43 protein-coding genes and 1 pseudogene (1 of these 44 running past the window's edge) are annotated in these 57,671 nt (G+C 71.0%); 12 read left to right on the forward strand and 32 right to left on the reverse strand.

All coding sequences use genetic code 11. The annotated features are described in order from the left end of the window. Positions 1 to 104: pseudogene (locus tag CU044_RS27780) on the forward strand (ATP-binding protein); the annotation flags it as partial. A 90-nt stretch (positions 105 to 194) separates the two neighbouring features. On the opposite strand, the gene CU044_RS27785 reads toward CU044_RS27780, so the two are convergent. The 3 genes from CU044_RS27785 to CU044_RS27795 form a co-directional block, all read right to left on the reverse strand. Next, positions 195 to 398 (reverse strand): acyl-CoA carboxylase subunit epsilon, encoded by a 204-nt coding sequence (locus CU044_RS27785; protein ID WP_129771514.1) that lies wholly within the window; start codon positions 396 to 398, stop codon positions 195 to 197. 46 nt (positions 399 to 444) lie between these two features. Then, positions 445 to 2,028 (reverse strand): acyl-CoA carboxylase subunit beta, encoded by a 1,584-nt coding sequence (locus tag CU044_RS27790; RefSeq protein WP_129771515.1) that lies wholly within the window; start codon positions 2,026 to 2,028, stop codon positions 445 to 447. A 151-nt stretch (positions 2,029 to 2,179) separates the two neighbouring features. Continuing rightward, on the reverse strand, positions 2,180 to 4,534 hold the full coding sequence (locus tag CU044_RS27795; protein WP_240045885.1) for a polysaccharide lyase 8 family protein: 2,355 nt from the start codon (positions 4,532 to 4,534) through the stop codon (positions 2,180 to 2,182). 299 nt (positions 4,535 to 4,833) lie between these two features. Here CU044_RS27795 and CU044_RS27800 point away from each other — a divergent pair, with 299 nt between their 5' ends. Further along, on the forward strand, positions 4,834 to 6,039 hold the full coding sequence (locus CU044_RS27800; RefSeq protein ID WP_129771517.1) for a glycoside hydrolase family 64 protein: 1,206 nt from the start codon (positions 4,834 to 4,836) through the stop codon (positions 6,037 to 6,039). 125 nt (positions 6,040 to 6,164) lie between these two features. Here the strand turns inward: CU044_RS27800 and CU044_RS27805 are convergent, their stop codons facing one another. Further along, positions 6,165 to 6,674, reverse strand: coding sequence for a hypothetical protein (locus CU044_RS27805; protein ID WP_129771518.1), 510 nt, complete (start codon positions 6,672 to 6,674; stop codon positions 6,165 to 6,167). Between the two features lie 283 nt (positions 6,675 to 6,957). Here CU044_RS27805 and CU044_RS27810 point away from each other — a divergent pair, with 283 nt between their 5' ends. Further along, a complete protein-coding gene (locus tag CU044_RS27810) occupies positions 6,958 to 7,578 on the forward strand; it encodes a YceI family protein (protein WP_129771519.1) in 621 nt (206 codons plus the stop codon). Between the two features lie 22 nt (positions 7,579 to 7,600). On the opposite strand, the gene CU044_RS27815 is transcribed toward CU044_RS27810, so the two are convergent. Both CU044_RS27815 and CU044_RS27820 read right to left on the reverse strand, forming a co-directional pair. Beyond that, the gene (locus CU044_RS27815; RefSeq protein ID WP_129771520.1) at positions 7,601 to 8,974 is read right to left on the reverse strand and encodes a hypothetical protein; all 1,374 of its coding nucleotides are present in this window, start codon (positions 8,972 to 8,974) and stop codon (positions 7,601 to 7,603) included. Between the two features lie 101 nt (positions 8,975 to 9,075). Then, entirely contained in the window at positions 9,076 to 10,056 is a 981-nt protein-coding gene (locus CU044_RS27820) for a LacI family DNA-binding transcriptional regulator (RefSeq protein WP_129771521.1), read from the reverse strand. Between the two features lie 301 nt (positions 10,057 to 10,357). On the opposite strand from CU044_RS27820, the gene CU044_RS27825 reads away from it, so the two are divergent. Further along, the gene (locus CU044_RS27825) at positions 10,358 to 12,247 is read left to right on the forward strand and encodes a ricin-type beta-trefoil lectin domain protein (RefSeq protein WP_129771522.1); all 1,890 of its coding nucleotides are present in this window, start codon (positions 10,358 to 10,360) and stop codon (positions 12,245 to 12,247) included. A 54-nt stretch (positions 12,248 to 12,301) separates the two neighbouring features. Here the strand turns inward: CU044_RS27825 and cimA are convergent, their stop codons facing one another. From cimA to CU044_RS27840, 3 genes are all read right to left on the reverse strand, one after another. Beyond that, positions 12,302 to 13,918, reverse strand: a complete 1,617-nt coding sequence (gene cimA / locus CU044_RS27830; protein ID WP_129771523.1) for a citramalate synthase — start codon at positions 13,916 to 13,918, stop codon at positions 12,302 to 12,304. Between the two features lie 372 nt (positions 13,919 to 14,290). Beyond that, positions 14,291 to 15,379, reverse strand: a complete 1,089-nt coding sequence (locus CU044_RS27835; RefSeq protein WP_129771524.1) for a branched-chain amino acid aminotransferase — start codon at positions 15,377 to 15,379, stop codon at positions 14,291 to 14,293. A 227-nt stretch (positions 15,380 to 15,606) separates the two neighbouring features. After that, complete coding sequence (locus CU044_RS27840; RefSeq protein WP_129771525.1) at positions 15,607 to 16,656, reverse strand: 3-isopropylmalate dehydrogenase; 1,050 nt, start codon at positions 16,654 to 16,656, stop codon at positions 15,607 to 15,609. A gap of 128 nt (positions 16,657 to 16,784) precedes the next feature. Here CU044_RS27840 and CU044_RS27845 point away from each other — a divergent pair, with 128 nt between their 5' ends. Next, entirely contained in the window at positions 16,785 to 18,362 is a 1,578-nt protein-coding gene (locus CU044_RS27845; RefSeq protein WP_129771526.1) for a metallophosphoesterase family protein, read from the forward strand. A gap of 46 nt (positions 18,363 to 18,408) precedes the next feature. Here the strand turns inward: CU044_RS27845 and CU044_RS40090 are convergent, their stop codons facing one another. Both CU044_RS40090 and CU044_RS27855 read right to left on the reverse strand, forming a co-directional pair. Then, positions 18,409 to 18,540 carry a hypothetical protein gene (locus CU044_RS40090; protein ID WP_106982032.1) on the reverse strand — a complete coding sequence of 44 codons (132 nt, stop codon included), beginning with the start codon at positions 18,538 to 18,540 and terminating at the stop codon, positions 18,409 to 18,411. Positions 18,541 to 18,836: 296 nt separating this feature from the next. Continuing rightward, positions 18,837 to 19,397 (reverse strand): GNAT family N-acetyltransferase, encoded by a 561-nt coding sequence (locus CU044_RS27855; RefSeq protein WP_129771527.1) that lies wholly within the window; start codon positions 19,395 to 19,397, stop codon positions 18,837 to 18,839. A 121-nt stretch (positions 19,398 to 19,518) separates the two neighbouring features. Between CU044_RS27855 and CU044_RS27860 the strand changes: the two genes are divergently transcribed. Beyond that, complete coding sequence (locus CU044_RS27860) at positions 19,519 to 20,358, forward strand: DUF1206 domain-containing protein (RefSeq protein WP_129771528.1); 840 nt, start codon at positions 19,519 to 19,521, stop codon at positions 20,356 to 20,358. Positions 20,359 to 20,431: 73 nt separating this feature from the next. On the opposite strand, the gene pruA is transcribed toward CU044_RS27860, so the two are convergent. Beyond that, a complete protein-coding gene (gene pruA, locus CU044_RS27865; protein ID WP_129771529.1) occupies positions 20,432 to 22,063 on the reverse strand; it encodes an L-glutamate gamma-semialdehyde dehydrogenase in 1,632 nt (543 codons plus the stop codon). A 57-nt stretch (positions 22,064 to 22,120) separates the two neighbouring features. After that, on the reverse strand, positions 22,121 to 23,047 hold the full coding sequence (locus tag CU044_RS27870; protein ID WP_129771530.1) for a proline dehydrogenase family protein: 927 nt from the start codon (positions 23,045 to 23,047) through the stop codon (positions 22,121 to 22,123). A 209-nt stretch (positions 23,048 to 23,256) separates the two neighbouring features. Here CU044_RS27870 and CU044_RS27875 point away from each other — a divergent pair, with 209 nt between their 5' ends. After that, positions 23,257 to 24,543, forward strand: a complete 1,287-nt coding sequence (locus CU044_RS27875) for a helix-turn-helix domain-containing protein (RefSeq protein ID WP_240045882.1) — start codon at positions 23,257 to 23,259, stop codon at positions 24,541 to 24,543. A 34-nt stretch (positions 24,544 to 24,577) separates the two neighbouring features. Here the strand turns inward: CU044_RS27875 and serA are convergent, their stop codons facing one another. The 6 genes from serA to CU044_RS27905 all read right to left on the reverse strand — a co-directional run bounded on the left by serA (position 24,578) and on the right by CU044_RS27905 (position 34,358). Further along, positions 24,578 to 26,170 carry a phosphoglycerate dehydrogenase gene (gene serA, locus CU044_RS27880; protein WP_129771531.1) on the reverse strand — a complete coding sequence of 531 codons (1,593 nt, stop codon included), beginning with the start codon at positions 26,168 to 26,170 and terminating at the stop codon, positions 24,578 to 24,580. A gap of 240 nt (positions 26,171 to 26,410) precedes the next feature. Further along, positions 26,411 to 27,412 carry a ketol-acid reductoisomerase gene (gene ilvC / locus CU044_RS27885; protein WP_030351816.1) on the reverse strand — a complete coding sequence of 334 codons (1,002 nt, stop codon included), beginning with the start codon at positions 27,410 to 27,412 and terminating at the stop codon, positions 26,411 to 26,413. Positions 27,413 to 27,573: 161 nt separating this feature from the next. Then, positions 27,574 to 28,098 carry an acetolactate synthase small subunit gene (gene ilvN / locus CU044_RS27890; protein WP_030351817.1) on the reverse strand — a complete coding sequence of 175 codons (525 nt, stop codon included), beginning with the start codon at positions 28,096 to 28,098 and terminating at the stop codon, positions 27,574 to 27,576. 44 nt (positions 28,099 to 28,142) lie between these two features. Next, entirely contained in the window at positions 28,143 to 29,993 is a 1,851-nt protein-coding gene (locus CU044_RS27895; protein WP_129771532.1) for an acetolactate synthase large subunit, read from the reverse strand. A gap of 233 nt (positions 29,994 to 30,226) precedes the next feature. Further along, positions 30,227 to 33,079: an EAL domain-containing protein gene (locus tag CU044_RS27900; RefSeq protein WP_193564093.1), complete on the reverse strand. Its 2,853-nt coding sequence runs from the start codon at positions 33,077 to 33,079 to the stop codon at positions 30,227 to 30,229. A gap of 340 nt (positions 33,080 to 33,419) precedes the next feature. Continuing rightward, positions 33,420 to 34,358 (reverse strand): 2-hydroxyacid dehydrogenase, encoded by a 939-nt coding sequence (locus CU044_RS27905; RefSeq protein WP_129771534.1) that lies wholly within the window; start codon positions 34,356 to 34,358, stop codon positions 33,420 to 33,422. Between the two features lie 72 nt (positions 34,359 to 34,430). Between CU044_RS27905 and CU044_RS27910 the strand changes: the two genes are divergently transcribed. The 3 genes from CU044_RS27910 to CU044_RS38785 all read left to right on the forward strand — a co-directional run bounded on the left by CU044_RS27910 (position 34,431) and on the right by CU044_RS38785 (position 36,977). Continuing rightward, on the forward strand, positions 34,431 to 35,426 hold the full coding sequence (locus CU044_RS27910; protein ID WP_129771535.1) for an aldo/keto reductase: 996 nt from the start codon (positions 34,431 to 34,433) through the stop codon (positions 35,424 to 35,426). 175 nt (positions 35,427 to 35,601) lie between these two features. Next, a complete protein-coding gene (locus CU044_RS27915; protein WP_240045883.1) occupies positions 35,602 to 36,762 on the forward strand; it encodes a PQQ-dependent sugar dehydrogenase in 1,161 nt (386 codons plus the stop codon). 41 nt (positions 36,763 to 36,803) lie between these two features. Next, positions 36,804 to 36,977 (forward strand): DUF6191 domain-containing protein, encoded by a 174-nt coding sequence (locus CU044_RS38785; RefSeq protein WP_165371986.1) that lies wholly within the window; start codon positions 36,804 to 36,806, stop codon positions 36,975 to 36,977. 66 nt (positions 36,978 to 37,043) lie between these two features. Here the strand turns inward: CU044_RS38785 and CU044_RS27920 are convergent, their stop codons facing one another. The 6 genes from CU044_RS27920 to CU044_RS27940 form a co-directional block, all read right to left on the reverse strand. Continuing rightward, the gene (locus tag CU044_RS27920; RefSeq protein WP_129771556.1) at positions 37,044 to 40,091 is read right to left on the reverse strand and encodes a helix-turn-helix transcriptional regulator; all 3,048 of its coding nucleotides are present in this window, start codon (positions 40,089 to 40,091) and stop codon (positions 37,044 to 37,046) included. 133 nt (positions 40,092 to 40,224) lie between these two features. After that, positions 40,225 to 40,398 carry a hypothetical protein gene (locus CU044_RS38790; RefSeq protein ID WP_165371987.1) on the reverse strand — a complete coding sequence of 58 codons (174 nt, stop codon included), beginning with the start codon at positions 40,396 to 40,398 and terminating at the stop codon, positions 40,225 to 40,227. Between the two features lie 213 nt (positions 40,399 to 40,611). Next, positions 40,612 to 41,256: a hypothetical protein gene (locus tag CU044_RS38795; RefSeq protein ID WP_165371988.1), complete on the reverse strand. Its 645-nt coding sequence runs from the start codon at positions 41,254 to 41,256 to the stop codon at positions 40,612 to 40,614. An 89-nt stretch (positions 41,257 to 41,345) separates the two neighbouring features. Further along, entirely contained in the window at positions 41,346 to 43,589 is a 2,244-nt protein-coding gene (locus tag CU044_RS27930; RefSeq protein WP_129771536.1) for an MMPL family transporter, read from the reverse strand. Between the two features lie 157 nt (positions 43,590 to 43,746). After that, positions 43,747 to 45,942, reverse strand: coding sequence for a phospholipase C, phosphocholine-specific (locus tag CU044_RS27935; RefSeq protein ID WP_129771537.1), 2,196 nt, complete (start codon positions 45,940 to 45,942; stop codon positions 43,747 to 43,749). A gap of 198 nt (positions 45,943 to 46,140) precedes the next feature. Next, positions 46,141 to 47,052, reverse strand: coding sequence for an alpha/beta fold hydrolase (locus CU044_RS27940; RefSeq protein ID WP_129771538.1), 912 nt, complete (start codon positions 47,050 to 47,052; stop codon positions 46,141 to 46,143). A gap of 119 nt (positions 47,053 to 47,171) precedes the next feature. Between CU044_RS27940 and CU044_RS27945 the strand changes: the two genes are divergently transcribed. Both CU044_RS27945 and CU044_RS27950 read left to right on the forward strand, forming a co-directional pair. Next, entirely contained in the window at positions 47,172 to 47,774 is a 603-nt protein-coding gene (locus CU044_RS27945) for a TetR family transcriptional regulator C-terminal domain-containing protein (RefSeq protein WP_129771539.1), read from the forward strand. 245 nt (positions 47,775 to 48,019) lie between these two features. After that, positions 48,020 to 49,867, forward strand: coding sequence for a serine/threonine-protein kinase (locus CU044_RS27950; RefSeq protein ID WP_129771540.1), 1,848 nt, complete (start codon positions 48,020 to 48,022; stop codon positions 49,865 to 49,867). 97 nt (positions 49,868 to 49,964) lie between these two features. Here CU044_RS27950 and CU044_RS27955 read toward each other — a convergent pair whose 3' ends face one another. From CU044_RS27955 to CU044_RS27985, 7 genes are all read right to left on the reverse strand, one after another. Beyond that, the gene (locus CU044_RS27955; RefSeq protein WP_129771557.1) at positions 49,965 to 50,426 is read right to left on the reverse strand and encodes a universal stress protein; all 462 of its coding nucleotides are present in this window, start codon (positions 50,424 to 50,426) and stop codon (positions 49,965 to 49,967) included. A gap of 53 nt (positions 50,427 to 50,479) precedes the next feature. Continuing rightward, on the reverse strand, positions 50,480 to 51,736 hold the full coding sequence (locus CU044_RS27960) for an SLC13 family permease (RefSeq protein ID WP_129771541.1): 1,257 nt from the start codon (positions 51,734 to 51,736) through the stop codon (positions 50,480 to 50,482). A 205-nt stretch (positions 51,737 to 51,941) separates the two neighbouring features. After that, positions 51,942 to 53,450 carry an Asp-tRNA(Asn)/Glu-tRNA(Gln) amidotransferase subunit GatB gene (gene gatB / locus CU044_RS27965; RefSeq protein WP_129771542.1) on the reverse strand — a complete coding sequence of 503 codons (1,509 nt, stop codon included), beginning with the start codon at positions 53,448 to 53,450 and terminating at the stop codon, positions 51,942 to 51,944. Between the two features lie 227 nt (positions 53,451 to 53,677). Beyond that, the gene (locus tag CU044_RS27970) at positions 53,678 to 53,920 is read right to left on the reverse strand and encodes a hypothetical protein (RefSeq protein WP_129771543.1); all 243 of its coding nucleotides are present in this window, start codon (positions 53,918 to 53,920) and stop codon (positions 53,678 to 53,680) included. Then, entirely contained in the window at positions 53,917 to 55,428 is a 1,512-nt protein-coding gene (gene gatA, locus CU044_RS27975) for an Asp-tRNA(Asn)/Glu-tRNA(Gln) amidotransferase subunit GatA (protein WP_129771544.1), read from the reverse strand. Before gatA ends, CU044_RS27970 begins: the two co-directional genes overlap by 4 nt. 5 nt (positions 55,429 to 55,433) lie before the next feature. Next, positions 55,434 to 55,730 (reverse strand): Asp-tRNA(Asn)/Glu-tRNA(Gln) amidotransferase subunit GatC, encoded by a 297-nt coding sequence (gene gatC / locus CU044_RS27980; RefSeq protein ID WP_010984178.1) that lies wholly within the window; start codon positions 55,728 to 55,730, stop codon positions 55,434 to 55,436. A 203-nt stretch (positions 55,731 to 55,933) separates the two neighbouring features. Next, positions 55,934 to 57,671, reverse strand: partial view of a bifunctional diguanylate cyclase/phosphodiesterase gene (locus CU044_RS27985; protein WP_129771545.1) — the 3' portion only. 398 nt of this gene lie beyond the right edge of the window; the window shows 1,738 of its 2,136 coding nt (coding positions 399-2,136); the start codon falls outside the window, past its right edge; it ends in the stop codon at positions 55,934 to 55,936.

Consider the following 57,671-nt stretch of genomic DNA (forward strand, 5'->3'; position numbering starts at 1 on the left):
GCCCCGACACCCCCATCATCACCACCGACGCCCGCCACCGCGCCGACGCCAAAAGCGGACTCATCACCCTCGTCGAACACGCCCTCATGGCCCGACTCCGGTAACCGTGACGGTCAGACGAAGGCCCCCGCACTCACCAGGAGTGCGGGGGCCTTCGTCGGTGCCGTGCCAGGGCGTGGGCTACGGCGTTGTGCTCAGCCCTGCCAGCTGTGCGGGGCGCGGAAGCCGGGAGTGCGCTCCAGCCGGCGCCAGCCCGCGGTGGAGCGGCCCCGGTGGGCGGGGGCCTCGGGCTGCGCGGCGGCGCGGGCCATCAGCACCGCCGTGATGGCGGCCAGCTCCTCGGGGCCGGCCTGGCCCTTCTCGACGCGCAGCAGGGATTCGTTCGTGATGTCGCTCATGGAGTCGTGTCTCCGTCTTCTCGGCGGGAGGGCGCGGGCCGCGGTCTTACTGCGGGGGGTTGCCGTGCTTGCGGGACGGCAGGTCGGCGTGCTTGGTGCGGAGCATCGCGAGCGCGCTCGCGAGCACCTCACGGGTCTCCGCGGGGTCGATGACGTCATCGACCAGTCCGCGCTCCGCCGCGTAGTAGGGGTGCATCAGCTCGGCCTTGTACTCCTTGACCATGCGGGCACGCATGGCCTCGGAATCCTCGGCCTCGGCGATCTGCTTGCGGAAGATGACATTGGCGGCACCCTCGGCGCCCATCACCGCGATCTCGTTGGTCGGCCAGGCATAGGTCAGGTCGGCCCCGATGGACTGGGAGTCCATCACGATGTAGGCCCCCCCGTACGCCTTGCGCAGGATCAGGGAAATCCTCGGCACCGTGGCGTTGCAGTAGGCGTACAGGAGTTTGGCGCCGTGGCGGATGATCCCGCCGTGCTCCTGATCGACACCCGGCAGGAAGCCGGGCACATCCAGCAGCGTGACGATGGGGATATTGAAAGCGTCGCACATCTGGACAAAGCGCGCAGCTTTCTCCGACGCCTCGATGTCCAGGACGCCCGCCAGCGACTGCGGCTGGTTGGCGACGATCCCGATGACCTGCCCGTCCAGTCGCGCCAGCGCGCAGATGATGTTACGGGCCCAGCGCTCGTGGATCTCCAGGAAGTCGCCCTCGTCGACGAGTTCCTCGATGACCTTGTGCATGTCGTACGGGCGGTTGCCGTCCGCCGGCACCAGGTCGAGCAGCACGTCGGAGCGGCGGTCCGCCGGGTCCTCGGAGGCGACCGTGGGCGGGTTCTCCCGGTTGTTCTGCGGAAGCATCGACAGGAGGTAGCGCACCTCGGCGATGCAGGTCTCCTCGTCGTCGTACGCGAAGTGCGCGACGCCCGAGGTCTCCGCGTGCACATCGGCGCCGCCCAGACCGTTCTGGGTGATCTCCTCACCCGTGACGGCCTTGACCACATCGGGGCCCGTGATGAACATCTGCGAGGTCTCACGGACCATGAACACGAAGTCCGTGAGGGCCGGGCTGTAGGCGGCGCCGCCCGCGCACGGCCCGAGCATCACGCTGATCTGCGGGATGACACCGGAGGCACGCGTGTTGCGCTGGAAGATCCCGCCGTAACCGGCGAGCGCGGACACGCCCTCCTGGATCCGGGCCCCCGCCCCGTCGTTCAGCGAGACCAGCGGAGCACCGGCCGCGATGGCCATGTCCATGATCTTGTGAATCTTCGTGGCGTGGGCCTCGCCCAGGGCGCCGCCGAAGATCCGGAAGTCGTGCGCGTACACGAAGACCGTGCGGCCCTCGACCGTGCCCCAGCCGGTGATGACACCGTCGGTGTACGGCTTCCTGGCCTCCAGGCCGAAGCCGCTGGCACGGTGCCTGCGCAGCTGCTCGACCTCCTTGAACGACCCCTCGTCGAGCAGCAGCTCGATACGCTCCCGAGCGGTCAGCTTGCCCTTCGCGCGCTGTGCCTCGGTCGCCCGGTCGCTCGGCCCTCGACGGGCCTCCTCGCGCAGGGCGTGCAATTCGGCCACACGGCCCCGGGCATCTACGGGCTCGCCCGGCGTCTCGTCCACTACGGTCATGTCCCAACCCTACGAAGAGCACCAAGGAATCGCGCCGTCGACTCCACACAGTCTCGTGGCGGTATTCCTGGTGGGCCTGGACAGAACCCGGCCCGTTGCGGGGTTCCTGAACAGCAAGCTACCCCCGGCTCTTGTGGGATTCCCCTAGATGTCAGCGCACGGCAAACTCACAGCGATGACTCGCGCCCGCTGTGCCGGGGGTGATCCTCAGGCGTACGCCACGGCCCGCCGCGAGCACCTCGACGGCAGGGTCGTGGCCGGTCACCCGCCGTACCGGCCGGTCCCAGACGATCTCCAGCGGCTCCCCCGTACGGGTGGGCCCGCTCACGCGGAACACCGCCGTACGGCCGCGGACCACGACGAGTACGCTCGCGGAAGCGGACGCGGTGAGCGGCCCCGCCGTCCCCGGCTGCCAGAAGTTCGCGGCGGTACAGCCGAGTGAGCGGATCTCCACCGCCTGCGCGGCCGCCGTATTGGCGAGGATCCCGAGCCAGTGGCGGTCGGCGGCGCGGGCCGCCACGGTACGCCGGGAGGCGCCGGGCAGCAGCAGATAGGCGTACGAGGCGTCCACCGGATCGGTGCCGTGGTCCAGCCAGAGAGTCCGGTAGCGGCGGGTACGCCGTTCAGTGGAACTGGTGGTGTTGATGTCGCTCCAGGCGCCCGTGCGCGCCTCCACGAGGGTGTGTACGCCGGCGCCGCCGGGGAAGACCCAGCCGCCGTGGCCTTCCAGATGGGCCCAGCGCGGGCGGGGCCCGTCGTCGAGCGTGAACGTGTCGGCGCCGTTCTCGCCGAGGTTGCGGTTGTCCACGACCGTCTCGGCCGGCACCCCGTCCGTGGCGCTGATGCCCGCGCCCAGACAGATGACGGCGTCGGCCGCGAAGAACCATGACGTGCGGGCTTCGAGGGTCGAGCCGAGGCCCTTGAGATGCTGGCCGACGGCGGCGAACTCCCCGTCGGTCACGCCGCCGACCCACCGTACGGCCGGTTTGGGGGCACCCCACTCGCCGCCGGCCCGGTCCGCGAGCCGCTTGGTGGAGACCGTCGTGCCCGGCAGCCGATACGGGTCGACCGTGGGCCAGAACCAGTCCGTGTACTGGTCGTTGCCCCGGTCCGCGCCCCACCAGTAGAGCATTCCGGCGCCGGTGTGCCAGCCGCGCGGATTCTCGCCGTTGCCGCACTCGTAGTGCGTGATCCGGTCGGAGGCCATGGAGAGCGCGGCGGCCCAGCCGGGCCGCCGGTGCACGGCGCGGTCCATCGCGGCGAAGAGCGTGTGGCCGACCGGCTCGGGGGCGGCGGGTACGGGCGAGGCGGCGACGGCGTGCAGCCGGGCGAGATCGGCGACGTCGAACTGGCGGGCGGTGAGGACCGGTGAGACGGTGTCCCGCTCGATCCACCCCTTGACCAGGGCGGTCCAGCGCTCCCGCTCGGCCGGGGAGGCACCGCCCGCGAGCAGCGGGATGGCCGCGATCAGCCCCTGGCCATGGAAGTGATCACTCCGCATCACCCCCTGGTCGTCGCTCAGGAGATAACCGCGGCTGATGGCCCGGCCGTTGACGCCGTCCATCATCAGCCCGTTGTAGATCAGCGGGGCGTAGGCGCGCTCCACGCTGTCCAGGATGACCTGCCGACCGGGGTCGGTGACGGCCCAGGTGGAGCCGGCGAGCAGGGTGAACAGCCGGCCGAGGCCGTCCAGCATGACCTGCCCGTACGTACCGGAGTAGGCGACCCAGGTGTGCTGGACGAAGGAGCCGTCGGCGTAGAGTCCGTCGCCCTTCGTGACATACGGGAAGACGGGCGAGAGGGCGTCCCGGGCGAGGGCGAGCTTGGCGGGGGCCCGGCCGAGCACCCCGCGCAGGGCGACGGAGCGGCAGAGGTCGACCCGGTTGGCGCCGGTGCTGGTGCCCGAGTAGTCGGCGAGCAGCGCGTCGGGGACGAAGTGGTCGACGGCGGCGCAGGCCGCGGCCCGCTGCTCCTCGGTGAGCTGCTCGTACAGGACGGCCACGAGGTCCATGAGCAGCCGGGGAGAGCCGATCTGCCACTCCCACCAGTTGCCGTACGGGGTGGTCGCGGGGCGGTAGACGGTCGCGGAGAGATGGCCGAGGCCGCGGACGACCTCGGCGAGGAGCGCCGCGTCGCCCGTGAGCCCGGTGCCCGGCTGTGCGTACGCCTGGGCCATCGTCCACAGCCTGCTGTAGCTCTGGGTGATCCCGGACGGCGGGTCGAAGGGGCGGTCCGGCCAGAGGGAGGCGGCTGCCGGGGCCATCGACCGCCGGAAGCGCGCGGCCAGTTCACCGGTCCGCGCGAGCCGGGAGGCGTACGGCTCGACGGCCGGGTCGTAGCCGGTGCCGAGCTGGAGGTCCACCCAGCGCCTCCGCAGCTCCTCGAACTCATCGGCGGCGGCCCGCTGTCCGGCGGAGGCCGGGCGGGAGAGCGCGAGCGAGAGGGGGACCGAGAGGGCGCCCGCTCCGGTGACGGTCAGAAAGGCGCGACGGGACCAGGCGGACAGCAGCGACACGGAAACCCCCGCGATCGGAAGTGGTGCAGACCGGCTGCCCGTTGGTCTAGCAGCACGTGCGGCCGCTTTCAACGGTCCCGACGCGGTGGAGTGCCGCGCCCCCACGCGGGCGGATGTGCCCAACCACGGTCCGTGTCCGCCAAGTTGTGAGGACCGGAAGATTGTGAGAGCGCTCTCAAGCTCAACTCTTGACGCGTTCCCCACGCGTCGCAAGAGTGGTTGCCCACGCAGGCGCGGCCCCCACATACCGCGTTACTCCCTGCGTTCCCCCACATTTCAGGAGAACATTCGTGATATCCCGCAGACTGTTCCTCACCGGTACGGCCGCGGCCGCGACAGCGCTCACCTATCCCGTCTGGGGAAGCGCTCTCAGCCCCCACGCGTCGGCCGCCCCGGAGACCTGCGAGCTGGCCCTGCGGAACACGTCGCTGCCGGGCGCGGTCAACGCGTATGTCACCGGCCACGACCAGGCCACCAACAGCTGGGTGCTGCTGCGTGCCGACGGCAGCGTGTACCGGCCGGAGTCACCCGGGGCGCCGCAGACCCCGCTGCCCGTCGACTGCGCGATCCCGCTCAACCCCGCGGGCGGCGCGCCGGTCGTCCTGACGCTGCCCCGGATGTTCGGCGCCCGCGTCTACTTCGTACGCGACGACAAGCTGGACTTCTTCCTCAACCCGGGCCCCGCCCTGGTCGAGCCGGCCTTCGCGACCCCCTCCGACCCCAACTACGGCCGCACCTGGTCGTTCTGCGAGTTCACCTTCAACCAGGACCAGCTGTTCTCCAACATCAGCTATGTCGACCTGGTGACGGCCCTGCCCATCGGCATCACGCTGGAGGGCGACGCCACCCATACGGTCGCCCCGCTGCCCGAAGGCGCCCTGGAGCGGATCGCGGACGGGCTCACCGCCCAGGCGGGCGTGGACGGTCACCCCTGGGACCAGCTGGTCCTGCGCGGCGGGGACGGGCGGGTCCTGCGCGTCATCTCGCCGCAGAACCTGGCGGGCCAGACGCCCTTCGCGAATGTCTTCGACAGCTATGTCGACCAGGTCTGGGAGAAGTACCGCTCCACGGATCTGCGGATCGATCTCCAGGGCGGGCGAGGCGTGTTCACCGGCCGGGTCAGCGGTGACACGCTCACCTTCAACGGGGGCCACACCTTCGCCAAGCCGACCTCGATGGACATCTTCACCTGCAACAGCGGGCCGTTCGCGAACAACCCCGCCGACTCGGACGACAAGAAGGGCCTGCTCGCCCGGCTCGGGGCCGCCTTCAACCGCTCGACGGTGCTCAGCCACGCGGACCAGCCGAACGGCGCCACGGCGGCCGACTACTACAAGGACCCGGTCACCAACCACTTCGCCCGGGTGGTGCACGCCAACACCCCGATCGGCTACGCCTTCCCGTACGACGACGTGCAGCCGGACGGCCAGCCGGACGTCTCGGGCGCGGCGCACGACGGCAACCCGCGCCGCTGGACGGTGTCGGTCGGTTCCTGACCCGGCCTTCCGGCCCGGTACCCGCGGGAGAACTCCCGCACGGGAGCTTCCGTACGACGACGGTGCCCCGCCCTCCCGGGACCGGGAGGGCGGGGCACCGTCCTGTGTACGGAGCGCCAACGGCGTCAGCAGCCGCCGCAGTTGTAGAACGTCACGTCCCAGTGGTTGCCCTCGTCGGCGTAGACGTTGCCGGCGCCGGACTGCCACTGCGGAGCGCCGTCACCGCGCACCCCGATGTACGTGAAGGTGTTCTTGATGTAGTTGGTGACGCAGGTGGCCTTGCCGAAGTCGAGCTTGTAGCCGTTCCAGTGCGAGTACGTGCCGCCCGCGTGGCCGGTCTCCGTACCACCCGTGATGTTGAGGCCGCAGCCGCTGGCGCTCTTCAGCGTCTGCGCCCCCTTGGCCGAGTCCAGGTTGAGCTGGTCGAACGACGTACAGGTCGGGGTGTTGCGGTCGGAGCAGCCACCCGACGAGGACCAGGTGATCGCCGACGACCGGAACATCGAGGTGGCGGTGGCGTGGGTGATCTTGGTGGCGGCCTGTGCGTCCGTGGCCGCGCTCAGAACACCGAATCCGGGGGCGAAGAGCGCGCCGAGCACGAGGGCGAGCGCGCTGAGAACCGAGCGGATTTTCATTGGGGGGATTCCCTCTCCTGCTGAAGACCATGGAGCCGATTGGTGCCGATGGGCGATGGAGCCGATGGGCGGTGGGGCCAATTGGGCGGTGGGGCAGGTGGAACAGGGAGATGGTGCCCGATGTCTACGCGCGTCCGCCAGAGGGCGGCGCCCTCGGGAGAACTCGATCGGATGACATTGTTGAAATCTGAACCAGACACGTCTATGGTGAGTGTCGTTGAAGGTTAAACAACCACCGCGCACACCACTACCTACCGCGCACACCACTACCTCAGGAGCAGTCATGGGAATCTTCGGCCGCAAGAACGACTCCGCTCAGACCACGGCCTCCGCGGGCACCGCGACCGCCACGGTGGACCCGGCGCTCGCCGCGCTGACCGGCGAATACACCATCGACCCGGCGCACAGCACGATCAGCTTCACCGTCCGGCACGCGATGGTCACCAACGTCCGGGGCACCTTCACGGAGCACGAGGGCTCGCTGAGCCTGGACGGTACGGACCCGACAGCCTCCTCGGCGCTGATCGAGGTCGCGATCGCCAGTGTCGACACCGGGATCGCGGACCGCGACGGTCATCTGCGCAGCGCCGACTTCTTCGACGCCGAGACGTTCCCGAAGATGTCCTTCCGCTCCACCACCGTCGAGCAGCTGGACGCGGAGACCTACCGGCTGACCGGTGACCTCTCCATCAAGGACGTCACCCGGCCGCTCACCATCGATCTGGAGTTCAACGGCTCGGCCACCGACGTGTACGGCAACGAGCGCGTCGGTTTCGAGGGCAGCGCCACGATCCTGCGCTCCGACTGGGGCCTGACCTGGAACGCCGCGCTGGAGACCGGCGGTGTGATGGTCAGCGACAAGGTCAAGCTGAGCTTCGACATCTCCGCGATCAAGAAGGCCTGATATCCCCCGGACCGGACGGAATCTAGAACCCGCCGCCCCCGCCGTCGAACCCGCCACCCCCGCCGAAGTCCCCTCCCCCGCCGAAGCCTCCGCCGCCGAAGTCGCCCGGGTCGAAGTCCGAACCCGAGTAGTCTCCGCCGCCGAAGCCGGACGGGTCACCGCCGCCGAAGTCCGCGGCATAGGCGGGGGTCGCCATCATCGAGCCGAGCATCGTGCCGACCAGCAGCCCCGGCAGCAGCCCGCCGCCGAAGTAGCCGCCGGCCCACGGTCCGTACGCCGGTCCTGCCTCCCAGTAGGGGCGGCGGCCGTGCTCGGTCTCGACCGTACGGGTCTGCGGGTCCGCACCGTCCGCCAGCCGGGCGGCGTCGGCCGCGCAGACCGGGACCGTACGCCGGACACCGGCGGGCGGCGCCCACTCCGCGTCCGTCACCGAAGGGCCGTGCCGCGGATCGAAGAAGCACGGCGAACGGCGCTCCGGAAGCGGGGCGCCCGTCCTGCGCGCAGCCAGCATGGCCAGCGCGAACCGGCCGTCCTCCAGCGCCTCGGTCACCCCCCGCACGTCCTCGGGCCGTTCCGCCGCCCCCATCAGGGACTTGGCCTTCTCGTAGGAGTCCAGGGAACGTTCGTAGTCCGCGCGCATCGCGTCATCGGCGCCCGGCTCGCCGGGGTGGAAGTCGAGCCGGTCCAGCTCCTCGCCGAACGCGGTGATGTCCTCGTCCACGACGACCCGCAGCTTCTCCAGCGCCTCGCGGGTGCGCTCGTCACGCTTGCGGCGGTTGACGCGCGCCACGGTGTACGCGCCCGCGCCGCCCAGCACGACGACGGAGCCGAGCACGATCAGCCCGGTGGACGAGCTGCCCGCGCCGCCCGAGCCCGACCCGGTGTCCCAGGAGGCCGGGGCCTGGCCTCGGACCTGTGGCAGGGCCTGGTCCACGAAGTTGTTCAGCTCGGTCGCGGCGTCGACCGGGCCGCCCGCCTTGACCGCGTCCGTGAGATTGCCGACGGCCCGGCCGGGCATCACCGAGGCGTCGGCGCCGGCGTTGAATCCGTCGCCCAGACGGATGGCGTACAGCCCTGTCACGCCGGTCTCGGTCCGTACGTCCCGCAGCACGTCCGACGCCGGGAACTGGGCGTTCGCCGGCAGGACCGCCACGAAGAGCGGTTTGTCCGCGTCCTTGATCTTCTTCGCCAGGGCCCCGGCCTCGGACGCCGAGAGCTGCCCGGCGGCCCGCGGGTCCACATAGACCGGGCTCTTCTTGAGGGCCTCGCCCACGGCCTGAGGGCCGCTGGCGGCCGGGGCGTCGGTGGCCGCGCCCGCGCCCGGCGCCACCAGGAAGGCCGTGGCGAGGAAGGCGAGAAGCAGCCCGGACAGAAGGGAAATCAGCCTCGTCCTCATACATATTGACGCTACCCGAAGTACGGCCGAACCGGACGGGCGAGGAAATGACGGAACGGGAACGAGGTCCGACGGGAACGAGGGCTCAGGGGAGCGCGGGCCTACGGCGCCGACTCGCGGACGATGATCTCGGTGGGCAGGACGACCGGCCCGCCGGGCACGGACGACGTCCCGGCGAGATGTCCGAGCAGCAGCCGCGCCGCCATCTCCCCCATCTGCTGGGTGGGCTGGCGGACGGTGGTCAGCGGTGGCTCCGTGTGCCGGGCCAGCGGAACGTTGTCGAAGCCGACCACCGCGACGTCGTCGGGGACCTTGCGCCCCGCCGCCCGCAGGGCCCGCAGCGCGCCGGCCGCGCTGATGTCGTTGTGCGCGAACACGGAGTCGAAACGGACCTTGTTGTTGAGGAGTCTCTCCACCGCGAGCCGTCCCGACAGCTCGGTGAAGTCCCCCACCATGACGAGTTCGGTGGGCAGGACCTCGACGAAGCCCCTGAGCCGGTCGCGTACGCACCCGAAGTGCGAGGGCCCGGTGATCACGAGCGGTCTGCGGCGCCCGCCGGCCAGCAGATGGCGGGCCGCGGAGGCGCCGCCCTCGTGGTTGGTCGTCTCCACGGACGGAAAGCCCACGGGGCGGCTGCCCCGGTCGTCGATCAGCACGACGGGCAGCCCCTTGCGGTGCAGTCCGACGATGGTGTCGAGGGTGTTCTCCGGCTCCACGACGAGCAGTCCGTCGAAGGCGCGGGCGGAGACCTGGGTGACGAAGTGCTCCACCGAGTCGGGGCCGCGGTTGCAGGTGAAGAGCAGCAGGCCGTAGCCGGCCGCCTCGACGGTGTCCACGACCCCCTGAAGGACCTCGCCCATCCAGGGCCAGCTGAGCGCGGGCACCAGCATGCCGATCGTATGGCTGCTGCCGCGGGCCAGTCCCACGGCGCCCGAGCTGGGGACGTAGCCGAGCCGGGCGATCACGGCCCGGACACGGGCGGCCGTGCCCCGGTCGACTTCACCTTTGGTATTGATCACCCGCGACACGGTCGTCTTGCTGACGCCGGCCTCACGGGCCACATCGGCGATGGTGACACGCATCGTGGCCTCCCCGAAGAGGTGGGGAACCGGACGCGGCCCCACAGGCCGGTACCGGTCCCGGAACCGGTACCGGTGCTCGGCGGTGAGTTAACCGGCGCGCAGGACCGCCGTCAACACTTCACACCGAGATTGGTCCGCACCTTTGTTACGTACCAGGCCGGCCGCAGGTCAGGGATGACGCGGGGACGTTGTGCGTTCAGTTTGTGAATACCCGGCCTCTTGACGGACGTTCGTAACGGCAGTTCACTCACGCCGCACGGCATCACCCCCCACAGCACTGCCGATGAAGGGCAGCAGACTTATGTCGAGATCGACTGGCATCGGGCGGCGGCTGACGAGGACGCTCCTCGCGGGCGCCCTGGCCACCGCCGGACTCACCGGCCTCTCCGCCGGTACGGCGCAAGCCGCCGGCGAGCAGGTCAACATCTGGCTGACGACAACCGACGACAGCGGAGGACGCCATGTCACCCGCGGTCTCCAGCAGCAGACCCCCGTCACCTTCCAGCCGGGCAACGGCGGCAGCGGTACGAACGTCAGCGTCGACGAGGGCGCCCGCTATCAGACCTTCACAGGCGGCGGGGCGTCCTTCACGGACACCGCGGCCTGGCTGATGAAGGGCAGCGGCGCGCTCTCCCAGGCGACCCGTGACGACACGATGAAGAAGCTCTTCTCGCCCACCGAGGGCATCGGGCTCTCCTTCATCCGCAACCCCATGGGCGGCTCCGACCTCGCCCGCTTCGGCTACACCTACAACGACATCCCGGCGGGCCAGACCGACCCGGGTCTCGCGCGGTTCTCCCTCGCGCACGATCTGGCCGATGTGCTGCCGCTGACCAAGCAGGCCAAGCAGCTCAACCCGGCGCTGACGACCATGGCCTCGCCGTGGACGGCGCCGGCCTGGATGAAGGACAACGGCCAGCTCAACGGCGGCTGGCTGAAGGCGGAGAACTACGGCACGTACGCGGACTACTTCGTCAAGTACCTCCAGGCCTACCGCGACCAGGGCATCCCGGTCGACTACGTCTCGGTGCAGAACGAGCCGACCTGCTGCGCCGGTTACCCGTCGATGAGCTGGAACGCCTCGGGTCTCGCCTACTTCACCAAGAGCGAGCTGCTGCCCAAGCTCCAGAGCGCGGGTCTGTCCTCCAAGGTGCTGGCGCACGACTGGAACTGGGACACGTACGACGCGTACGCGGCGGAGACCGTGAACGACGCGGCCGTCCGCAACCACCCCAACTTCGGCGGTGTCGCCTGGCACGGCTACGGCGGCAACGTCCAGAAGCAGACGGACGTCCACAACCAGTATCCGCAGCTGAACGCCTTCCAGACCGAGCACTCCGGCGGTACCTGGATCGCCAATCAGCAGCGCGAGGACATGTCGAACATCATCGACTACACCCGCAACTGGGCGAAGTCGGTGACCAAGTGGTCGCTGGCGGTGGACCAGAACCGCGGCCCGCACAACGGCGGCTGCGGCACCTGCGACGGGCTGATCACGGTCCACAACGGTGACGGCCGGCACGGCCAGGTCGACTACACCATCGAGTACTACACGATGGGTCATCTCACGAAGTTCGTGAGGCCGGGCGCGGAGCGCATCGCCTCCACCGCAAGCTCCACCGTGCCCAATGTGGCCTGGCGCAACCCGGACGGCTCCAAGGCGCTGATCGCGTACAACGACGCGTCGGCCGCCCGTGAGCTGCGGGTCAACTGGGGCGGGCAGAACTTCAGTTACTCGCTGCCGGGCAAGACCTCGGCGACGTTCACCTGGTCCGGCACCCAGTCCGGCGGTGGCGGCACCGGCACCTCGGGCACCTTCACCGGGCTCGGCGGCAAGTGCCTGGACGTGGCGGCCGGCGCGAGCGCCAACGGGACGGCCGTCCAGCTCTACGACTGCAACAGCTCGACGGCCCAGCGCTGGACGGTGGGCACGGACTCGACGATCAGGTCACTCGGCAAGTGCCTGGACGTGACGTCGGCGTCGACGGCCAACGGCGCCAAGGTGCAGTTGTACGACTGCAACGGAAGCGGTGCCCAGCAGTGGACGTACAACGCCGGGACCGGTGACATCGTCAACACCGCGGCGGACAAGTGCCTCGATGTGACGGACAACTCCCCGGCCAACGGCGCCCGCGCCCAGATCTGGACCTGCACCGGAGCCGCCAACCAGAAGTGGCGGCTCCAGAGCTAGACCAGCCGTCCGGGAGCCCGGACGGGCCGGGGGCGGACCGCGCGGAGCGGGTGACTACTCCGCCGGTTCGACCCCGGCCCGCAGCAGTCCGTACGTGTACGCGTCCTCCAGCGCCTGCCAGGACGCCGCGATCACGTTCTCGCCGACCCCGACCGTGGACCAGTCGCCGACCCCGTCGCCCGTGGTGATCAGCACACGGGTGGTGGACTCCGTACCGTGCCTGCCTTCCAGGATGCGGACCTTGTAGTCCACCAGCTCCAGCTTGGCGAGCTGCGGATAGATCCGCTCCAGACCGACCCGCATGGCCCGGTCCAGGGCGTTGACCGGGCCGTTTCCCTCGGCGGTGGCGACGATCCGCTCGCCCTTGGCCCACAGCTTCACGGTGGCCTCGTTGGCGTGCGTACCGTCCGGCCGGTCCTCGACGATCGCGCGCCAGGACTCCGTACGGAAGTAGCTGCGGGGCCGGCCCTCGACCTCTTCGCGCAGCAGCAGTTCGAAGGACGCGTCGGCCGCCTCGTAGGTGTAGCCCTTGAGCTCGTGCTCCTTGACCCGGCGGACGACCCGGCCGACCAGATCGCGGTCATCGCCGAGGTCGATGCCCAGCTCCCGGCCCTTCAGCTCGACGGAGGCGCGGCCCGCCATGTCGGAGACGAGCATCCGCATGGTGTTGCCGACCCGCTCGGGGTCGATGTGCTGGTAGAGGTCGGGGTCGACCTTGATCGCGGAGGCGTGGAGTCCGCCTTTGTGCGCGAAGGCGGAGACGCCGACATACGGCTGGTGGGTGGAGGGCGCGAGGTTGACGATCTCCGCGATGGCGTGCGAGATCCGGGTCATCTCGGCGAGCGCGCCCTCGGGCAGGACGCGCTTGGCGTACTTCAGCTCCAGCGCGGCGACGACCGGGAACAGGTTGGCGTTGCCGACGCGCTCGCCGTAGCCGTTGGCCGTGCACTGGACATGGGTGGCGCCGGCGTCGACGGCGGCGAGGGTGTTGGCGACGGCGCAGCCGGTGTCGTCCTGGGCGTGGATGCCGAGCCGGGCTCCGGTGTCGGCGAGCACGGTGGTGACGACGGCCTGGATCTGCGCGGGCAGCATGCCGCCGTTGGTGTCACAGAGGACGACGACATCGGCGCCCGCTTCGGCGGCGGCCCGTACGACGGACTTGGCGTACTCGGGGTTGGCGCGGTAGCCGTCGAAGAAGTGCTCGCAGTCGACGAAGACGCGGCGGCCCTGTTCACGCAGGTAGGAGACGGTGTCGCGGACCATCTCGACGTTCTCGTCGAGGGTGGTGCGCAGCGCCAGCTCGACATGGCGGTCATGCGACTTGGCGACCAGGGTGACCACCGGGGCGCCGGATTCGACCAGCGCCCTGACCTGTGGGTCCTCCGCCGCTCTGGCTCCCGGCCTTCGGGTGGAGCCGAAGGCGACGAGCTGGGCGTTCTTGAAGTCGATCTCCTGCTGGGCGCGGGCGAAGAACTCGGTGTCGCGCGGGTTGGCGCCGGGCCAGCCGCCCTCGATGAAGCCCACGCCGAAGTCGTCCAGGTACCGGGCGATGGCCAGCTTGTCGGCGACGGTCAGGTTGATGCCCTCACGCTGGGCGCCGTCGCGCAGCGTCGTGTCGAAGACATGAAAGCTGTCGTTGTGCACCGTGGGCCCAGTGGACTCAGTGGTCATGGTGTGTAGCTCCTGTCGAGTGGAAGGACTGGCTCCACTTGCCCCCATCATCGCTCGCGCCTCTCTCCGGCGATGATGGGGCCGGAAAACGAAAAAACCTCTCGCGGGTGCGAGAGGTCTGCGCGCGGGTCTGGGGCACGGTGGCCGCGCCGTACATGGTGGTACGAGGCGATCACTGCGGACCGGCGCGCCTGCTGCCAATAATCGTGGCGAACGAGAGCACGGGACGATTTTCGCATGTCTGGCGCGCGGGGGAAGGCCCGTCTCACGATGCGGTCAGGACGGATGAGCGGTGCGTGACGACAGCGCGTCATGGGACAGCCGCCGAGACCCGCGCCCGGGGCCTCGGCGGCCGTTCTCGGGGCAGGGCCGTCAGCCCAGCTCGTGCATCCAGCCGTGGGTATCGGCCGCCCGGCCCGTCTGGATGTCCAGCAGGGCCTCGCGCAGCCTCAGCGTGACCTCGCCGGGCTCGCCGCCCGACTGGGTCCACTCGCCGCCCGTGGACTTGACCACACCGACCGGGGTGATCACCGCGGCCGTACCGCAGGCGAAGACCTCGGTGAGGGTCCCGTTCTCGGTGTCGCGGCGCCAGTCCTCCTTGGAGATCCGGCCCTCCTCGGAGCTGTAGCCGAGGTCGGCCGCCAGTCGCAGCAGCGAGTCACGGGTGACGCCCGCCAGCAGGGAGCCGGTCAGCTCGGGGGTGACGATGCGGTCGCCGTACACGAAGTACAGGTTCATCCCGCCCAGTTCCTCGACCCAGCGGTGCTCCACCGCGTCCAGGTAGACCACCTGCTCGCAGCCCTTCTGCGCGGCCTCGGCCTGGGCGAGCAGGGACGCCGCGTAGTTGCCGCCGGTCTTGGCGAAGCCGATGCCGCCGGGCACCGCGCGGACGTAGTTCTCCGAGAGCCAGACCGAGACCGGCTTCACCCCGCCGGGGAAGTACGCGCCGGCCGGCGAGGCGATGACCAGGAACAGATACTCGTTCGCCGGCCGCACCCCGAGCCCGACCTCGGTGGCGATCATGAACGGGCGCAGATAGAGGGAGGCCTCCCCGCCGTGCGCGGGCACCCATCCCTTGTCCTGCTGGACCAGCGCGTCGCACGCGGCGATGAAGGTCTCGACGGGCAGCTCCGGCATGGCGAGCCGGCGGGCCGAGACCCGGAAGCGCTCGGCGTTGGCCTCGGGCCGGAAGGTGGCGACCGAGCCGTCGGGGCGGCGGTAGGCCTTGAGCCCCTCGAAGATCTCCTGCGCGTAGTGCAGGGTCATGTTCGCCGGGTCGAGTGAGAGGGGCCCGTACGGGACGAGCTGCGCGTCGTGCCAGCCGCGTCCCTCCGTCCACCGGATCGTCACCATGTTGTCGGTGAAGTGGCGGCCGAACCCCGGGTTGGCCAGGATCGCCTCGCGCTCAGCGTCGGACAGCGGGTTCGAGGAGGGCTTGAGTTCGATCGTGGGCGTGGTCATGAATACTCGTCCTTCACCGGTTGATGTGACGGACCGCGTTCACGTCGCTACGACTACTAGGACGTCCGAGCATTCCCGCGTGCCGCGGCCCACGCCGATTATCGCGCGGGTCGGGACGGATGCATGAAACGGGGTGAAAGCGGCCCTTGGATGATGGTGGCACCCGGAGGCCGCAAAAGAACAGCCGCCGGGCTCCGAAGACCCGGCGGCTGTGAGGAGTCGACGGGTCAGCTCGCTACTCGTACGGCGAGCGCGTCACCGATCTGGTCGGTCGTACGCGCGGTGGCCGCCGTACCGTCACGCCCGGCGAGATCGGCCGCGACGGCCTCCTCCACCCGGACGGCCTCGGCGTCGAAGCCGAGGTGTCGCAGCAGCAGGGCGACGGAGAGGATGGTGGCCGTGGGGTCGGCCTTCCCCTGGCCCGCGATGTCCGGCGCCGACCCGTGGACCGGCTCGAACATGGACGGGAACGTACGGTCCGGATTGATGTTCGCGGACGCGGCCAGGCCGATACCGCCGGTCACGGCGGCGGCCAGGTCGGTGAGGATGTCACCGAAGAGGTTGTCGGTGACGATCACGTCGAAGCGGTCGGGCTGGGTGACGAAGAAGATCGTCGCGGCGTCGACATGCAGATAGTCGGTGGCGACGTCGGGGTACTCCTGGCCCACGCGGTCGAAGATGTTCTTCCACATGTGGCCGGCGTAGACGAGGACGTTGTTCTTGTGGACCAGCGTCAGCTTCTTGCGCGGACGGGAGTTGGCGCGCTCGTACGCGTCACGGACGACCCGCTCCACGCCGTACGCCGTATTGAGACTCACTTCGGTGGCCACCTCGGCGGGCGTGCCCGTGCGCAGCGAACCTCCGTTGCCGGTGTACGGACCCTCGGTGCCCTCGCGGACGACGACGAAGTCGATGTCCGGGCGGCCCGCCAGCGGCGTGGCCGTGTTGGGGAAGAGCTTCGACGGCCGCAGGTTCACGTAGTGGTCGAAGGCGAAGCGCAGCTTGAGCAGCAGTCCGCGCTCCAGGACGCCGGACGGCACGGTCGGGTCGCCGATCGCGCCGAGCAGGATCGCGTCATGTCCCTTGAGGGCCTCCAGCTCCGCGTCCGGGAGGGTCTCCCCGGTGCGGTGCCAGCGGCTCGCGCCGAGGTCGTACTCCTTGGTCTCCAGCTTCACATCCTGGGGAAGGACCGCGCGCAGGACCTTCAGGCCCTGGGCCACGACCTCCTGGCCGATGCCGTCACCGGGGATCACTGCGAGATTGAGGCTGCGAGACATGGGTGCACCTTACCGCTCGTCCCAGTGCATGACATCGCGTGTCCATTCTGTGGACAGATTGCGAATCAGTCGTCAACTGGACGCCCGCGATACATGCATCCGCCACCCATTGGTGTCACGGTCGGCACATGGAAACTCCCCGCGTCGGGATTCCCGACCATCTCGCCTCCCGTATGACCATGCCGGAGCAGCACGCGTACCTGCGCGAAAAGATCGGCCGACGCGGCCTGCTGCGGGCGGGCACGTTCGCCGCCGGGACGGTGGCGGGCGCCGGTCTGCTCGGCTCCAGCGCCGCCACCGCGGGCGCCACCACGGCCACCGCGCCCGCCTTCCTGCCGTCGTCGGCCGCCGTACGGGTCGACGGATCGCTGGTGGCCCCGTTCGGCCGCCACCTGGCCTTCGGCTCCGACCCGAAGACCATGATGTCCGTCTCGTGGCAGGTGCCGTTCGCGGTGCGGAACCCCTACGTCCGGGTGGGCCTGAAGCCCTGGGACCTGAGCCAGAGGATCAAGGCGGAGGTGCGCTCGCTGCACACCCCGTCGCTGTCCGCCGAGCTGCCCGCGGTGGACCAGTACTACCTGCATGTCCCGCTGGAGCGGCTGCGCCCCGGCACGACCTACTACTACGGCGTGGGCCACGAGGGCTTCGACCCGGCGGACGCGCGCAACCTGGGCACGGTCGGTACGTTCCGTACGGCCCCGCCGCGCGCCGAGCCGTTCGTCTTCACCGCCTTCGGCGACCAGGGCGTCTCCTACGACGCCCTCGCCAACGACCAGGTGATCCTGGGCCAGAACCCGGTCTTCCATCTGCACGCGGGGGACATCTGCTACGCGGACAGCAGCGGCCAGGGTCTGCCCGCGGACACCTACGACGCGCGGGTCTGGGACCAGTTCCTGGCGCAGACCGAGTCGGTGGCCTCGCGGGTGCCCTGGATGGTGACCACCGGCAACCACGACATGGAGGCCTGGTACTCCCCCGACGGGTACGGCGGCCAGAACGCGCGCTGGTCCCTGCCGGGCGGCGGGCTGGATCCGGTGACGTCGCCGGGCGTCTACTCGTTCCGGTACGGCAATGTCGGCGTGGTCGCCCTCGACGCGAACGACGTCTCCCACGAGATCCGGGCCAACGCCGGCTACACCGACGGCGCCCAGACGCGCTGGCTGGACCGGCGGCTCGGTGAGCTGCGCGCGGACAAGGACATCGACTTCATCGTGGTGTTCTTCCACCACTGCGCCTTCTCGACCACGAACGCCCATGCCTCGGACGGCGGGGTGCGCGACGCGTGGGTGCCGCTCTTCGACAAGCACCGCGTCGACCTGGTCGTCAACGGCCACAACCATGTGTACGAGCGCACCGACGCGCTGCGCGGCGGCGTCGTCGGGCGCCGGGTGCCGGTCGGTGAGTCGGTCAGTTCGGTACGCGACGGCATCGTGTACGTCACGGCGGGCGGCGCGGGCAAGGCGCTGTACGACTTCCCGGTGCCCGACAGTTACGAGGGCCATGTCGCCGAGGTCGAGAGCGTGCCGTCGTACCACTGGGAGCGGGGCGGCGCCAAGGCCACCGAGACCGTGGAGTGGTCGCGCGTGCGCTACACCGGGTTCTCGTTCCTCGCCGTCGAGGTGACGACGGGCCACCGCCCGGCGCTGAAGGTCTCCGCGCTCGCCGAGAGCGGCGAGCGCGTGGACCACTTCACCATCACGCGCTGACTCCCGCGCCGGCCGGTGGCCGGCGCGGATCAGCGACCGGCGCGGGTCAGTGGCCGGTCGAGCCGCCGTTGTCCCTGCGGTCGAGAGCACGCTGGAGGGCGGCGGCGGCGTTCTTGCGGTCGGATTCGCTGGTGCGGGAGGTGTGACGGACGCGGCGGCGGACAGTCGTCTCGGCCATGATGATCGACTCCTTGGAATAGCTGAGCCACGCGGCGGGACCGCGTGATGCGTCAGCGCTGCCGGAAGGGGCGCGGCCGGAAGGGGCGGGGGCATACGCGACAGGGATTGCCTGTGTGCGGGCGCGTGCCAACAACCGCCATTCGCTGGATCGAGCGAGACGTTCGGCTCATTCCAAGCTAAGCGAGGATCGGCGCTCTGTCCCCACGATTACTCGGACTTCCTACTATCTGAGACGGTGATCACTCCGACCTGCGGAAATCCCTCGTGGGTCGGCGAAGATCCACCGGACGCGCCCTACATCACATCGCCGTCGCGCCAGTCGAAGACCAGCGCCGTGTCATCCCCGGGGGACGCCGGTCCCGGGAGGGGCCGTCCCGCCGCCGGACGCAGATACGTGGAGCCCTCCTCGTCCGGCAGCCGTACCACTCCCCCGGGCGCCAGCACCTCGATCCGGTGCGGCCAGGACTGCCAGCCGCGCGCCCGGTAGAGCCGCGCCCCGTCCTCCGAGGCGGAGAGCGCCCCGGCGTCGTACGCGCCGTCGATCACGCGCTCCAGCACCTCCATCACCCGGTCGCCGAGCCCCCGTCGGCGCCGGTCGGCCCGTACGCCCACGGCCTCGACGTAGCCGACGCGGTAGGAGCGGCCGTCGTGCAGCACCCGGCGCTGGACCACACTGCCGTGCGCGAGGAGCGTGCCGTCCGGGTCCCGTACGAGGGCGTGCACACCGCCGAGCCCGTGGTCCCAGTCCTCGTCGGAGAACCCGCCCTCGAAGGCGGCGTCCAACAGGGCGCGGATCTCCGTGAGTTCGGCCTGGGAGAGCTCGAAGGTGTGGGCGGTGCGCAGGATTTCGGTCATACGCGCCACTCTCTCAGGGCCCGCCCTCCGCCGCGCGTTCCAGGCCCTGTCTTCAAAGTCTCGCCGCGGGGCCCGCTGTTTCCGGGCGGAGGGCCGGGGCACTCGACCAGCGGAGGCCCATATGAACGTACACACGGCGTCACTCAACGGACGAGGCAAGGCGCGACAGGCGGCGAACAGCCAGGCCATGGACGGGGCGGCCCGCTGGGGCTTCGCCGCGCGCGGGGTGATCTATCTGCTCATCGGCGTGCTCGCGCTCCGGGTCGCGTTCGGCGGTGGCGGCCCGGAGGCCGACCGCGGCGGCGCGCTGGCGGAGATCGCGGGGCAGCCGTGGGGCGTCGTCCTCCTCTGGGCCCTGGGCATCGGGCTGGCGGGCATGGCGCTGTGGCGCCTCTCCGAGGCGCTGTTCGGCGCGGCGGGACCCGACGGCCACAAGACGCACAAGCGGCTGCTGTCGGCGGGACGGGCGGTCTTCTACGGATTCGTCGCCTACTCCGTGCTGGCGTTCGCCGCCGGTGACAAGGGCAGCGGCAGCGGGTCCGGCGACCGTCAGTCGCGGGATGTCACCGCCAAGGCGCTGGAGCTGCCGGGCGGGCAGTGGATCGTGGGGGCCGCGGGGGTGGGCATCACCGCCGCGGGGCTCTGGGTCGGTGCCCGCGCGGTGCTGCGCAAGTACCACAAGCATCTGAAGCTCGGCCGGATGTCCCGCGGGGCACGGCGGTTCCTCGATGTGACCGGCGTCGCGGGCGGGGCCGCGCGGGGCGTTCTCTTCGCCGCCCTGGGGGTGTTCGTCGTCCAGGCGGCCGTCGCCTATGAGCCGGACCGGGCCAAGGGGGTCGATGACACCCTGCGCTCCTTCACCGACACCCCGGCGGGGCCCTGGCTGCTCGCGGTGGTCGCGGTGGGGCTGGCACTGTTCGGGATCTTCTCGTTCATGATGGCCCGCTGGCGCAGGGTCTGACGCTCCGGGCATGGAGCCGCCCCCGTACCGGCGAAGGGGGGTTGCCGGTACGGGGGCGGAGTCTGCGGGGCCGTCAGCCCATGTGCGGGTAGCGGTAGTCGGTCGGCGGGACCAGCGTCTCCTTGATGGCGCGGGTCAGTGTCCAGCGCATCAGGTTCTGCGGGGCGCCCGCCTTGTCGTTCGTACCGGACGCGCGGCCACCGCCGAAGGGCTGCTGGCCGACGACGGCGCCGGTCGACTTGTCGTTGATGTAGAAGTTGCCCGCCGCGTAGCGCAGCTTCTCCATCGCGTCGGCCGCGGCGGCGCGGTCACCGGCGATGACCGAGCCGGTCAGGGCGTACGCCGAGACGGACTCCATCTGCGCGAGGACCGTCTCGTAGTCGGCGTCGTCGTACACGTGCACCGCGAGGATCGGGCCGAAGTACTCGGTCGTGAAGACCTCATTCTCTGGGTCGGTGCAGGCGATGACGGTCGGCCTGACGAAGTAGCCGACGGAGTCGTCGTACGTACCGCCCGCGACGATCGTGCACGTCGGGTCGGCGGCGGCGCGGTCGATGGCGGCCTTGTTCTTGGCGAAGGCGCGCTCGTCGATGACGGCGCCGATGAAGTTCGAGAGGTCGGTGACATCGCCCATGGCGATCCCGTCGACCTCGGCCGCGAACTCCTCCTTGAACCCGTCGTTCCAGATCGACGCCGGGACATAGGCGCGCGAGGAGGCGGAGCACTTCTGGCCCTGGTACTCGAAGGAGCCCCGGGTCAGCGCCGTCCTGAGGACCGCGCGGTCGGCGCTCGGGTGGGCGACGACGAAGTCCTTGCCGCCGGTCTCGCCGACGATCCGCGGGTAGGAGCGGTACGTCTCGATGTTGTTGCCGACGGTCTTCCACAGGTGCTGGAAGGTCCTGGTCGAACCGGTGAAGTGAATGCCCGCCAGGTCGCGGTGGTTCAGGGCCACCTCGGAGACGGCGATGCCGTCGCCCGTCACCAGGTTGATGACGCCCTTGGGCAGGCCGGCCTCCTCCAGCAGCTCCATCAGCAGCACGGCGGCGAGGGTCTGCGTGGGGGACGGCTTCCAGACCACGACATTGCCCATGAGCGCGGGCGCGGTCGGCAGGTTGCCCGCGATCGCCGTGAAGTTGAACGGGGTGATCGCGTAGACGAACCCTTCGAGCGGCCGGTGGTCGAGCCGGTTCCAGACGCCGGGCGAGTTGGCCGGCGGCTGCTCGGCGAGCAGGTCACGGGCGTACTTGACGTTGAAGCGCCAGAAGTCGACCAGCTCGCAGGGGGTGTCGATCTCGGCCTGCTGGGCGGTCTTCGACTGCCCGAGCATGGTCGCGGCGGCCAGCGTCTCGCGCCACGGTCCCGCGAGCAGTTCGGCGGCGCGCAGGATGATCGCGGCGCGGTCGTCGAAGGACATGGCGCGCCAGCCGGGGGCGGCGGCCAGGGCGGCGTCGACCGCGTCGCGCGCGTCCTGCTGGGTGGCGCCCGCGAACGTACCGAGCACGGCCCGGTGGTTGTGCGGCTGTACGACGTCGACGCGCTCGCCCCCGCCCATCCGCTTCTCGCCGCCGATCGTCATCGGCAGATCGACGGGGTTCTCGGCCAGCTCCTTGAGCTTGACCTCAAGACGGGCCAGCTCCGGGGAGCCCGGGGCGTAGCCGTGCACCGGCTCGTTGACCGGCGCGGGAACCTGGGTCACAGCGTCCATGGGTGCCGAATCTCCTTCATCAGTAGGTCAGGGGCGGTCGGTCTCGGTGGCGGCGGTTCAGCCGCGGCTGACCAGCGAACGCAGGAAGAACGCGAGGTTGGCGGGGCGCTCGGCGAGGCGGCGCATGAAGTATCCGTACCAGTCGGTGCCGTACGCGATGTAGACACGCATCCGGTGTCCCTCGGCGGCCAGCCGGTCCTGCTCGGCCTCCCGGATGCCGTACAGCATCTGGAACTCGTACTCATCGAGCTTACGTCCGGCGCGGCGGGCGAGGTGCTGGGCGATCGCGATGAGGCGCGGGTCGTGGGAGCCGACCATCGGGTAGCCGCCGCCGTTCATCAGGATCCTGAGGCAGCGGACATACGCCCGGTCGACCTCTCTCTTGTCCTGGTACGCGACGGACGCGGGCTCCTTGTAGGCGCCCTTGACGAGCCGCACGCGCGAGCCGGCCTCGGCGAGCCTCCGGCAGTCCTCCTCGGTGCGGAAGAGGTACGACTGGACGACCGCGCCGGTCTGCGGGAAGCGGTCGCGCAGCTCGCCGTGGATGGCGAGCGTCGAGTCGATGGTGGTGTGGTCCTCCATGTCGAGGGTGACCGTGGTGCCGATCTCGGCGGCGGCCTCGACGACGGCGGTGACGTTCTTCAGCGCGAGGTCGTGTCCGCCGGGCAGGGCCTGCCCGAAGGAGGAGAGCTTGACCGACATCTCGGCGCGGGCGCCCAGCTCAAGCGGGGCGAGGGCCTCGATCAGCCTCAGATAGGCGTCCCGGGCGGCCAGCGCCTCGGTCGGGTCGGAGATGTCCTCGCCGAGGACGTCGAGAGTGATCTCCAGACCGCGGCCGGCCATGTTCTGGACCACCGGGACCATCTCCGTGACCGACTCACCGGCGATGAAGCGGTTCACCACGGGCTTGGTGACCGGGGCGGCCGAGACGACACGGCGCATTCTGTCGCTCCGCGACGCGGCGAGGATCACGGGACCCAGCACGGGGCACCTCCACGGTGAGATCGAGAGAGCCGTAACCGAACGACCGACCATCCGCCGAACATCCGCGAGACGGAATCGATCAGTTCGGTACAGCAAGGAGAACCACTGTGAAATTTAAGGACCGGTACGTTCCTCAGCCATCGACAGCTGTCACGCATCCGTGGCCCGGATCTCAGACATGTGTCTGAAAGCAGTGGGAGAATGTCCGGGTGAAGGACGATTATCAGGAGCTGGTCGACGAGATCTCGGCGCTGCTCGGTGTCCCCGCGACGCTGGAGAACCGGGACTTCGGACTGATCGCCTTCGGTGCGCACGACAGCGAGGACGACACGGCCATGGACCCGGTCAGGACGCGTTCGATCCTGACCAGGAAGTCCACCCCGGCGGTCCGCGCCTGGTTCGAGGGCTTCGGCATCACCCGCGCGACGGAACCGGTCCGTATCCCCGCCGCCCCGGACGCGGGCGTCTTCCGGGGCCGGATCTGTCTGCCCGTACGGCACCGGGGCACGGTGCTCGGCTATGTCTGGCTGCTCGACGACTCCGATCCGGGGCCGAGCGCCTCCCGGCTCGCGGCGGCCATGGAGGTGACCTCGCGGATCGGTGATCTGCTCGCCGACGAGGTGCGGGCGGGCGCGGATCTGGCCCGCGAGCTGCGCGCCGTGCTGACGGCGGAGCCGGGCTGGCAGCGGGACATGGCGCTGGGCGCGCTGCGCGCCGCGCTGGGGCCGAGCGCGGACGGACCGCATGTGGTGCTCTGCGTGGCGCCCTGGCGCGGTGAGGAACCACGGGTACGGGCGGTCCCGGGGACGGCGGCGCTGTGCACGCTGCCGTACGGGGCGGTGGCCGGGGGCCGCACGGCGTCGGTCACGACAGCCGGCCCGGCGGCCGGGCGCCCGAACGGCTCGTCGGCGGGCGCGACGACCGGCCGGGTGAGCGGCTCGGGGAACGGCTCGGTGAGCGGTTCGGTGAGCGGTTCGGTGAGCGGCCCGGGTGAGGCGGACACGCTCGCTCTGCTCGTACGGCTCCGCTCACCGGACGCGCTCGCGCCCGTCCTCGCGGCCGTCGCCCGGCTGTGCGAGGACGCGGGCCCGGGGGCCGCCGCCGGTTCCTGCGCGCCGCGCCGCGGTCTGGCCGAGCTGCCCGCGGCCTGGCGGGAGGCGGTCTCGGCGGCCCGCGCCTCGGTCGCCCAGCCCCGTTTCGGCCCGGTGGCGCAGTGGACGTCGATCGGCCCGTACCGTCTGCTGACCGCGCTCCCCACCGGGCCCGACCCCGTGATCCGGCCGCTGCTGGACCCCGTACACGCCGAACTGGCCCACACCGCCGAGGTGTTCCTCGACCATGCGGGCCAGGCGGGGCGTACGGCGTCGGCTCTCGGCATCCACCGTCAGACGCTCTACTACCGGCTCTCCCGGATCGAGCAGCTGACGGGTCTGGAGCTGGACGACGGCGAGGACCGGCTGCTTCTCCATATGGCCCTGAAGGCGACCCGGCTCTGACGCACGGGCCGCGCGCGGGCAGGAGGCGGTCGGATCAGTCGGTCAGATCCACCGAGCGCGCCGAGGCCGCGCCGATCTCCTCCGAGATCTCCGCCAGTACGGCCGGCGGTACGTTGTCGTCGACGGTGAGCACGACCAGCGCCTCGCCGCCCTCCTCCGCCCGCGAGACCTGCATCCCCGCGATATTGAGCCCGGCCTCGCCGAGGATCCGGCCGACCGTGCCGACCACACCGGGGCGGTCCTCGTAGCGCAGCACGATCATGTGCTCGGCCAGCGCCAGCTCCACGTCGTACTCACCGATCGCGACGATCTTCTGGAGGTTCTTGGGCCCGGCCAGCGTGCCGGAGACCGAGACCTCCTCGCCACCGGAGAGCGTGCCGCGCACGGTCACCACATTGCGGTGGTTCGGGGACTCGCTCGACGTGGTCAGCCGGACCTCGACGCCACGCTCCTGCGCGAACAGCGGGGCGTTGACATACGACACGGTCTCGGCGACGACATCCTCGAACACGCCCTTGAGCGCGGACAGTTCGAGCACCTTCACATCGTGCTGGGTGATCTCGCCGTACACCTCGACATCGAGCCGGACCGCGACCTCGCCCGCGAGGGCGGTGAAGATCCGGCCGAGCTTCTCGGCGAGCGGCAGCCCCGGGCGTACGTCCTCGGCGATGACCCCACCCTGGACGTTGACCGCGTCCGGCACCAACTCGCCCGCGAGCGCGAGCCGTACGGACCTGGCGACCGCGATGCCCGCCTTCTCCTGGGCCTCGTCGGTGGACGCGCCGAGGTGCGGGGTGCAGACGACCTGGTCGAACTGGAAGAGCGGGGAGTCCGTACAGGGCTCCTTGGAGTACACGTCCAGACCGGCGCCGGCGACCCGGCCCTCCTTGAGCGCGGAGGCGAGCGCCTCCTCGTCCACGATCCCGCCGCGCGCGGCGTTCACGATCCGCACCGTCGGCTTGACCTTGTGCAGCGCCTCGTCGCCGATCAGACCGAGCGTCTCGGGGGTCTTCGGCAGGTGCACGGTGATGAAGTCCGAGACTTCCAGCAGCTCGTCCAGCGTCAGCAGCTTGACGCCCATCTGCGCGGCGCGGGCCGGCTGCACATAGGGGTCGTACGCGACGATCTTCATACCGAAGGCGGACATGCGCTGGGCGACCAGTACGCCGATGCGGCCGAGGCCGACGACGCCCAGCGTCTTCTCGCTCAGCTCGACGCCCGTGTACTTGGAGCGCTTCCACTCGCCGTTCTTGAGGGCGGTGTTGGCCTGCGGGATATTGCGCGCGGTGGCGACCAGCAGACCGCAGGCCAGCTCGGCGGCGGTGACGATGTTCGAGGTCGGCGCGTTCACGACCATCACGCCTGCCTTGGTGGCGGCGGAGACATCCACGTTGTCGAGGCCGACGCCGGCGCGGGCGACCACCCTCAGCTTGCCCGCGGCGGCGATGGCTTCCGCGTCGACCTTGGTCGCGGAGCGCACCAGGATCGCGTCCACGCCGGCGATGGCGGGCAGCAGCTCCGCGCGGTCGGCGCCGTTGCAGTGCCGGATCTCGAAGTCCGGACCGAGCGCGTCGACGGTGGCGGGCGAAAGCTCTTCAGCGATGAGTACGACAGGTTTCGAGCTCACGTGAGTCCTCACAAGTCCCATAGCGGACGGCCGTCCCGACGGCCGCATGCGGTGGAGGGTTCTGGCCGCGTGGAAGACGCACGACGCTGTGGGCCTGACGCGTATGTGCTGAGCAGTCTAGTGCTGTCACCGGGGCGTTTTCCGCCCCGGCGGCAGGATCACCCGTACGTGCGGTCCCGCGTCGGCGTTCCGTACGGGCGGCCCCGGCTCATCCCTGGCCGGGGCCGCCCGCGCGCGGTGTTACGCGTCCTCGTTGTCGACCCAGCTCATGAGCTTGCGCAGCTCGGCGCCGGTGGTGGCGAGCAGGCTGTCGCTGTCGGCCTTCTTGTACTCGTTGTACTTCTTCAGACCGCCGTGGTACTCCTCCATCCAGTTCTTGGCGAAGGTGCCGTCCTGGATCTCGGCCAGGATCTTCTTCATCTCGACCTTGGTCTGGTCGGTGATGACGCGCGGGCCGCTCACGTAGTCGCCCCACTCGGCGGTCTCGGAGACCGACCAGCGCATCTTCTCCAGGCCGCCCTCGTACATCAGGTCCACGATGAGCTTCAGCTCGTGGAGGCACTCGAAGTACGCGATCTCCGGCTGGTAGCCGGCCTCGGTCAGCGTCTCGAAGCCCGCCTTGACCAGCGCGGCGGTGCCGCCGCAGAGCACGGCCTGCTCACCGAACAGGTCGGTCTCGGTCTCCTCGGTGAAGGTCGTCTTGATGACGCCGGCGCGGGTGCCGCCGATGCCCTTCGCGTACGAGAGGGCCAGCGCGAAGGCGCTGCCGGAGAAGTCCTGCTCGACGGCCGCGATACACGGCACGCCGCGGCCCTCCTCGTACTGGCGGCGGACCAGGTGGCCGGGGCCCTTGGGGGCGACCATCGCGACATCGACATTGGCCGGCGGCTTGATGAAGCCGTAGCGGATGTTGAGGCCGTGGCCGAAGAACAGCGCGTCGCCGTCCTTCAGGTTGTCCTTGATGGACTCCTCGTAGACCTGGCCCTGGATCGGGTCCGGCACCAGGATCATGATGACGTCGGCCTCGGCGGCGGCCTCGGCGGGCGTCACCACGCGCAGGCCCTGCTCCTCGGCCTTGGCCTTGGACTTGGAGCCCTCGTGCAGACCGACCCGGACGTCGACACCCGAGTCACGCAGCGACAGCGCGTGGGCGTGGCCCTGGCTGCCGTAGCCGATGACCGCGACCTTGCGGTTCTGGATGATGGACAGGTCGGCGTCGTCGTCGTAGAACAGCTCGGCCACTGGGTCTTCTCCTTGGTGTGCGCTGCTTGGGGTGCAGGCGGCTTTGAAAATGTCGCAGCTCGCGTCCCACCCACCGTACGGCGGGACGGTCGCTGCGGTCTCCCGGTCTCGCCATACGAGCGGAACGGGATGGGGTGTGCGTACGGGCGGGGGACGGGAGGTTACGCGCTGCGGTCGAGTGCGCGCAGGCTGCGGTCGGTGATGGACCGCGCGCCACGTCCTATGGCGATCGTGCCGGACTGCACCAGCTCCTTGATGCCGTACTGCTCCAGCATCTTCAGCATGGCGTCGAGCTTGTCGCTCGATCCCGTGGCCTCGATCGTGACGGCCTCGGGCGAGACGTCCACGGTCTTGGCGCGGAACAGCTGGACGATCTCGACGATCTGGGAACGGGTCTCGTTGTCGGCGCGGACCTTCACCAGGACGAGCTCGCGCTGGATCGCGGCGCCGGGCTCGAGTTCGACGATCTTCAGGACGTTCACCAGCTTGTTGAGCTGCTTCGTCACCTGCTCCAGGGGCAGTTCCTCGACATTGACCACGATGGTGATGCGGGAGATGTCGGGGTGCTCGGTGACACCGACGGCGAGCGAGTCGATGTTGAAACCGCGGCGGGAGAACAGCGCGGCGATCCGGGCGAGGATGCCGGGGGTGTTCTCCACCAGAACGGAGAGCGTGTGCCTGGTCATGTGTCGGTCTCTTCTCTCGGTCTCTCGGGCTCTCGTTCCGCGGCTCAGTCGTCCGCGCCGTCGCCGAAGTCGGGGCGGACGCCCAGGGCGGCCATGACCTCGTCGTTGGAGGTGCCCGCGGCGACCATCGGCCAGACCTGGGCGTCCTCGTGGACGATGAAGTCGATCACGACGGGGCGGTCGTTGATGGCGTTTGCCTTGGCGATCACCGCGTCCAGCTCGTCCGGGGACTCGCAGCGCATCGCGACACAGCCCATGGCCTCGGACAGCTTGACGAAGTCCGGCACGCGGGTGCCGCCGGTGGGGCCGTCGGCCGCGTCCTGGCCGGAGTGCAGCACGGTGTTGGAGTAGCGCTGGTTGTAGAAGAGGGTCTGCCACTGGCGGACCATGCCCAGCGCGCCGTTGTTGATGACCGCGACCTTGATCGGGATGTTGTTGAGCGCGCAGGTGGTGAGTTCCTGGTTGGTCATCTGGAAGCAGCCGTCGCCGTCGATGGCCCAGACGGTGCGGTCCGGCTGCCCGGCCTTGGCGCCCATGGCGGCCGGCACGGCGTATCCCATGGTCCCGGCGCCGCCGGAGTTCAGCCACGTGGCGGGCTTCTCGTAGTCGATGAAGTGCGCGGCCCACATCTGGTGCTGGCCGACGCCCGCCGCGTAGATGGTGTCCTCGGGGGCGAGTTCGCCGATGCGCTGGATGACCTGCTGCGGCGAGAGGGTGCCGTCCGCGGGCTGGCTGTAGCCGAGGGGGTAGGTCTCGCGCCAGCGGTTGAGGTCCTGCCACCAGGCGGCGTAGTCACCGACGTGGCCGTCGGTGTGCTCGGCCTGGACGGCCTGGACCAGATCGGCGAGGACCTCGCGGGCGTCGCCGACGATCGGCACGTCCGCGGTGCGGTTCTTGCCGATCTCGGCCGGGTCGATATCGGCGTGGACGACCTTGGCGTGCGGCGCGAAGCTGTCCAGCTTGCCGGTGACGCGGTCGTCGAAGCGGGCTCCGAGGGCGACGATCAGGTCGGCCTTCTGCAGCGCGGTGACGGCGGTGACCGATCCGTGCATGCCCGGCATTCCCACGTGCAGCGGGTGGCTGTCGGGGAACGCGCCCAGCGCCATCAGGGTGGTGGTGACGGGGGCGCCGGTGAGCTCGGCGAGGACCTTCAGCTCGGCGGTGGCGCCGGCCTTGAGGACGCCGCCGCCGACGTACAGCACCGGGCGCCTGGCCTGCGTGATCAGCTTGGCGGCCTCGCGGATCTGCTTGGCGTGCGGCTTGGTCACCGGGCGGTAGCCGGGCAGGTCCTGGGTGGGCGGCCAGCTGAAGGTCGTCTCCGCCTGGAGCGCGTCCTTCGCGATGTCCACCAGGACCGGTCCCGGGCGCCCGGTGGAGGCGATGTGGAAGGCCTCCGCGATGGTGCGCGGGATGTCCTCGGCCTTGGTGACCAGGAAGTTGTGCTTGGTGATCGGCATGGTGATGCCGCAGATGTCCGCCTCCTGGAAGGCGTCCGTCCCGATGGCCTTGCTCGCCACCTGGCCGGTGATCGCGACCATCGGCACGGAGTCCATGTGCGCGTCGGCGATCGGGGTGACCAGGTTGGTGGCGCCGGGGCCCGAGGTGGCCATGCAGACGCCCACCTTGCCGGTGGCCTGGGCGTAGCCCTCGGCCGCGTGGCCCGCGCCCTGCTCGTGGCGGACGAGGATGTGGCGGACCCGGGTGGAGTCCATCATCGGGTCGTACGCGGGGAGGATGGCGCCGCCGGGGATGCCGAATACCGTGTCGGCCCCCACTTCCTCAAGAGAGCGGATGAGGGACTGCGCGCCCGTGACGTGCTCGACGGAGGCGGGGGACGGTCCGCCGTTACGGGCCCGCGGCTGCGGATGGTGGGCCCCGGTGGCCTGCTCGGTCATCGGCATTCTCTTCTCGAGGCTGAGGGTTTTTGCGAGGGTTTGGGGTGTGCCGGTGCAACAAAAAACCCCTCGTGCCGTGAGGCAGGCGAGGGGAGCGCGTCGGTGGGGTGTGCGGAGCGGTTCGTGCTCTGCTTCAGCCGACGCGCTTTCCAAGTACGAGAATTCGGGTGCGCATGGCACTGACCATCCCTCCGGCGCGCCATGGCTGTCAAGTGGGTGGGACGGGAGTCTCACTATTTGAGCGGATCGAGGGGCATCGAAGGGTGTGGAATCCGGTCACCCGCGGACGGCCGGGAAGACCTGACGGGAAGCCCGCTTCCGGGCAGCGCGCTGCCCGTCAGCACGGGCTGGGCCGCACCGCCCGGCAGAGGGTACGCGCCGGCCAGCAGGGCGCGGCGCAGCCGGCGCTCGTCCAGCGGCCCGGAGAAGGCCATCCCCTGGCCGTGCGTACACCCCATGGCGCGCAGCGCGAGGACCTGCTCGGGGACGTCGACGCCGTCGGCCACGGACTGCATGCCCAGATCACCGGCGATCCGCAGCAGCCCCGCCGTGATCTTGTGCAGCCGCGCGGACTCCACGACGCCCTCCACCAGACCGCGGTCCAGTTTCAGTACGTCCACGGGGAGCCTGCGCAGGGCGCTGATCGCGGCGTAGCCACTGCCGAAGCCGTCGAGGGCGATCCGTACGCCCAGCCGGCGCAGCGCGATGAGCCGGTGTTCCAGCTCGTCGAGCGAGGCGCGCGGATCGCTGTCGGAGAGCTCTATCATCAGGGCCCCCGACGGCAGCCCGTGGCGGCTGAGCAGGGACTCGATGGAACCGAGCGGCAGGGACTTGTCGAGCAGCCTGCGGGCCGGGAGCCGTACGGCGACGGGCACAGGATGGCCGATTCTCGCCCGTTCCACGGCGTGGGAAACGGCCTCTTCCAACAGCCAGCGACCGAGCTCCGCGGTGCGGTCGCTGTCGTCGCCGGCGCGCAGGAACTCCGCGGGGGTGAACAGGATGCCCTGGGCGGAGCGCCAGCGGGCCTGGGCGGCGACGGCGGAGACCCGGCCGGTGGTGAGATGCACCACCGGCTGGTGCAGCAGGGCGAATTCGCCGTCGTGCAGGGCGGTGCGCAGCCGGGTCGCCAGCTCGGTCTTACGGACGACGTCGGCCTGCATCTGGGGCGCGTAGAGCTCGACCCGGTTCTTGCCCGCGGCCTTGGCCCGGTACATGGCGAGGTCCGCGTTGCGCATGAGCTCGGTGGGGGTTATGCCCCGTTCCGCGAAGGCGATACCGATGGAGGCGGCGACCCGGACATCGTTGCCGTCGATGCGGTACGGCTGCGAGAGCCTGAGGCGGAGCCGGTCGGCGATCTCGTGGACCTGGTGCTCGCGGGCGGTCAGGTCGTCGTTCCCGTCGCCGAGGACGATGGCCGCGAACTCGTCGCCGCCGAGTCTGGCGGCGGTGTCACCGGCCCGTACGGAGTCCTGGAGCCGGTGCGCGGCGAGGATCAGCAGTTCGTCCCCGACCTGATGCCCCAGGCGGTCGTTGACGCCCTTGAAGCCGTCGAGGTCGATGAAGAGCACGGCCGTGCCCGGATCGGTCGTACGGCGGCCGGAGAGGGCCTGTCGTACGCGCTCGGTGAACAGGGCGCGGTTGGGCAGGTCGGTGAGCGGGTCGTGCTCGGCGTTGTGCTGGAGCTGCGCCTGGAGGCGGACCCGTTCGGTGACGTCCCGGCTGTTGAAGATCAGCCCGCCCTGGTGGCGGTTGACGGTGGATTCCACGTTGAGCCAGTCACCGGCGCCTGATCTGAACCGGCACTCGATGCGGGTGGTGGGTTCCTCGGAGGGGGGTGCGGCCAGGAAGCGCCGTACTTCGTGGACCACCCTGCCGAGGTCGTCGGGGTGGATGATCGAGGCCAGCTCCGCGCCGACGAGATCCTCGGCCTCGCGGCCGTACACGCCCGTGGCGGCGGGGCTGACGTAGCGGAGTATGCCGGAGGGCGCGGCGATCATGATCACATCGCTGGAACCCTGCACCAGGGACCGGAAGTGGTTCTCCTTCTGGGCCAGTTCATGGGTGAGCGCGATGTTGTCGACGAGCATGATGCCCTGCCGTACGACCAGCGCGAGCACGACCGCGCAGCCGGTGAGGACCACCACCCGGTCGACCCGCCTCCCCTCGATCACGTTGTAGAGGATGCCCAGCGTGCAGACGGCGGCCGCCAGATACGGCGTGAGCGCGGCGAGCGAGCCGGCGATGGGACGGCTGGGGGTACGGGGATGCCGTGGCGGTGGAGGGCTCTCCGGGACCCGGCGCATCCCCCATGGCGCGTACGCGAGGAGCAGCGAGCCGGCGAACCAGCCGGCGTCCAGCAGCTGTCCCGAGCGATAGGTCTCCCGCAGCAGCGGGGACGTGAACAGGGCGTCGCACAGCACCGTCAGGGCGAGCGCGGCGATGGCGGTGTTGACGGCGGACCGGCTCCCCGTGGCCCGTCGGAAGTGCAGCGCGAGCACCATGCTGACCAGCACGATGTCGAGCAGCGGATAGGCGAGGGAGAGCGCCGCCTGGGTCACGCTCTCCCCCTGGAAATGCGCCGTCCGCGCGAGGGCGAGACTCCAGGAGAGCGTGAGCAGTGAGCCGCCGATCAGCCAGGAGTCGAGCGCCAGACAGACCCAGCCGGCCCTGCTGACCGGGCGTTTGGCGAGCACGAGCAGTCCCACGATGGCGGGTGGCGCGAAGCAGAGGAAGAAGAGATCGGCGAGTGAGGGACTGGGCACCGGCTCGTCGAGGATGACCTCGTACCAGCCCCAGACGGCGTTCCCTCCTGAGGCCATCGCGGAGGAGAACGAGAAAAGGAGCCAGGCGGGCTTGAAGCGGCTGCCGCGGCCGCGCGCGTAGAAGAAGCAGGAGACCGCGGCGATCGCGGCGGCCAGGCTGAGACCGAAGTCACCCATGAACAAGGCCAGTTCGTGCGAGCCCCAGCCCAGCGCCGCGCCGGCCGCGTAGCCTCCGCAGATGAGGGCGAGCAGGAGCTGCGCGACCAGCCCCGAGCCGCCGCCCGCGACCGCCCGCCTGCCGAGGAGCACTCCTTCGGCGCTCACCGGAGCACCCCGGGAGGTGTCGCTGTCACCGCCGAGGAAACCTGCCTGTTGATCGGGATGTCCGGAGGCCGCCGCCGGCGTCCCTGCCGCGTCGGATCGTTCGTCCATTGGCCGTACATCGCCCGTCGCCCCCCTCGCGTTCTGTTCACTCCGCTGCGCCGCCCCAGGCACGCCGCAGCCCCCAGATCGGGACGATACACCAGTCTCGTCACTCAGGGACATAGTTCTTCTACTCTCCGTGACGACCAGGGGAGTTGTCGGCCACGAGGGTGTCCGGTCGGCTGCGGAGAGTGTCCGGGGGTGCCTTCCGGGTCGTGACGCGGGGTGCTGCGACCGGGGGTCAGCCGGTGGTGAGGACGATGTTGCGCGGCTCCTCCCCGGCGGCGAACCGGGTGAGCTGGCCGGCCAGCAGCCGGTGGGCACGCGGCAGGAACGCCGAAGTGGAGCCGCCGACATGGGGGCTGACGAGGACGCCCGGGGTGTGCCAGAGCGGATGGCCGGCGGGCAGCGGTTCCGGGTCGGTGACGTCCAGGGCGGCCGTGATCCGTCCGCTCCCGGTCTCGGCGAGCAGCGCCTTGGTGTCGACGACGGCGCCGCGCGCGACGTTGACCAGAAGTGCGCCGTCCTTCATCCGCGTCAGGAACTCCGCTCCCGCGAGACCCCTCGTCCCCTCGGTGAGCGGGGTGGAGAGGATCACCACATCGGCGCCGGGGAGCAGTTCGGGAAGATCGGTGAACGCGTGGACGGCGCCGCGCTCCGTCGTGCGGGCGGAGCGGGCGACGCGCACCACCCGCGCGCACTCGAAGGGCGCGAGCCGGTCCTCGATCGCCGCGCCGATCGATCCGTACCCGACGATCAGTACGGACTTGTCGGCGAGCGCCGGGTAGAAGCCGGAGCGCCACTCCTCCCGCTGCTGGCCGGTGACGAAGCCGGGGATGCCGCGCAGGGAGGCGAGGATCAGGGCCAGCGCGAGTTCGGCGGTGCTGGCCTCGTGGACGCCCTTGGCGTTGCACAGGCGTACGCCGGCGGGCAGCGTGCCGAGCGCGGGGGTCACATGGTCGATGCCCGCCGAGAGGGTCTGGACCACGCGTACGGAGGTCATGGCGGCGAGCGGCCGTACCGCGACCTCCGGTCCCTTCATGTACGGGACGGCGTAGAAGGCGCAGTCGGCCGGGTCGGCGGGGTACTCCTCACCGCCGTCCCAGAACAGGTAACGCGGTCCCTCGGGGAGTCCTTCTATCCCGTCGGCCTGGAAGGGGAGCCATACGTCTGAAGTCATGGTCAGGAGGCTATGCGACGTGCGCCGGACCGATGGGGTTAGCTTGAGGGCGGCATGAGGAGGGGTACGGCGTTGGAGCGCAGGACAATCGGTGCGGCGGCGCTCGAAGTGGGCGCGATCGGCCTCGGCTGTATGCCGATGCACTGGGCGTACACCGGCTCGCAGCAGCACGGGGACCGTTCGCTCCGTACGGTGCACGCGGCGCTCGACGCCGGTACGAGCCTGCTCGACACGGCCGACATGTACGGCCCCTTCACCAACGAGCTGCTGCTGGGGCGGGTGCTCGGGCAGCGGCGGGCGGACGTCTTCGTCTCGACCAAGTGCGGACTGCTCGTCGGTGATCAGCACATCGTCGCCAACGGCCGCCCCGGCTATGTGCGGCGGGCCTGTGACGCCTCGCTGCGGCGGCTCCAGACCGATGTGATCGATCTCTACCAGCTGCACCGCGCCGACCCCGAGATACCGGTCGAGGAGACCTGGGGCGCGATGGCGGAGCTGGTGACCGCGGGGAAGGTGCGGGCGCTCGGGCTGTGCGCGGTGGGGGCGCGCGCGTCCCGGCGCAGATCGGGGGCGCATCTGCACGAGTCCACGATCCGCCAGCTGGAGCGGGTGCAGCAGGTCTTTCCGGTGAGCGCGGTGGAGGCGGAACTCTCGGTGTGGTCGCCGGAGGCGCTGGAGCGGCTGCTGCCGTGGTGCGAGGCGCGCGGTATCGGGTTCCTGGCGGCGATGCCGCTGGGCAACGGCTTCCTGACCGGCACGCTCACGCCGGGGCAGGGCTTCGAGCCGGACGACGTACGGGCGCGGCATCCGCGGTTCACGGCGGAGATCATGGCCGCGAACCAGCCACTGGTGGTGGGGTTGCGCCGGATCGCGGCGCGGCACGGCGCGACCCCGGCGCAGGTGGCGCTGGCGTGGGTGCTGAGCCGGGGGCGGCATGTGGTGCCGCTGCCGGGGACGAAGCGGGAGCGGTGGGCGGTGGAGAACGCGCGGGCGGCGGAGCTGACGCTGACGGCGCGGGATCTGGCCGAGATCGCGGAGCTGCCGCCGGTGCGGGAGTCGTGGGACTGAGCGTGTCCGCGGGGTAGGAACAGCCGCGGTGCAATAGCGGTGAAGCACAGGGGATTCGGCGCGGACGAATCGGCGCAGACGAATCGGCGCAGACGAATCGGCGCAGGGGATCAGCGCAGGGGATCAGCGCAGGGGATCAGCGCAGCGGAATCGCAGCCTTCGAAGGGATCGAACCGTGCAACGTTCAGCAGTGACGGCCGTAGGGGCCGCTGTCGCCCTTCTCGTGTTGACGGGATGCTCCTCGGGCGGCGACACGGGCGCCGTGCCCGGCCGGAGCGCCCCGACGACCCCGGCCGCCGCCACGTCGCGGGACGCGCCGCCAAGCCCGTCGGCCGCGCCCGCCAAGGGCTCGGCGAAGGTGGTGTCCACCGCGGCGGAAGGGCTCGCGTCCCCGTGGGGCCTGGCCGCTCTGCCCGACGGTGATCTGCTGGTGTCCTCGCGCGACGAGGGGACGATCACCCGGGTGGACGCGGAGAGCGGGCGGAAGACCGTGATCGGCGACGTGCCCGGGGTCTCCCCCGCGGGCGAGGGCGGGCTGCTGGGCATCGCGCTCTCTCCCTCGTACGCCTCGGACCATCAGGTGTACGCGTATTTCACGACCGAGGGGGACAACCGCGTCGCGCGAATGTTCTACGACGAGAAGAAGCCGGCCGGACAGCAGCTGGGGGCGCCGGACACGGTGCTGCGGGGTATTCCGAAGGGCAGTATTCACAATGGCGGCCGGATCGCGTTCGGCCCGGACAAGATGCTGTACGTCGGCACGGGCGAGACCGGTGAGACGGGCCTCGCGCAGGACAGGAAGTCGCTGGCCGGCAAGATCCTCCGGATGACTCCGGACGGGCAGCCCGTCCACGGAAATCCGGAGGCGGATTCGGTCGTCTATTCCCTGGGCCACCGCAATGTGCAGGGTCTGGCCTGGGATTCCGAGAAGCGGCTGTGGGCGTCGGAGTTCGGCCAGAACACCTGGGACGAGCTGAATCTCATCGAGCCCGGCAAGAATTACGGCTGGCCCGACGCGGAGGGAAAGGCCGGTGAGCCCGGCTTTGTCGACCCGGTCGCGCAGTGGAAGACGGACGAGGCGTCGCCGAGCGGTATCGCGTACGCCGAGGGCTCGATCTGGATGGCCGCGCTGCGCGGCGAGCGGCTGTGGCGGATTCCGCTGGCGGGACGGGAATCCGCGGCTGCCCCGCAGGCGTTGTTGAGTGGGGAGTACGGCCGCCTGCGCACGGTCCTTTCGGCGGGCGGGAACAAGGTGTGGCTGATGACCAGCAATACGGATGGCCGGGGCACACCGAAGCCGGGGGACGACAGGATCCTCCTGCTGGAAGTCGCGTAGCGATACGCGCCGCGACGCGTGGTGAAGAGGGTGGGCAGTCCGTGTTCAACCTGATCGAGGAGCTTTTCGCGCCGGGCCGCAAGCACACCGACGAGGAACGGAAAAGACTGGAACTGACCAGGGTCGATGTCGATGACAACGATCCGGGCCGGGGACCGATAGATCTCGCCTCGGGAAAAGTCACGATAAGGCCGCCCACCCCGCACGGGGAGTGACGAGTTTTGGGCCTGTCCGGTGGAACTCCGCGGGCCGCGGAGTTCCGCCGGACAGGCCCTGGGGCGCTAAGCCGCCGAATCGGGGAAAAGGCGCAGCCGGTGCGAGAGCGCCGCCGCTTCCGTACGGCCGGACACGCCCAACTTGGCCAGGATGTTGGAGACATGGACACTCGCGGTCTTGGGCGAGATGTACAGCTCCTCGGCGATGGCGCGGTTGCTGTGACCGGCGGCGACCAGCCGCAGGACGTCCTGCTCCCGGGGGGTCAGGCCCAGTGAGCGGGCCGGGTCCGGATCCGGGCCGGAGCGGGCGGCCGTACGGACCCCGGCGGGCGTCGGCGCGAGGCTGATCCGGGCCCGGCCGGCGAGCAGTTCGATCTCCTCGGTCAGCGGGCGCGCGCCGAGGCCGCGCGCCGCCGTATGGGCCAGGACGAGCAGATCCGCGGCTTCGGCGCGGTCGGCGTGGTGGTCCAGCAGCGCGGCGGCCCAGCGCTGCCGGGCGAGCGCCAGTTCCAAGGGCCGCTCCGTCGCTTCGAAGGCGGCGACGGCACGCGCCCACAGCTCCGGCGCCATCCTGCCCTCCGCCCGTGCCAGCTCGGCTTCGAGCAGGAGGCCGTACGCCTGCCAGACGGGCACGAGCGTGGGCATCCGCTTGGCGTGGACGCGTATGGCCGCGAGGATCGCCGCGCGTCCCGCCTCCGCGTCCGGCAGCCCTCGGGCGTCCGCCTCGATGGAGGCGGCCGTGCACAGCAGCGGCAGTGCGTACTGCCGGGTGCCCGGCGGGAAGCCGTGTTCGGTGATCCGCTCGAACTCGGCCCTGGCATCGGCCAGCGCGCCCCTTCGCGCGGCGATACACATCGCGAGCCGGGCCGGCGGTATGAGGTGCTGCGGCTGGAAGTCATGGGTGCCGAAGAAGCCCCTGGCCAGCTCCACCTGGCGCTGAGCCTCGTCGAAGTCGCCGCGTACCACGGCCAGTTCGGCGCGGCGCCCGGCGACCAGACCGCGCGCCTTGTGGGACTGGGCGAGCGCCACCGTGTCATCGAGGACGGCGTCCGCCTCGGGCCAGCGCCCGAGGGAGAAGAGGGAGTGGGCCAGATTGTGCCGCACCCAGGCCTCCGTATCGGCGAGCCCCCGCTGATGGGTGAAGGCGACGCCCTGCTCCGCCGCGGTCACCGCTTCCCCTGAGCGGCCCATGCTCTCCAGCGTGGACGGCAGATTGACACTGGCCCGCCCCAGGATCCCGGCGGCGCCCAGCTCGACGGCCCGGTCCCGGGCCTCGTGGATCTCGGCGATGCCCTCCTCGACACCCCCCGCGTCGGCGGTGAGCCAGCCGCGGGTGAGACGGGCGTGCAGCTCGGTCAGTTCGGCGCCGACCAGCCGCGCGTACTCCACGGCCCGGTCGGCGGCGGCCAGGCTTTCGGGACCCGGGTGGTGCAGGGCGCCCCAGCTCGCGACCGTGGCGAGGACCTCCGCGTGCACGGCGGACGGCCGCATGCCGCGCACCAGCTCCTGGGCGGTGGCCAGCTCCTGCCAGCCGTCGCCGCGCGTGAGGTCCTGCACCAGCCGGGAGCGCTGGATCCAGAACCAGGCGGCGCGCAGCGGATCCTTCCCGCCGTCCTCGCCCTCCAGGACCCGCAGGGCCTTCTTGGAGATCGCCAGGGCGCGTTCACGTTCACCGCCGAAGCGGGCGGCGACCGTCGCCTCCGCCATCAGGTCCAGATAGCGCAGCGGCGCGGAGGCGGGATCGCCGCCGCAGGGCGGATAGACCTCGACGTCGTCCGGCGGCCGCAGCGTGCCGCGTACCTCCTCGGGGGCGTCGTCCCACAGCTCCATGGCCCGTTCGAGCAGCCTCAGTTGCTCGGAGTAGGCGTAGCGCCGGCGCGCCTCCACGGCGGCGCTCAGCACGGCGGGGAGGGCCTTGGCGGCGTCGTGCGCGTGGTACCAGTGGCTCGCGAGGCGGGTGGTGCGCTCATCGGCCCGTACGAGCGAGGGATCGGCCTCCAGCACCTCGGCGTAGCGGCGGTTGATCCGGGAGCGCTCGCCCGGGAGCAGATCGTCGCTGACCGCCTCGCGCACCAGGGAGTGCCGGAAGCGGTAGCCGTCCCCGTCCGCCGTGGGCAGCAGGATGTTGGCGCCGACGGCGGCCCGCAGCGCCTCGATCAGCTCGTCCTCCGCGAGTCGGCCGACGGCCGCCAGCAGCCGGTATTCGACGGTCGTGCCGCCCTCCGCGACGATCCTGGCGACCCGTTGGGCGTCCTCGGGCAGCGCCTCGACCCTGACGAGCAGCAGATCGCGCAGGGAGTCGCTCAGACCGGTGCTGCGCCCCGTCCCGATGGAGCAGGCCAGCTCCTCGACGAAGAACGCGTTGCCGTCGGAGCGTTCGAAGATCTGGTCCAGCACGGCCGGGTCCGGTTCGGCCGCGAGGATGCCCGCGAGCTGGCTCCGTACCTCGGCGCGGCTGAAGCGGGAGAGCTCGATACGGCGGACGGAACGCAGCCGGTCCAGCTCGGCCAGGAGCGGGCGCAGCGGGTGGCGGCGGTGGATGTCGTCGGCGCGGTACGTGGCGAGCACGACGAGCCGGCCGCGGCGCAGCGCGCGGAAGAGATAGGCGAGGAGATGGCGGGTGGAGGCGTCCGCCCAGTGCAGATCCTCCAGGACGAGCACGACCGTACGGTCGGCCGCCAGCCGTTCGAGCAGCCGGGCGGTGAGCTCGAAGAGCCGGGCGGTGCCGTCCTCCCCGAGCGCGCCGCGGTCCGACTGCCCCAGCTCCGGCAGGATCCGGGCCAGCTCGTCCTCCTGGCCCTCGGCCGCCGCCTTCAGTTCGTCGGGCAGTTGGCGCCGCAGCGAGCGCAGCGCGGTGGAGAAGGGCGCGAACGGCAGTCCGTCCGCGCCGATTTCGACGCAGCCGCCGACCGCGACGACGGCCTTCTGGGCGCAGGCCACTTCGTGCAGTTCCTCGATGAGCCGTGTCTTGCCGACCCCGGCCTCGCCGCCGATGAGCAACGCCTGCGGCTCGCCCGCGGTGGCGCGGGCGAGCGCTTGGGTGAGGGCGGTGAGTTCTCCGGATCTGCCGACGAACACGGGGCTGACTGACCTGGTCTCCACGGGGCCGAGCATCGCACAGGGGTCTGACAGCGCGGCACTGGATTTCGCGGCGCTGCTGATCGCGGCGCTGCTGATCGCGGCGCCGGTGATCGGCTGGAGTGCCATCGCGTCACCTCACGTCACGTACATCACGTCACGTGTCATGTCACGCGGCGCGCGTGAACCGGTCGTGCCACGTGTTCACCCGCCCCTCCCGTGCTTCCCTGGCCGCTCGCCTGGCCTGCCGACGGGCGGCGCGGACCTCCCGTACGAGCCGCTGCTCCTCGGCCCTGCGGATCAGCTCGGCCTCGTTGATCTTCTGGAGTTCGTACGCGAACATCGGGTCCCCCTGATGAAGATGTCTGGCGTCTGGTGATGCCTCTACCTTCGTCTCCCAGGGGGTGCGACCGCATCGGGAGAGTGCCGCATCCTGACGGGCCCCGGTGCCTTAGAAACAGGGGCGCGGACATACGTACGGCCTAAGGCCCCGGCGGTGACGCCGTGCGGGCCTCAGACCGGGAGGGGGGACGGTACGGCTGGGGAGCGTGCGGGATCAGGGGGTGGGGGCAGGGGCGGCCGGGGGCGTGGGCAGTGCCGCGAAGAGGTCGAAGTACATGCCGAAGGAGACCAGCAGCCCCAGGAAGCCCAGGATCGCCCCGGCCAGCGCGACGGGGCGCGCCCAGCCGGTGCGCTGCGGCAGGGTCAGGACGATCACTCCGACGAGCATCGCCACCAGGGCCACGGCGCCGTTGATCGCGGCGGTGACGTGCCAGCCGTCGGCGTAGATCGCGGAGATCTGCTGCTCGGCGGTGCTGGACTGGCCGGTCTTGAGCTGTCCCACCAGGCCCTGGCGCTCGGCGAGGACCCGGCTCGTCCAGGTGCCGGTGAGGGCGACGATCCCGAGGCAGACGGCGACGATGGAGGCGGCCGCGGAGCCGAGACCGGACGGGCGGCTCGCCGCGGCGGCGTCGTCATCGCCCAGGTCGTCGGCGTCCTCCGCGTCCTCCGCCGCGGCGTCCTCCGGGCCTTCGGCCGCGGTGGTGTCCTTGTCGGCGGGCTCGGCGGCGGATCCCTTCGTGAGGTCGGCCTTGGGGCCGGTCGTGGTCTCCGCCGTCGGCTCGGCGCCGGAGGCGGCGGTCCCGGCCGTCTTCGGGTCGGTGGTCTGGTCGGCGGTCTCGGTCTCGGGGGTCGGGTTCATACGGCGCACGCTAGGGGCCCAGTCTGAGAACTTCCTGAGAACGCCGAAACTCGCGGCCGGGAGAGCGTTTCCCGGCGACGTGCGAGCGTTCACCGCACGAGCACGCTGTCCTCGGTCTCGCTGTTCTCTGTCGCGCGCGGCTCAGGGATCTCCGCGTCCCCGCGCTGTTCGGGCGCCTCGATACTGATCCGCGGCAGCCAGCGGTCGAGCCGGCGCGGCAGCCACCAGTTGGCGCCGCCGAGCATATGCATCAGGGCCGGGACCAGCAGCGTGCGGAGGACGAAGGCGTCCAGCGCGACCGCCGTCGCCAGCGCGATGCCGAACATGGCGATGACCCGCTCACCGCTCAGGACGAACGCGAGGAAGACCGAGATCATGATGACCGCCGCGGAGTTGATCACCCGCCCGGTCTCGGCGAGGCCCACACGGACCGCCCGGCGGTTGTCCCCCGTCGCCAGCCACTCCTCGTACATCCGGCTGACCAGGAAGACCTGGTAGTCCATGGAGAGCCCGAAGAGCACCGAGACCATGATCACGGGCAGGAAGGGTTCGATCGGGCCCGCGCTGCCGAGCCCCAGCAGCTCACTCCCCCACCCCCACTGGAAGACCGCGACGACGACCCCGAAGGACGAGGCGACGGCGGCCACATTCATCAGCGCGGCCTTGACCGGGATGCCCACCGACCGGAAGGCGAGCAGCAGAAGCAGACAGCCGAGGGTGATGACGACCCCGATGAAGAGCGGCAGTTTGCCGATGATGATCTCCGCGAAGTCGTCGTAGCTCGCGGTGAGCCCGCCGACGTGCACGTCCAGGGAGGTGCCGGCCTCGGCCTCGGGCAGGACGTCCGTACGCAGCCGGTCGACCAGGGCGCTGGTGTCCTTCGACTGGGGCGAGGAGTCCGGGACGACGGTGAGCGCCGCCGTGTCGCCGCTGCCGTTGAACGTGATCGGGCCGACGGACGCGACGCCTTCCGTCGTACGCAGCGTGCTGGGCAGCTGGTCCATGGCGAGCCGGTCGTCCGCGCCCTCCAGGTGTGCGACCAACGTCAATGGGCCGTTGACGCCGGGGCCGAACCCTTCCGCGAGCCGGTCGTACGCCTGCCGGGTGGTGCTGGAGGCGGGGTTGTTGCCCTGGTCGGAGGTGCCCAGATGCAGCGAGAAGGTGGGCAGGGCGAGGATCAGCATGACCGCGGCGGCCACGGCGCCGAGCAGCTTGGGGTGGCGTTCGACGAAGAGGGACCAGCGGGCGGCGAAGGTCGTGGGCCGGTCGGGCTCGGGGCCGTGCGCGGCGAGCCGCTCGCGTTCGCGCCGGTTCAGCGCCCGCGTGCCGATGTACGAGAGCAGGGCGGGCAGCAGGGTCACGGACGCGGCGACGGTCAGGACGACCGTGAGCGAGGCGGCGATCGCGACGCCGTTGAGGAAGCTCAGCCCCAGGATCAGCATGCCCAGCAGGGCGATACAGACGGTGGCCCCCGCGAAGACGACGGCTCTGCCGGTGGTCGCGACCGCGTTGACCGCCGCCTCGTGGACGCTCAGGCCGCGTTTGAGGCCCGTACGGTGCCGGGTCACGATGAACAGCGCGTAGTCGATACCGACTCCGAGGCCGATCAGCAGACCGAGCATCGGGGCGAAGTCGGCGACCGTCATCACATGGCCGAGCAGCGCGATGCCCGCGTACGCCGTGCCGACCGAGACCAGCGCGGTGGCCAGGGGCAGCAGGCTCGCGGCGAGCGAGCCGAAGGCGAGGAAGAGCACGACGGCGGCGACCGCCACGCCCACGATCTCGGCGGTGTGCACCGAGGTGGATTCGGTGAGCGCGACGGCGCTGCCGCCGAGCTGGACGTCCAGTCCGTCGTCGGCGGCGGCCTTCGCGGTGTCGACGACCGCTTCCGCCTGCGACAGGGGGAGGTCGTCGGTCGGCCGCTCGAAGGTGATCCGCGCGTAGGCGGTCCGTCCGTCCGCGCTGATCTGCGCGGCGCCGTCGGGGGCGTAGGGGCCCGCGACGGAGGAGACACCGGGCAGCTTCCCGACCTTGTCGAGCATCTCCCCCATGCGCTGCTGGACCTCGGGCGTACGGACGGAGCCGAAGCCGGGACCGGTGCCGGAGGCGCGGTCCGCGTGCCAGACGATGGTGTTGTCGTCGCCGCCGAGCCCCCGGAAGCCGTCGTCGAGGAGCTGGGCGGCGCGGCCCGACTCGGTGCCCGGGGCCTCGTAGTCGTTGGAGTACGAGGATCCCAGCACGCCCGCGGCGGTCGAGACACCGCCGAGGGCGAGCAGCCACAGGAGAACGGCGAGGAGACGGTGCCTGATGCACCACCGTGCGATGGCTGCCAACGGATCGCTCCCTGGGTCACTCCGGGTCACTCGTGGGAGATTCACTGTCGCAGCGAATAGTGATCGATTGTCCGTTTGGTGGGTTTACTCACAGTGTGCGGTGCGCGGGAACTCCGCACGCCGGAGACGTGCGGGAACCCCGCGCGGCTCCGGCGCCTCAGCCGGAGACGCTCACCCGTCCGTTCTCGATGTGGCCCATCAGACGGCGCCGGAACCCCGTCCCGGTGTCCGTGCCGTCGCCACTGCCGGTGTCGCTGTCACTGTCACTGTCGGTGGTGATCTCGATGTCGTACCAGCCGTGCGCGTCCGCCGCCGAGTGCACGACGGTCCGGCCGCGGCCGGGCTTCACCGTGATCTGCCGGGTCCAGCCGTCGAGGTCGGCCTCGTCGACGTATCCCAGGGGCCGCAGCGTGAACGTGATCGGCCGGTCGCCGCTGTTGCGCAGGTCGAGATGGAGGTCGCGGTCGTGGTGGTCGACGGTCGAGGAGACCTCCGCGGCGTGTCCGGCCACCGGTCCCGCGAACTCGCGGCGGAAGCCGTTGGGCCCGGTGATCGTGAAGCGGTACGCGTCACCGGTGAGCCCGGTAAGGGGCACCGTCCATTGCGCCGTGCCCCTTACATCGCGGTGCTGCGGGATCGCGAACTCGCCGGCGTACGGATAGAGCGCGAAGTGCGCGCTCGCGCGCCCGGTGTTGCTGAGCGCGACCTTGAACACCCGCCCGTCGCCCTTCCCCTCGACCCGGCCGTACGCGTCGGTCTGGTACGGCAGCGGCCTGGCCGGGCGTACGCCCTTCTCCTGTACGGGCATCCGCTGCTCGTCGGGGGGTACGGGGCGCCAGCGGCCGGTGAACGGCGGGATCTCCCCCGGCTGTTCGACCTCGGGCAGCCTGCGGCCACGCCGGAAGTCGAAGGCGGAGGTCAGATCGCCGGTGACATTGCGCCGCCACGCGGTGATGTTGGGCTCGTCCACCCCGGTCCACTTCTCCAGGAAGCGGACCACGGAGGTGTGGTCGAAGACCTGCGAGCAGACGTAACCGCCGACGGTCCAGGGCGAGACGACCAGCAGCGGGACGCGCACGCCGAGCCCGGTCGGCCGTCCCTGCCAGCGCTCGGCGGAGCCGGAGGGGCCCTCGGCGGGCGGGACGGGCGGCGGTACGTGGTCGAAGAAGCCGTCGTTCTCGTCGTAGTTGATGAGCACGACGGTGTGCTTCCAGACATCGGGGTGCGCGCCCAGCGCGTCGAGCACCTTGTAGACGAGCGTGGCGCTGGCGATCGGCGACGACGCACCGGGGTGCTCGGAGTCGACGGCCGACGGCACCAGATAGGACACCTCGGGCAGCGTCCCGGCGGCCACGTCGGCCCGGAACCGCTCGGCCAGGGTGCCGCTCTCGACCCGCCGCAGCCCGCGCTCGAAGAGCGACCGCTCGCGCGGGGTCAGCGCGGCGACGCCCGCGTCCAGCGCGGCGAGCAGCCGTTCGCGCTCGGCGGCGTCCTCGGTGTCGCGCACGGCGGCGTAGAAGGCCTCCATGTAGGTGAAGCCGGCCGCCCCGGGCCGGCCGGGCAGCGCACGCGCCTTGGTGAGCGCCTTGCGGGCGATGTCCTTGAAGGTGGTGAAGAACTCGATGTTGTTGTCGGTGAAGTTCTCCCACTCCGTGTACGTCTGCCAGCTCCGCCCGGCCTTCTCCAGCCGCTCGGCGTAGGTCGGCCACGGATAGCCGGGGTGGGTGGCCTCGTCGTACGCGTCGTTGCCCACGGCCCGCCGCCCGTCGGCCTCGTACCCGGTCCAGCCGCTCCACAGATGGTTGCGGTTGGGACTCGTCGACGTATGGACGGAGGAGTGGTAGGCGTCGCAGATGGTGAACGTGTCCGCCAGCTCATAGTGCAGCGGCAGGTCGTGGCGGTCGTAGTACGCCATGGTGGCGGCGGTCTTGGCGGAGACCCAGCCGTCCATCCACCCGTTGTTCCAGGCCGCGGCCCCGCCGTTCCAGGAGTGGTCCAGGTCCCCGATGTACTGGAGGTCCTTCTGCTGTGCCTCGGCCGCGTCCCGGATGGGGAAGGGCAGGACGGTCTTCAGCGGCCCGGGCTGCTCGAAGACGGGCTTCCCGGACGGCAGCTCGACGGCGTTGCGGTCCCCGAAGCCCCGCACGCCGCGCAGCGTGCCGAAGTAGTGGTCGAAGGAGCGGTTCTCCTGCATCAGGATCACCACATGCTTGATCGCCCGCAAACCGCCGTCGGCCGGCTCGGCGGCCAGCGCGGCCTGAAGGGACGGCGGCAGCACCGACCCCACCGCCGCCGCTCCCAGGGCGCCGGTGCCGAGGGCGAGCATTCTTCTGCGCGATATCTCCGGAGACATGCTTGGTGACGGTAATGAAGCCCGGTGTCCGAGAGAAGACCCCGCAACGGCCGAGGAGTGAACGTCCAAGGGGAGCGCGAGCCATGGGCCGGGAGCGTGGACCGCGGCCGGGGGCACGGACCGCGGCCGACGCGACGGGGGCGACGCGATGGGGGGCGACAAGGCCGGGGCAGGCGCCCGGCTCATCGGCCGCGCTGGTCAGTCGACGGAGTCCATGAACTCAAGCATCCGGCGGTTGACTTCGTCCGCATGGTCGAACTGCGGTCCGTGGCCGGTGCCGGAGAGGATCTCGGCCCGGGTTCCCGGTATCAGCCGGGGCACACGCTCCACCTGCCGCCGCGGGTGCACGAGCAGGCTGCGCTTGCCGAGCACGAGGTGGAGCGGGGTGCGGACGCTGGACAGTTCGTCGTCGGTCAGGGGGCGGGGAGCCGGGCGCCGTACGCGGTAGGCGCGGACGGCCGTCCTTGTCATGGTGCGCAGCTCCGGCACGACGAGGACCGGCTGTTCCAGCCAGGCCGCCAGTCGCGGACGGAGGGCCTTGGGGGCGGAGGTCGCGAACAGGCTGACGAAGATCCAGACGAAGAAGCGCAGGCCCACCTTCTCCAGGCCGCCGGGGTCGAGCAGGGTGGCGGAGGCGAGGCGGCCGGGTGCGCGGTGCGCTTGGTTCACTGCGAGCCAGCCTCCGTACGAGCTGCCGACGAGATGGACGCGGTCGAGGCCGAGCCCGGCGAGCGTCTCGTCCAGCCACCGCGCGGCCCGTTCGGGCTGGTGGATGGGTTCGCGCTGGACGCTGCGTCCGGGGTCGCCCGGGGTGTCGATGGCGTAGACGGGGCGGTCGGCGCTCAGCGCGGGGGTGTTCGGGTACCACATGGCCGAGCAGGAACTCGCCCCGTGCACCAGGACGACGGGGGTGCGGGACCGGGCGGCGGGGTCGGTGGGGCCGTAAAGGTAGACGTGTGTGGTGCCGAAGGAGGTCTCCACGTCCTGTTCCGCGCGGGCCGGCGCCGCCAGGGCGTAGACGGCGTCGCAGGCCGCGAAGTGGCGGTCGCGCCTGGCTTCGCTCACGTAACGGCCGACATCGGCCTGAGGGCGGGCAGCGGTTTCGGGCACAGGCACCTCCGGGTCCGGGATCCTTTACGGTACGAACGTATCACCATGATGATACCGCTGTATCATCAACAGGTCCCGGCAGGGACGCCCCAGCGGAACGACGAGCGGAGAGAAAGCCGATGCCCAAGCGCGTGGATCATGCGGAGCGCCGTACGGAGATCGCCGAGGCGCTCGTCCGGGTCGCCGGGAGACATGGGCTGCATACCGTGGGAATGCGCGATGTGGCGGCCGAGGCGGGCGTGTCACTGCGGCTGGTGCAGTACTACTTCGAGACCAAGGAGAAGCTGCTGCTCTTCGGACTCCAGCACCTGACGGGGAAGTTCGGGGAGCGGGTCGCCACCCGGCTCAAGGCCACCGGGGACCGCCCGGGACCCCGCGCCACGATCGAGGCGCTGCTGATGGTGGCCCTGCCCACGGACGAGGAGAGCCGCACGTTCCACTACGTGCTCACCTCGTACGCCGTCCTGGCCGTCAACGACGCCGCGCTCGCCGCCCAGCCCTTCATCAAGGACCCCGACGCCGCAGAGGACACCGTGGCCGAACTCCTCCGTCAGGCGCAGGAGGCCGAGCTGCTCAGGCCCGGTGTGGACCCGCAACTGGAGGCGGCCGGTCTGCTCGCCATGTCCGCGGGACTCGGCACCGGCATCCTCGTCGGCCAGCGCGGTCCCGAGTCGGCGGCCGCCGTCCTGGAACACCATTTGGACCGCATCTTCAAGGAGTGAGCCGGGGCGGTGAGCCGGAGCGGTGAGCCGGAGCGGTGAGCCGGGGCGGTGAGCCGGGGCGCGTGCCGGCACGGCAAGAGGCAGCGAAATGCCCCGTCAGGGCGGGATCTGGGCGATTGCCGGGCGGAAGCCGAGCGGGCGCGGGCTCTTCGTTGACCGGGGAGTTCGGGGCCGGAAACACTGGCGTTCGGCCGTAACGCCGGATACGTCCGGTTACCGGGCAACTCGCTCTGACGGGGGGACAGATGAACAGTGCGGCACACCACATCGGACCGGACACGGCGCCGGACCGCTACCGGCTGCTCAGCTCCATCGGGCGCGGCGGCGAAGCCGTGCTCTACCGGGCGGAGATCGAGCTGGACGGGGCGCCGGAGACGGTGGTCGTCAAGGTGCTCGACTCCAAGTCCGCGCTCGGTCCCGGGCAGTTCGCCCGGCTGAGCACGAAGTGGAACGAGCAGGCGGAGCTGCTGCGCTTCGCGAACCGCCCCGGCGTCGTGGGGGTGCGCGAGCACTTCGAGGGTCCGCCGATCCATGCGCCGGGCGGCGCCTCCACCGTGTCGGGCCGGGCGCTCGCGCTGGTGATGAACCATGTCGAGGGCGTCGATCTGCGCGACTGGCGGTTCGAGCGGACCCTCACGACGCCCGCCGAGCGGCGTGACGTGATGGGGACGCTCGCCCAGCTCGCCGACGTACTGGACTGGCTGCACTCCGGCCGGGCCACGACCTCGGGTCGCGTGGTCGTGCACGGCGATCTGTCCCCCGGCAACGTCATGGTGAACGTCCACGGTCAGGCCACCCTCGTCGACTTCGGCCTGAGCAAGCTGACCGCGGACCACGAGACGGCGGAGGTCTGGTTCACGCCCGGGTACGCCGCCCCCGAGGTCTTCGACGGCAGGCGTACCCCCGCGACGGACCGGTACGCGTTCGGGGCGATCGCGTACTTCCTGCTGAGCGGCCAGGCGCCGCCGAACACCCCGGAGCAGCTGCGCCACGCCATCCGGGCGCTGCCGCAGCTCTCGTCGCTGCCTCCGGAGCGCAAGGAGCGCGTGCTCGCCGTCTGCGCGACGGCTCCGGAGCAGCGTCCGGAGAGCCTGGCGGGGTGGCTGAAGGACGTACGTGACGCGGTGGTGTCCACGTCCTCCGCCTCGGCTTTCGCCACGCCTGCCCCTGCCCCTGCTCCCGCCACCGCCACGCCCGTCGCCCCGGGCACCCCCACGCCCTCCGCTCCGACCGTGACCTCCGCCCGCCCGGTCCCGCCCCCACCGGTGCTGCCACCTCCACCGCCCGCGAAGGCCCCGGCGGCCCCAGCGGCCGCAACGGCCGCAACGGCTCCACCGCCCGTCACATCCCCGCCGGTCCCCACCCCCAGCCCCGCGCCTCCCCCGGTCCACTCCGTGCAGGACGCCGTACCGCCCCGCCGGGTCGCCCCCGAGCTGCGGCCGGGGCCGCTGGTCATCACCCCCGCCCCGGCCAGAAAGCGCCGCCCGGCCGTCGCCGTGCTCGCGGTGGCGCTGGCGGGCGCGCTGACCGTGATCGCCGCTCAGTGGATGTCGGCGGGGGGCGACGACGAGAACAACGGGGCCCCGTCGGTCACCGAGACCGTCACGGCGACGGAGACCGAGACGGCCGGCCCGGCGGCCCCGGATCCGTCCGCGAGCGAAAGCCCCGACGAGTCCGGTGAACCCGGCAGCGTGGCCGGCGCCGACGCCGTGTCGCTCACCGGCTTCCCGCAGGTCGACGGGGACGACATGTTCTCGGTGAAAGAAGCGGTGATCAACAGCAAGGGCCACAGCGACGCCTTCGTCTCCGACTACGACTGCGGTGGGTACATGGAGTTCAATCTCGGCCGCGCCTGGTCGACCCTCGATCTCGTCGCGGGCATCGAGGACAACAGCGTCAAGGACACCGCCCGGCTCCGTATCACCCTCGACGGGACGCCCCTGTTCGAGGAGAAGATCGAGCTGGGCGAGCCGCAGAACCGGTCCCTCAGCGTCAAGAACGGGCTGCGGCTGGTGATCTCGTACACCGCGACGGACACGGAGACCTGCGACGCGGGCACGGTCGCGCTGGGCACTCCCACCCTGCGGAAGTGACCGGGGCCGCCCCGCGCGCCGGGGCCCCGCCCCGCGCGCCGGGACCCGCCCCACACGCCGCGGCCCCGGCCCACACGTCGGCGTCCGCCCCGCCGCCCTACTCCCCGTACGGCCACACCAGCAGCACCGGGCACTCCGCGTGGTCGACCACGAACCGGGTCGCCCGGCCCAGGCTGTGCGGCCCCGGGCGGTCCCGCTCCCCGTCGCGCGCGCAGATCAGCAGCGCCGCGCCGGCCGCCGCGCGTACCACCTCGTGCTCCACGCGCCCGTGGTGGTCGAGCAGTTGGCAGGGCCTGCCGAGCCGGTGCGCCGCGGCCTCCAGCAGGTCGGCCGCGGCCGTACCGGAGAGGGCTTCGAGCCGGGCGCCGGGGTCACGGTCGGTCCGGTGGCCGCGGCCGAGCAGCCCCGTATACGCCTGGTGCGCGGCGGCGGCGATCTCGTCGTCGCCCACATGGAGCAGCACCACGTCGTCGTCGTGCGGAGCGCGCTCGCGCGCCGCGTCGACACAGGCGGGCCAGGTGGATTCGGTGATCCAGACGACGACGGTCCGCGCGGGCACGGTCCCCGCGGGGTCGGTCCTCGGTGGACCGGGCGGCGGTACGGTCACAGCGGTCAGCCTCCGATGAGTAGCAGCGTCCCCCACAGAGCCACGGTCGAGACGACGAGCGTGGCGGGCACGGTCAGCAGACCGAGCCGGGTGAAGTGGCCCAGCGCGGGCGCCGAGTCGTGCTCGTGCAGGATGCGCCGCCACAGCAGCGTCGCGAGCGAACCGACATAGGTGAGATTCGGCCCGAGGTTGACACCGATCAGCGCGGCGAGCACCGGTCCGGGCCCCGCGGGCGCGACGACGGGCAGCAGCGCCAGGATCGCCGGCAGGTTGTTGATCAGGTTGGACAGTACGGCGGCGACCGCCGCGATCGCCAGCAGCGAGGAGAGGGACGAGCCGTCCGGCAGCAGCCTGCTGATCCCGGTGTCCAGGCCGTTGTCGACGACCGCCTTGACGACCACGCCGAGCGCGAGGACGAAGAGGCAGAACAGCGGGTTGGCGGCCCGGACCAGCCCCGTGACGGTCGTCCGCTTCTGCCGCAGGGCGCGGGCCGCCAGTACGGCCGCACCGGCGACGGCCGCCCACAGGGGTTCGATCCCGGCGAACGAGGTGACCACGAACCCGGCCAGGGTCAGCCCCAGCACGACCAGCGTGAACACCGGTACCTCGCGCGGCTCGTCCGTGCTCGGGGGGTGCGCCCCCGCGGCCAGATCGGCGGCGAAGAAGCGGCGGAAGACGGCGTACTCGACGGCGATCGCGGCCAGCCACGGCAGCGCCATCAGCGCGGCGAACCGGGTGAAGGACAGCCCGCTCGCCGTGAACGCCAGCAGATTGGTGAGGTTGGAGACCGGCAGCAGCAGGGACGCGGAGTTCGCGAGATGCGTACAGGCGTAGACATGCGGCCGGGGCCGGGCACCGACCCGGGCGGCGGTCGCGAAGACGACCGGGGTCAGCAGCACCACCGTGGCGTCCAGGCTCAGTACGGCGGTGATGACGGCGGCGACGGCGAAGACCCCGCCGAGCAGCCGCCGCGGCCGGCCGCCGCAGAACCGCGCCACCAGATCGCCCGCCGCCGTGAACAGCCCTTCCTCGTCGCAGAGCTGAGCCAGCACCAGCACCGCCGCGAGGAAGACGACGACGGGCAGCAGTGTGGACGTCTGCGCGCGGGCGTCCTCGGGCGAGACCGCGCCGAGAGCGATGACCAGCAGCGCCGCGGGTACGGCCGCGACCGCCTCGGGCAGTCCGCGCGGCCGTACGACGGCGAACGCCAGCACGGCGAGCAGCAGCCCGACGGAGACGATCTCAGCGACGACGGAGTTCACGGGCGGTCACGTTCCGGGGCTGTCACAGGGAAAAGCCGGCCTCTGCGTCGAGTACTTCGCGGACCAGGCCGCGACGAACGAGCGGGGGCGGCGCACCCGACGGGTACGCCGCCCCCATGGCGTCCAGGGGCGGCGATGGGCGTCCGCACGAACCGGCGTCAGCCCTCGACGTCCGGCTTCTCCGCGCGGCGCCCGCCGCGCCCGGTCACTCCGCCGGAGCGAGCCGTTCGAGGATCAGCTCACGCACCCGCGCCGCGTCCGCCTGGCCGCGCGTGGCCTTCATGACCGCGCCGACCAGCGCGCCCGCCGCGGCCACCTTGCCCGCGCGGATCTTGTCGGCGATGGCCGCGTTGCCGGCGATGGCCTCGTCCACGGCAGCGCCGAGCGCGCCCTCGTCGGAGACGACCTTGAGGCCGCGCTTCTCCACGACGGTGTCCGGGTCGCCCTCGCCCGCGAGCACGCCCTCCAGCACCTGGCGGGCCAGCTTGTCGTTGAGGTCGCCGGCCGTGACGAGCTCCGCGACCCGCGCCACCTGCTGCGGGGTGATGGGCAGTTCGTCCAGCCCGCGGCCCGACTCGTTGGCGTGCCGGGCCAGTTCGCCCATCCACCACTTACGGGCCTGGTCGGCCGGGGCGCCCGCGTCGATCGTGGCGACGATCGACGCGATCGCGCCCGCGTTCAGGATCGACTGCATGTCGTGCTCGGAGACGCCCCACTCCTCGCGGAGCCGGTTGCGCCGCGTCCGCGGCAGCTCGGGCAGGGCCTGCCTGAGCTGCTCCACCCAGTCACGGGGCGGGGCGATGGGCACGAGGTCGGGCTCCGGGAAGTACCGGTAGTCCTCGGCCTCCTCCTTCACCCGTCCCGAGGTGGTGGAGCCGTCCTCCTCGTGGAAGTGGCGGGTCTCCTGGATGATCGTGCCGCCGGAGTTCAGCACCGCGGCGTGGCGCTGGATCTCGTAGCGGGCCGCGCGCTCCACACTGCGCAGCGAGTTGACGTTCTTCGTCTCGGAGCGCGTACCGAACTTCTCCCGCCCGTGCGGGCGCAGCGAGAGGTTCACGTCGCACCGCATCTGGCCCATCTCCATGCGGGCCTCGGAGACGTCGAGCGCCTTGATCAGCTCGCGCAGTTCGGCGACGTACGCCTTGGCGACCTCGGGGGCGCGCTCGCCCGCGCCCTCGATGGGCTTGGTGACGATCTCGATGAGCGGGATGCCCGCGCGGTTGTAGTCGAGCAGGGAGTGGGACGCGCCGTGGATCCGGCCGGTGGCGCCGCCGACGTGCAGCGACTTGCCGGTGTCCTCCTCCATGTGGGCGCGCTCGATCTCGACGCGGAAGATCTCGCCGTCCTCCAGCTGGACGTCCAGATAGCCGTTGAAGGCGATCGGCTCGTCGTACTGGGAGGTCTGGAAGTTCTTCGGCATGTCCGGATAGAAGTAGTTCTTCCGGGCGAAGCGGCACCATTCGGCGATCTCGCAGTTGAGCGCGAGGCCGATCTTGACGGCCGACTCGACGCCGATCGCGTTGACGACCGGGAGCGAGCCCGGCATGCCCAGACAGGTCGGGCAGGTCTGCGAGTTGGGCTCGGCGCCCAGCTCGGTCGAGCAGCCGCAGAACATCTTGGTCCTGGTGCCGAGCTCGACATGGACCTCCAGGCCCATGACGGGGTCGTACGTCGCGAGGGCGTCCTCGTACGGCACGAGTTCAGTGACGGTCACAGGTACTTCTTCCTCATCAATGCTTCATCGGTGTCGGCCGGCCGGTGCCGGTGGGAGGACGGCTTTCCGAGTACGGAGAGATCCACTTCGTCGGCGAGGCGGGCGACGCAATCGCTGGGGTCGGGCCGCCCCGGGCCCTCGACGAGCTGCCCGGACCCACGGGCCGTACGACCTGTGGGAGCGGCCCGTGGGCGGCCGGCGCGATCATGCCGATCTTGATGGCCGGTTCAGCCCAGCAGGACGTCGTCGTCGCCCAGGCGCTTCAGCTCCCGCAGGAGCAGAGCGACGCCCGTGACAAGGGCGGCGGCGGAGACGACCGCGTCGACCAGCCGGAGCGTGTCGTTGTCCTTGCGGGCCGTCCTGGCCTGCTTGACGACGCTGATCGCGCCGAAAGCGCTCGACCCGATCGACAGATAGGTGCCGGCCTTGGACTTCTTGAAGCCCTTGGCCTTGCTCATTGCACTGGTCATAGTGACGGAGCCTCCTCAAGCAGCGGGTGTCCCCACTTTTCCACGAAGGCGGCCTCGACCGCGGCACCGACCTTGTAGAGCCGGTCGTCCTTCATGGCGGGGGCGATGATCTGGAGTCCGACCGGGAGCCCGTCCTCCGGCGCGAGGCCGCAGGGCAGCGACATGGCCGCGTTGCCGGCCAGGTTGGTCGGGATGGTGCACAGATCCGCGAGGTACATCGCCATCGGGTCGTCGGCGCGCTCGCCGATCGCGAAGGCGGTGGTCGGGGTCGTCGGCGAGACGATCACATCGACCTGCTCGAACGCCTTCTCGAAGTCCCGGGTGATGAGCGTGCGGACCTTCTGTGCCGAGCCGTAGTACGCGTCGTAGTAGCCGGAGCTGAGCGCGTACGTACCGAGCATGATGCGGCGCTTGACCTCGTCGCCGAAGCCGGCCTCGCGGGTCAGGGCCGTGACGTCCTCGGCGGACCTCGTGCCGTCGTCGCCGACCCGCAGGCCGTAGCGCATGGCGTCGAAGCGGGCGAGGTTCGAGGAGCACTCGGACGGCGCGATCAGGTAGTACGCGGCGAGTCCGAGGTCGAAGGACGGGCAGTCCAGCTCGACGATCTCGGCGCCGAGCGCCTTGAGCAGTTCCACGGACTCGTCGAAGCGCTGGACGACACCGGCCTGGTAGCCCTCGCCGCGGAACTGCTTGACGACACCGACGCGCATCCCGGCGACCGAGCCGTTGCGGGCCGCCTCGACGACCGGCGGGACCGGGGCGTCGATGGAGGTCGAGTCGAGCGGGTCGTGTCCGGCGATCGCCTCGTGCAGCAGGGCGGCGTCCAGGACCGTACGGGCGCAGGGGCCGCCCTGGTCGAGGGAGGACGAGAAGGCGACCATGCCGTAGCGGGAGACCCCGCCGTACGTCGGCTTGACGCCGACCGTGCCGGTCAGCGCTGCGGGCTGACGGATCGAGCCGCCGGTGTCCGTGCCGATGGCGAGCGGCGCCTGGTACGAGGCGAGCGAGGCGGACGAGCCACCGCCGGAGCCGCCGGGCACCCGGGTCAGGTCCCAGGGGTTGCCGGTGGGGCCGTACGCGCTGTTCTCCGTGGACGACCCCATGGCGAACTCGTCCATGTTGGTCTTGCCCAGGATGATGACGTCGGCCGCCTTGAGCCTCTTCGTGAGCGTCGCGTCGTAGGGCGGGATCCAGCCTTCGAGGATCTTGGAACCGACGGTGGTCGGCACGCCCTCGGTGGTGAAGATGTCCTTGAGCGCGAGCGGGACACCGGCCAGCGGTCCGAGCTTCTCGCCCGCCGCCCGCTTCGCGTCCACGGCGCGGGCCTGGGCCAGCGCGCCCTCGCGGTCGACATGGAGGAAGGCGTGGACCTTCTCGTCGACGGCCTCGATCCTGGCGAGATGGGCCTCGGTGACCTCGACCGCCGTGAGTTCGCCGGAGGCGATCTTCGCGGCGATCTCGGCGGCGGTGAGCTTGACGCAGTTCTCGATCTTGCTGTTGACCGTCATGGCTGTTAGTCCTCCCCCAGGATCTGCGGCACCTTGAAACGCTGCTGTTCCTGGGCAGGGGCGCCGGAGAGCGCCTGCTCGGGGGTGAGCGAAGGACGGACCTCGTCCGCGCGCATGACATTGGTCAGCGGCAGCGGGTGGGAGGTCGGCGGTACGTCTTGGTCGGCTACCTCGGATACGCGGGCGACCGCGCCGATGATGTCGTCGAGCTGTCCGGCGAAGTGGTCGAGCTCTTCGGCCTTCAGCTCCAGACGCGCCAGCCGGGCGAGGTGGGCGACCTCCTCGCGCGTAATGCCAGGCATGCAGCGATCCTCAGGGGTGAGTGCGATGGGTTGTGGCCCAATCCTATGGGGCCGGGGCCCCTGGCCACGAAACGGTTCGCCGTCACCCGGTCCTGGAGGCCCCGGGAACCCCGTCCCGAGGGCCGCCGCCCACCGCTCCCCCGTTCCCCTTCGGTCCGCTTCCGACAGCCGTTTCCGTCAGTGGCCGGCCGGCCCGGCGGCCGTCACTGGACGACCTGGCCCGACTGCTCCCGCGCACGCTCGACGGCCAGCTCGCGGGCGCGCGCCGCCTCCAGCTCCGCCGGGCGCTGCCAGCCGCGCTCGCCCCTGGCCAGCAGCCAGGCCGTCGCCTCGTGCGGCGGCATCGCGGCGGCCACCAGCCAGCCCTGTACCGCGTCGCAGCCCAGATCCCGCAGCCGCTCCCAGGTCTCGTCGTCCTCGACGCCCTCCGCGACGACCAGCAGGCCCAGTGAGTGCGCGAGGTCCACCGTGCAGCGGACGATCTCCCCGTCCTCGGTGTCGACGGCGAGCCTGGCCACGAAGGAGCGGTCGATCTTCAGCTCACTGACCGGCAGGCGCCGCAGATGCACCAGCGAGGAGTACCCCGTGCCGAAGTCGTCGAGGGACATCTTCACGCCGTGCCCGGTCAGGCCCGCGAGGGTGTCGGCCGCCCGCTGGGGGTCCTCCAGCAGGACGTGTTCCGTTATCTCCAGCTGGAGGGAGCCGGCCGGTACGCCGTGCCGGGCCAGTCTCGCCGCCACCGCGCCCGCGAAACCGGGGGTGTGCACGTCCCGCGGGGAGACATTGACCGCCACCGGCACCATCAGGCCCTGGGACCGCCAGCGCGCGACCTGAGCGAGAGCCATCTCCAGTACGTACTCGGTGAGATGAGGCATCAGACCGGAGGACTCGGCGATCGCGATGAAATCGTCGGGAGGGACCCGGCCGCGCTCCGGGTGCACCCAGCGCACCAGCGCCTCCAGCCCGGCGACCTGGCCGTCGAACCGGACCTTGGGCTGGTAGTGCAGCTCCACCTCGCCCGCGTCCAGCGCGCGGCGCAGATCGCCCAGCAGGCCGAGGCGGTCGGGGGTGTTGGAGTCCCGCTTGGACTCGTAGACCTCGACGCCCGTACGGTCCCGCTTCGCCTGGTACATCGCGACGTCCGCGCGCCGCAGCAGCCCTTCGGCGTCCACCGCGTGCTCGGGGTAGACGGCGACTCCGGCGCTCGCCTCCAGGACCAGCGTCAGCCCGTCGAGGTCCAGCGGCGAGGACAGCTCGGCCACGAGATGGCGGGCGACCCGCTGGGCGCTGGTCGTGGAGTCGCAGGTCGGCAGCAGCACCGCGAACTCGTCACCGCCGAGCCGCGCGGCCTCCGCGCCGCGTGGCAGGGCCAGCCGGAGCCGGTCGGCTATCTGCAACAGCAGCCGGTCTCCCGCGAGGTGACCGAGCGTGTCATTGACCGAGCGGAACCGGTCGAGGTCGATCAGGACCAGTCCGGCCCTGGCGCCCAGGCCCTCCGCCTCCTCCAGCGCCGACCAGGTGCGCTCCAGCAGCCACTGCCTGTTGGGCAGTTTGGTCAGCGGGTCGCGCAGCTGCTCCTCGGCCCGTGCCCTGGCGATCCACAGCGTGGAGTCGAGGGCGATCAGCGGGATCGCGAAGAGCGGCAGCAGGACGGGCAGGGACATCGCCACCACACAGATCAGCGGAGCGATGCCGAGCAGGGCGACCGCGACCAGACCTTGCCGGTACAGGGCCGTTCGGGCGACGGTCGGCAGTCCGCCGCCCTGCGGGGAGAGCGCGTACCAGAGCAGCAGCCGGGTGACCACGAGATGGGCGGAGGCGGCCAGCACGATCTCGACGACACTGGCGAACCCCCAGTCGAGCGGCTGCCAGGGTTCCTCGACGGTGGGGACCACATCGAAGGCGGCGAGGACGAGCGCGGCGGCGGCGATGCCCAGCATG

Origin of the sequence: Streptomyces sp. L-9-10 (genome assembly GCF_004151105.1) — a bacterium.
Taxonomy (GTDB): Bacteria; Actinomycetota; Actinomycetes; order Streptomycetales; family Streptomycetaceae; genus Streptomyces.

Excerpts from the sequence above, each read along its gene's own strand:
- CU044_RS27785 (WP_129771514.1), bottom strand. The coding sequence starts at position 398 with ATGAGCGACATCACGAACGAATCCCTGCTGCGCGTCGAGAAGGGCCAG.
- CU044_RS27790 (WP_129771515.1), bottom strand. The coding sequence starts at position 2,028 with ATGACCGTAGTGGACGAGACGCCGGGCGAGCCCGTAGATGCCCGGGGC.
- CU044_RS27805 (WP_129771518.1), bottom strand. The coding sequence starts at position 6,674 with ATGAAAATCCGCTCGGTTCTCAGCGCGCTCGCCCTCGTGCTCGGCGCG.
- CU044_RS27810 (WP_129771519.1), top strand. The coding sequence starts at position 6,958 with ATGGGAATCTTCGGCCGCAAGAACGACTCCGCTCAGACCACGGCCTCC.
- CU044_RS27815 (WP_129771520.1), bottom strand. The coding sequence starts at position 8,974 with ATGAGGACGAGGCTGATTTCCCTTCTGTCCGGGCTGCTTCTCGCCTTC.
- CU044_RS27820 (WP_129771521.1), bottom strand. The coding sequence starts at position 10,056 with ATGCGTGTCACCATCGCCGATGTGGCCCGTGAGGCCGGCGTCAGCAAG.
- CU044_RS27825 (WP_129771522.1), top strand. The coding sequence starts at position 10,358 with ATGTCGAGATCGACTGGCATCGGGCGGCGGCTGACGAGGACGCTCCTC.
- cimA (WP_129771523.1), bottom strand. The coding sequence starts at position 13,918 with ATGACCACTGAGTCCACTGGGCCCACGGTGCACAACGACAGCTTTCAT.
- CU044_RS27835 (WP_129771524.1), bottom strand. The coding sequence starts at position 15,379 with ATGACCACGCCCACGATCGAACTCAAGCCCTCCTCGAACCCGCTGTCC.
- CU044_RS27840 (WP_129771525.1), bottom strand. The coding sequence starts at position 16,656 with ATGTCTCGCAGCCTCAATCTCGCAGTGATCCCCGGTGACGGCATCGGC.
- CU044_RS27845 (WP_129771526.1), top strand. The coding sequence starts at position 16,785 with ATGGAAACTCCCCGCGTCGGGATTCCCGACCATCTCGCCTCCCGTATG.
- CU044_RS40090 (WP_106982032.1), bottom strand. The coding sequence starts at position 18,540 with ATGGCCGAGACGACTGTCCGCCGCCGCGTCCGTCACACCTCCCGCACC.
- CU044_RS27855 (WP_129771527.1), bottom strand. The coding sequence starts at position 19,397 with ATGACCGAAATCCTGCGCACCGCCCACACCTTCGAGCTCTCCCAGGCC.
- CU044_RS27860 (WP_129771528.1), top strand. The coding sequence starts at position 19,519 with ATGAACGTACACACGGCGTCACTCAACGGACGAGGCAAGGCGCGACAG.
- pruA (WP_129771529.1), bottom strand. The coding sequence starts at position 22,063 with ATGGACGCTGTGACCCAGGTTCCCGCGCCGGTCAACGAGCCGGTGCAC.
- ilvN (WP_030351817.1), bottom strand. The coding sequence starts at position 28,098 with ATGACCAGGCACACGCTCTCCGTTCTGGTGGAGAACACCCCCGGCATC.
- CU044_RS27895 (WP_129771532.1), bottom strand. The coding sequence starts at position 29,993 with ATGACCGAGCAGGCCACCGGGGCCCACCATCCGCAGCCGCGGGCCCGT.
- CU044_RS27905 (WP_129771534.1), bottom strand. The coding sequence starts at position 34,358 with ATGACTTCAGACGTATGGCTCCCCTTCCAGGCCGACGGGATAGAAGGA.
- CU044_RS27920 (WP_129771556.1), bottom strand. The coding sequence starts at position 40,091 with ATGCTCGGCCCCGTGGAGACCAGGTCAGTCAGCCCCGTGTTCGTCGGC.
- CU044_RS38790 (WP_165371987.1), bottom strand. The coding sequence starts at position 40,398 with ATGTTCGCGTACGAACTCCAGAAGATCAACGAGGCCGAGCTGATCCGC.
- CU044_RS38795 (WP_165371988.1), bottom strand. The coding sequence starts at position 41,256 with ATGAACCCGACCCCCGAGACCGAGACCGCCGACCAGACCACCGACCCG.
- CU044_RS27935 (WP_129771537.1), bottom strand. The coding sequence starts at position 45,942 with ATGTCTCCGGAGATATCGCGCAGAAGAATGCTCGCCCTCGGCACCGGC.
- CU044_RS27945 (WP_129771539.1), top strand. The coding sequence starts at position 47,172 with ATGCCCAAGCGCGTGGATCATGCGGAGCGCCGTACGGAGATCGCCGAG.
- CU044_RS27950 (WP_129771540.1), top strand. The coding sequence starts at position 48,020 with ATGAACAGTGCGGCACACCACATCGGACCGGACACGGCGCCGGACCGC.
- CU044_RS27970 (WP_129771543.1), bottom strand. The coding sequence starts at position 53,920 with ATGACCAGTGCAATGAGCAAGGCCAAGGGCTTCAAGAAGTCCAAGGCC.
- gatA (WP_129771544.1), bottom strand. The coding sequence starts at position 55,428 with ATGACGGTCAACAGCAAGATCGAGAACTGCGTCAAGCTCACCGCCGCC.
- gatC (WP_010984178.1), bottom strand. The coding sequence starts at position 55,730 with ATGCCTGGCATTACGCGCGAGGAGGTCGCCCACCTCGCCCGGCTGGCG.